The 57,671-nt window shown below is 37.5% G+C and carries 60 protein-coding genes and 2 pseudogenes (1 of these 62 running past the window's edge); 29 read left to right on the top strand and 33 right to left on the bottom strand.

Annotated features, from left to right (window positions below; translation table 11 throughout):
• Positions 1-66: 66 nt before the first annotated feature.
• The 4 genes from WAE57_RS06320 to WAE57_RS06335 all read right to left on the bottom strand — a co-directional run bounded on the left by WAE57_RS06320 (position 67) and on the right by WAE57_RS06335 (position 2,550).
• On the bottom strand, positions 67-699 hold the full coding sequence (locus WAE57_RS06320; RefSeq protein ID WP_337709320.1) for an SOS response-associated peptidase family protein: 633 nt from the start codon (positions 697-699) through the stop codon (positions 67-69).
• Positions 700-890: 191 nt separating this feature from the next.
• Positions 891-1,142, bottom strand: a complete 252-nt coding sequence (locus tag WAE57_RS06325; RefSeq protein ID WP_237788506.1) for a hypothetical protein — start codon at positions 1,140-1,142, stop codon at positions 891-893.
• A 233-nt stretch (positions 1,143-1,375) separates the two neighbouring features.
• Positions 1,376-1,543, bottom strand: a complete 168-nt coding sequence (locus tag WAE57_RS06330) for a hypothetical protein (protein WP_337709322.1) — start codon at positions 1,541-1,543, stop codon at positions 1,376-1,378.
• A 140-nt stretch (positions 1,544-1,683) separates the two neighbouring features.
• Positions 1,684-2,550: an SDR family oxidoreductase gene (locus tag WAE57_RS06335; protein ID WP_337709324.1), complete on the bottom strand. Its 867-nt coding sequence runs from the start codon at positions 2,548-2,550 to the stop codon at positions 1,684-1,686.
• Positions 2,551-2,893: 343 nt separating this feature from the next.
• Here WAE57_RS06335 and WAE57_RS06340 point away from each other — a divergent pair, with 343 nt between their 5' ends.
• The 5 genes from WAE57_RS06340 (at position 2,894) to WAE57_RS06360 (ending at position 4,902) form a co-directional block, all read left to right on the top strand.
• A complete protein-coding gene (locus WAE57_RS06340) occupies positions 2,894-3,103 on the top strand; it encodes a hypothetical protein (RefSeq protein WP_337709326.1) in 210 nt (69 codons plus the stop codon).
• 91 nt (positions 3,104-3,194) lie between these two features.
• Complete coding sequence (locus tag WAE57_RS06345; protein ID WP_086176793.1) at positions 3,195-3,392, top strand: hypothetical protein; 198 nt, start codon at positions 3,195-3,197, stop codon at positions 3,390-3,392.
• Positions 3,393-3,587: 195 nt separating this feature from the next.
• Entirely contained in the window at positions 3,588-3,710 is a 123-nt protein-coding gene (locus WAE57_RS06350; protein WP_269091878.1) for a hypothetical protein, read from the top strand.
• 738 nt (positions 3,711-4,448) lie between these two features.
• Positions 4,449-4,625 carry a hypothetical protein gene (locus WAE57_RS06355; RefSeq protein WP_237788509.1) on the top strand — a complete coding sequence of 59 codons (177 nt, stop codon included), beginning with the start codon at positions 4,449-4,451 and terminating at the stop codon, positions 4,623-4,625.
• Positions 4,626-4,734: 109 nt separating this feature from the next.
• Positions 4,735-4,902, top strand: a complete 168-nt coding sequence (locus tag WAE57_RS06360) for a hypothetical protein (protein ID WP_337709329.1) — start codon at positions 4,735-4,737, stop codon at positions 4,900-4,902.
• Between the two features lie 73 nt (positions 4,903-4,975).
• Here the strand turns inward: WAE57_RS06360 and WAE57_RS06365 are convergent, their stop codons facing one another.
• From WAE57_RS06365 to WAE57_RS06375, 3 genes are all read right to left on the bottom strand, one after another.
• Positions 4,976-5,416, bottom strand: coding sequence for an META domain-containing protein (locus WAE57_RS06365; protein WP_337709331.1), 441 nt, complete (start codon positions 5,414-5,416; stop codon positions 4,976-4,978).
• A gap of 262 nt (positions 5,417-5,678) precedes the next feature.
• A complete protein-coding gene (locus WAE57_RS06370) occupies positions 5,679-5,885 on the bottom strand; it encodes a hypothetical protein (protein WP_337709333.1) in 207 nt (68 codons plus the stop codon).
• Between the two features lie 460 nt (positions 5,886-6,345).
• The gene (locus tag WAE57_RS06375) at positions 6,346-6,882 is read right to left on the bottom strand and encodes a hypothetical protein (RefSeq protein WP_337709335.1); all 537 of its coding nucleotides are present in this window, start codon (positions 6,880-6,882) and stop codon (positions 6,346-6,348) included.
• A 664-nt stretch (positions 6,883-7,546) separates the two neighbouring features.
• On the opposite strand from WAE57_RS06375, the gene WAE57_RS06380 reads away from it, so the two are divergent.
• On the top strand, positions 7,547-8,704 hold the full coding sequence (locus WAE57_RS06380) for an MFS transporter (RefSeq protein WP_337709337.1): 1,158 nt from the start codon (positions 7,547-7,549) through the stop codon (positions 8,702-8,704).
• 100 nt (positions 8,705-8,804) lie between these two features.
• Here the strand turns inward: WAE57_RS06380 and WAE57_RS06385 are convergent, their stop codons facing one another.
• The gene (locus tag WAE57_RS06385; RefSeq protein WP_337709573.1) at positions 8,805-10,229 is read right to left on the bottom strand and encodes a diguanylate cyclase; all 1,425 of its coding nucleotides are present in this window, start codon (positions 10,227-10,229) and stop codon (positions 8,805-8,807) included.
• 315 nt (positions 10,230-10,544) lie between these two features.
• On the opposite strand from WAE57_RS06385, the gene WAE57_RS06390 reads away from it, so the two are divergent.
• The gene (locus WAE57_RS06390) at positions 10,545-11,024 is read left to right on the top strand and encodes a hypothetical protein (protein WP_086176751.1); all 480 of its coding nucleotides are present in this window, start codon (positions 10,545-10,547) and stop codon (positions 11,022-11,024) included.
• An 85-nt stretch (positions 11,025-11,109) separates the two neighbouring features.
• Here the strand turns inward: WAE57_RS06390 and accC are convergent, their stop codons facing one another.
• The 4 genes from accC to WAE57_RS06410 all read right to left on the bottom strand — a co-directional run bounded on the left by accC (position 11,110) and on the right by WAE57_RS06410 (position 14,933).
• The gene (accC, locus tag WAE57_RS06395) at positions 11,110-12,474 is read right to left on the bottom strand and encodes an acetyl-CoA carboxylase biotin carboxylase subunit (protein WP_237788515.1); all 1,365 of its coding nucleotides are present in this window, start codon (positions 12,472-12,474) and stop codon (positions 11,110-11,112) included.
• A 17-nt stretch (positions 12,475-12,491) separates the two neighbouring features.
• Positions 12,492-12,908: an acetyl-CoA carboxylase biotin carboxyl carrier protein gene (gene accB, locus WAE57_RS06400; protein WP_086176753.1), complete on the bottom strand. Its 417-nt coding sequence runs from the start codon at positions 12,906-12,908 to the stop codon at positions 12,492-12,494.
• A 16-nt stretch (positions 12,909-12,924) separates the two neighbouring features.
• Positions 12,925-13,380 (bottom strand): type II 3-dehydroquinate dehydratase, encoded by a 456-nt coding sequence (gene aroQ / locus WAE57_RS06405; RefSeq protein WP_237788516.1) that lies wholly within the window; start codon positions 13,378-13,380, stop codon positions 12,925-12,927.
• A gap of 236 nt (positions 13,381-13,616) precedes the next feature.
• Positions 13,617-14,933, bottom strand: coding sequence for a Y-family DNA polymerase (locus tag WAE57_RS06410; protein WP_337709342.1), 1,317 nt, complete (start codon positions 14,931-14,933; stop codon positions 13,617-13,619).
• Positions 14,934-15,280: 347 nt separating this feature from the next.
• On the opposite strand from WAE57_RS06410, the gene WAE57_RS06415 reads away from it, so the two are divergent.
• Entirely contained in the window at positions 15,281-15,424 is a 144-nt protein-coding gene (locus WAE57_RS06415; protein WP_171262914.1) for a hypothetical protein, read from the top strand.
• Between the two features lie 136 nt (positions 15,425-15,560).
• Here WAE57_RS06415 and umuD read toward each other — a convergent pair whose 3' ends face one another.
• A complete protein-coding gene (gene umuD / locus WAE57_RS06420; RefSeq protein WP_337709344.1) occupies positions 15,561-16,181 on the bottom strand; it encodes a translesion error-prone DNA polymerase V autoproteolytic subunit in 621 nt (206 codons plus the stop codon).
• 127 nt (positions 16,182-16,308) lie between these two features.
• Here umuD and WAE57_RS06425 point away from each other — a divergent pair, with 127 nt between their 5' ends.
• The 7 genes and pseudogenes from WAE57_RS06425 (at position 16,309) to WAE57_RS06455 (ending at position 20,662) form a co-directional block, all read left to right on the top strand.
• Positions 16,309-16,674 carry a hypothetical protein gene (locus WAE57_RS06425; protein WP_237788519.1) on the top strand — a complete coding sequence of 122 codons (366 nt, stop codon included), beginning with the start codon at positions 16,309-16,311 and terminating at the stop codon, positions 16,672-16,674.
• A 188-nt stretch (positions 16,675-16,862) separates the two neighbouring features.
• The gene (locus WAE57_RS06430) at positions 16,863-17,120 is read left to right on the top strand and encodes a hypothetical protein (RefSeq protein WP_337709346.1); all 258 of its coding nucleotides are present in this window, start codon (positions 16,863-16,865) and stop codon (positions 17,118-17,120) included.
• Between the two features lie 4 nt (positions 17,121-17,124).
• Entirely contained in the window at positions 17,125-17,874 is a 750-nt protein-coding gene (locus tag WAE57_RS06435) for a zeta toxin (protein WP_337709348.1), read from the top strand.
• Positions 17,875-18,108: 234 nt separating this feature from the next.
• Positions 18,109-18,525, top strand: a pseudogene (locus WAE57_RS06440) (YeeE/YedE family protein).
• Between the two features lies 1 nt (position 18,526).
• Positions 18,527-18,949, top strand: coding sequence for a DUF6691 family protein (locus tag WAE57_RS06445; protein ID WP_337709350.1), 423 nt, complete (start codon positions 18,527-18,529; stop codon positions 18,947-18,949).
• Positions 18,946-19,725, top strand: a pseudogene (locus tag WAE57_RS06450) (MBL fold metallo-hydrolase); the annotation flags it as partial. The gene WAE57_RS06445 and the pseudogene WAE57_RS06450, both read left to right, overlap by 4 nt.
• A gap of 172 nt (positions 19,726-19,897) precedes the next feature.
• Positions 19,898-20,662 carry an alpha/beta fold hydrolase gene (locus WAE57_RS06455; protein ID WP_337709352.1) on the top strand — a complete coding sequence of 255 codons (765 nt, stop codon included), beginning with the start codon at positions 19,898-19,900 and terminating at the stop codon, positions 20,660-20,662.
• 41 nt (positions 20,663-20,703) lie between these two features.
• Here the strand turns inward: WAE57_RS06455 and WAE57_RS06460 are convergent, their stop codons facing one another.
• Genes WAE57_RS06460 through tssH form a run of 6 tightly spaced genes read right to left on the bottom strand, consistent with a single transcriptional unit; the run spans position 20,704 to position 28,308 of the window.
• Positions 20,704-21,669, bottom strand: a complete 966-nt coding sequence (locus WAE57_RS06460) for a M15 family metallopeptidase (protein ID WP_337709354.1) — start codon at positions 21,667-21,669, stop codon at positions 20,704-20,706.
• On the bottom strand, positions 21,666-22,274 hold the full coding sequence (locus WAE57_RS06465; protein ID WP_337709356.1) for a hypothetical protein: 609 nt from the start codon (positions 22,272-22,274) through the stop codon (positions 21,666-21,668). The genes WAE57_RS06460 and WAE57_RS06465 overlap by 4 nt, the downstream gene beginning before the upstream one ends.
• Positions 22,275-22,298: 24 nt before the next feature.
• Positions 22,299-23,105 (bottom strand): type IVB secretion system protein IcmH/DotU, encoded by an 807-nt coding sequence (gene icmH / locus WAE57_RS06470; RefSeq protein ID WP_337709358.1) that lies wholly within the window; start codon positions 23,103-23,105, stop codon positions 22,299-22,301.
• Positions 23,106-23,116: 11 nt separating this feature from the next.
• Positions 23,117-24,481: a type VI secretion system baseplate subunit TssK gene (gene tssK / locus WAE57_RS06475; RefSeq protein ID WP_337709360.1), complete on the bottom strand. Its 1,365-nt coding sequence runs from the start codon at positions 24,479-24,481 to the stop codon at positions 23,117-23,119.
• 5 nt (positions 24,482-24,486) lie between these two features.
• On the bottom strand, positions 24,487-25,617 hold the full coding sequence (tssA, locus tag WAE57_RS06480) for a type VI secretion system protein TssA (RefSeq protein ID WP_337709362.1): 1,131 nt from the start codon (positions 25,615-25,617) through the stop codon (positions 24,487-24,489).
• Positions 25,618-25,653: 36 nt separating this feature from the next.
• Positions 25,654-28,308, bottom strand: coding sequence for a type VI secretion system ATPase TssH (tssH, locus tag WAE57_RS06485; RefSeq protein WP_337709364.1), 2,655 nt, complete (start codon positions 28,306-28,308; stop codon positions 25,654-25,656).
• A 367-nt stretch (positions 28,309-28,675) separates the two neighbouring features.
• Between tssH and WAE57_RS06490 the strand changes: the two genes are divergently transcribed.
• From WAE57_RS06490 to WAE57_RS06540, 11 genes are all read left to right on the top strand, one after another.
• A complete protein-coding gene (locus WAE57_RS06490) occupies positions 28,676-29,380 on the top strand; it encodes a hypothetical protein (RefSeq protein ID WP_337709366.1) in 705 nt (234 codons plus the stop codon).
• A 15-nt stretch (positions 29,381-29,395) separates the two neighbouring features.
• Entirely contained in the window at positions 29,396-29,899 is a 504-nt protein-coding gene (gene tssB, locus WAE57_RS06495) for a type VI secretion system contractile sheath small subunit (protein WP_337709368.1), read from the top strand.
• Positions 29,892-31,373, top strand: a complete 1,482-nt coding sequence (gene tssC / locus WAE57_RS06500; protein WP_337709370.1) for a type VI secretion system contractile sheath large subunit — start codon at positions 29,892-29,894, stop codon at positions 31,371-31,373. The genes tssB and tssC overlap by 8 nt, the downstream gene beginning before the upstream one ends.
• 64 nt (positions 31,374-31,437) lie before the next feature.
• Complete coding sequence (locus tag WAE57_RS06505) at positions 31,438-31,941, top strand: type VI secretion system tube protein Hcp (protein ID WP_086176769.1); 504 nt, start codon at positions 31,438-31,440, stop codon at positions 31,939-31,941.
• 79 nt (positions 31,942-32,020) lie between these two features.
• On the top strand, positions 32,021-32,497 hold the full coding sequence (tssE, locus tag WAE57_RS06510; RefSeq protein ID WP_337709373.1) for a type VI secretion system baseplate subunit TssE: 477 nt from the start codon (positions 32,021-32,023) through the stop codon (positions 32,495-32,497).
• Between the two features lie 11 nt (positions 32,498-32,508).
• Positions 32,509-34,317, top strand: a complete 1,809-nt coding sequence (tssF, locus tag WAE57_RS06515; protein ID WP_337709375.1) for a type VI secretion system baseplate subunit TssF — start codon at positions 32,509-32,511, stop codon at positions 34,315-34,317.
• Positions 34,281-35,276 carry a type VI secretion system baseplate subunit TssG gene (gene tssG, locus WAE57_RS06520; protein WP_337709378.1) on the top strand — a complete coding sequence of 332 codons (996 nt, stop codon included), beginning with the start codon at positions 34,281-34,283 and terminating at the stop codon, positions 35,274-35,276. Before tssF ends, tssG begins: the two co-directional genes overlap by 37 nt.
• A complete protein-coding gene (locus WAE57_RS06525; RefSeq protein WP_337709379.1) occupies positions 35,273-36,691 on the top strand; it encodes a hypothetical protein in 1,419 nt (472 codons plus the stop codon). The genes tssG and WAE57_RS06525 overlap by 4 nt, the downstream gene beginning before the upstream one ends.
• A 56-nt stretch (positions 36,692-36,747) precedes the next feature.
• Positions 36,748-40,575 (top strand): type VI secretion system membrane subunit TssM, encoded by a 3,828-nt coding sequence (gene tssM / locus WAE57_RS06530; RefSeq protein WP_337709382.1) that lies wholly within the window; start codon positions 36,748-36,750, stop codon positions 40,573-40,575.
• A 49-nt stretch (positions 40,576-40,624) separates the two neighbouring features.
• Complete coding sequence (gene tagF / locus WAE57_RS06535; RefSeq protein ID WP_337709384.1) at positions 40,625-41,584, top strand: type VI secretion system-associated protein TagF; 960 nt, start codon at positions 40,625-40,627, stop codon at positions 41,582-41,584.
• 6 nt (positions 41,585-41,590) lie between these two features.
• Positions 41,591-42,352 (top strand): OmpA family protein, encoded by a 762-nt coding sequence (locus tag WAE57_RS06540; RefSeq protein ID WP_337709386.1) that lies wholly within the window; start codon positions 41,591-41,593, stop codon positions 42,350-42,352.
• A gap of 63 nt (positions 42,353-42,415) precedes the next feature.
• Here WAE57_RS06540 and WAE57_RS06545 read toward each other — a convergent pair whose 3' ends face one another.
• The gene (locus WAE57_RS06545) at positions 42,416-43,837 is read right to left on the bottom strand and encodes an amidase (protein ID WP_337709388.1); all 1,422 of its coding nucleotides are present in this window, start codon (positions 43,835-43,837) and stop codon (positions 42,416-42,418) included.
• Positions 43,838-43,966: 129 nt separating this feature from the next.
• On the bottom strand, positions 43,967-45,382 hold the full coding sequence (locus WAE57_RS06550) for a PLP-dependent aminotransferase family protein (RefSeq protein WP_337709390.1): 1,416 nt from the start codon (positions 45,380-45,382) through the stop codon (positions 43,967-43,969).
• 217 nt (positions 45,383-45,599) lie between these two features.
• Here WAE57_RS06550 and WAE57_RS06555 point away from each other — a divergent pair, with 217 nt between their 5' ends.
• A complete protein-coding gene (locus WAE57_RS06555; protein WP_337709392.1) occupies positions 45,600-46,394 on the top strand; it encodes a hypothetical protein in 795 nt (264 codons plus the stop codon).
• A 63-nt stretch (positions 46,395-46,457) separates the two neighbouring features.
• On the opposite strand, the gene WAE57_RS06560 is transcribed toward WAE57_RS06555, so the two are convergent.
• The 3 genes from WAE57_RS06560 to WAE57_RS06570 form a co-directional block, all read right to left on the bottom strand.
• Positions 46,458-46,616 (bottom strand): hypothetical protein, encoded by a 159-nt coding sequence (locus WAE57_RS06560; protein ID WP_171262915.1) that lies wholly within the window; start codon positions 46,614-46,616, stop codon positions 46,458-46,460.
• A gap of 190 nt (positions 46,617-46,806) precedes the next feature.
• Positions 46,807-47,418 carry a hypothetical protein gene (locus WAE57_RS06565; RefSeq protein ID WP_337709395.1) on the bottom strand — a complete coding sequence of 204 codons (612 nt, stop codon included), beginning with the start codon at positions 47,416-47,418 and terminating at the stop codon, positions 46,807-46,809.
• Positions 47,419-48,202: 784 nt separating this feature from the next.
• Complete coding sequence (locus WAE57_RS06570) at positions 48,203-48,388, bottom strand: hypothetical protein (RefSeq protein WP_337709397.1); 186 nt, start codon at positions 48,386-48,388, stop codon at positions 48,203-48,205.
• A gap of 311 nt (positions 48,389-48,699) precedes the next feature.
• On the opposite strand from WAE57_RS06570, the gene WAE57_RS06575 reads away from it, so the two are divergent.
• Entirely contained in the window at positions 48,700-48,963 is a 264-nt protein-coding gene (locus WAE57_RS06575; RefSeq protein WP_086176785.1) for a hypothetical protein, read from the top strand.
• Positions 48,964-49,026: 63 nt separating this feature from the next.
• On the opposite strand, the gene WAE57_RS06580 is transcribed toward WAE57_RS06575, so the two are convergent.
• The 7 genes from WAE57_RS06580 to WAE57_RS06610 form a co-directional block, all read right to left on the bottom strand.
• On the bottom strand, positions 49,027-50,418 hold the full coding sequence (locus tag WAE57_RS06580; protein ID WP_337709400.1) for a zonular occludens toxin domain-containing protein: 1,392 nt from the start codon (positions 50,416-50,418) through the stop codon (positions 49,027-49,029).
• Between the two features lie 96 nt (positions 50,419-50,514).
• Positions 50,515-50,793, bottom strand: a complete 279-nt coding sequence (locus WAE57_RS06585) for a DUF2523 family protein (protein ID WP_337709403.1) — start codon at positions 50,791-50,793, stop codon at positions 50,515-50,517.
• Between the two features lies 1 nt (position 50,794).
• Positions 50,795-52,069 (bottom strand): virulence factor TspB C-terminal domain-related protein, encoded by a 1,275-nt coding sequence (locus tag WAE57_RS06590; RefSeq protein WP_337709405.1) that lies wholly within the window; start codon positions 52,067-52,069, stop codon positions 50,795-50,797.
• A 101-nt stretch (positions 52,070-52,170) separates the two neighbouring features.
• Positions 52,171-52,449: a hypothetical protein gene (locus tag WAE57_RS06595; RefSeq protein WP_337709407.1), complete on the bottom strand. Its 279-nt coding sequence runs from the start codon at positions 52,447-52,449 to the stop codon at positions 52,171-52,173.
• 222 nt (positions 52,450-52,671) lie between these two features.
• A complete protein-coding gene (locus WAE57_RS06600) occupies positions 52,672-52,974 on the bottom strand; it encodes a hypothetical protein (RefSeq protein WP_337709409.1) in 303 nt (100 codons plus the stop codon).
• On the bottom strand, positions 52,958-54,343 hold the full coding sequence (locus WAE57_RS06605; RefSeq protein ID WP_337709411.1) for a replication initiation factor domain-containing protein: 1,386 nt from the start codon (positions 54,341-54,343) through the stop codon (positions 52,958-52,960). The genes WAE57_RS06600 and WAE57_RS06605 overlap by 17 nt, the downstream gene beginning before the upstream one ends.
• Positions 54,344-54,743: 400 nt before the next feature.
• Entirely contained in the window at positions 54,744-54,995 is a 252-nt protein-coding gene (locus WAE57_RS06610; RefSeq protein ID WP_337709575.1) for a hypothetical protein, read from the bottom strand.
• A gap of 114 nt (positions 54,996-55,109) precedes the next feature.
• Between WAE57_RS06610 and WAE57_RS06615 the strand changes: the two genes are divergently transcribed.
• The gene (locus tag WAE57_RS06615; RefSeq protein WP_337709413.1) at positions 55,110-55,313 is read left to right on the top strand and encodes a hypothetical protein; all 204 of its coding nucleotides are present in this window, start codon (positions 55,110-55,112) and stop codon (positions 55,311-55,313) included.
• A 233-nt stretch (positions 55,314-55,546) separates the two neighbouring features.
• Here WAE57_RS06615 and WAE57_RS06620 read toward each other — a convergent pair whose 3' ends face one another.
• Positions 55,547-55,879 (bottom strand): AAA family ATPase, encoded by a 333-nt coding sequence (locus WAE57_RS06620; protein WP_237788496.1) that lies wholly within the window; start codon positions 55,877-55,879, stop codon positions 55,547-55,549.
• A gap of 132 nt (positions 55,880-56,011) precedes the next feature.
• Positions 56,012-57,671 carry the 3' portion of a TonB-dependent receptor gene (locus WAE57_RS06625; RefSeq protein ID WP_337709577.1) on the bottom strand. 392 nt of this gene lie beyond the right edge of the window, so only the last 1,660 of its 2,052 coding nucleotides appear in the window; its start codon lies off the right edge, out of view; it ends in the stop codon at positions 56,012-56,014.

Consider the following 57,671-nt stretch of genomic DNA (forward strand, 5'->3'; position numbering starts at 1 on the left):
TTGAACATTTTTTGATTTATGAAAGAGATCTAATAGAAATGCTGCGCTACCAGCAAATAATAAATATTAAAGTTGAGTTACTGCTGTACGATTTTTGGGTACAGCAAGATATTCATCCTGCATTTCAAAGAAGAATTGATTTGCTTCATCAGCGTTGCTATTCAACCAATCCATCCTGGCATTTTCTGGAATGACGATGACCGAGCGCTTTTCATCTTTGGGTGTGTGAAATTGCTTCATAAAAGGATGATGGTCAGCATTGATGGTCAGCAGGCTCATAGATCGTACCGGTTTATTCTCAATGATTGCATTTTCATAAATGGCGGCGAGGGTAAAGGGCAGTCCATCTTTGCGGAAAATCGCATACCAGTGCGGTTTGCCATCTATATATTTGGGCTCGAAGATGGCATCGACAGGTACCAAGGCAAACTGATTTTTATGCCATGCATGACGAAAACTGGGTTTACTTGCCACGGTTTCAGTTCTGGCATTATAGGTGTGACGAGCATATTTCAATTCTTTTGCCCAAAAAGGAATAAGACCAAATTTGGCAACATCCCATTCAGGTTGATCTGCACCATGCATTAAAATTGGAGCATCATATAATGGGTAAATATGATCAGGATATTCAAACTGAGGCTCGGAAAGGCCTAGCAGAAATGCTCTATTTTTTTTAATTGCTTCAAAATTTGCGCACATGGAGCTGTCTCTGAATTTTTTCTTGATTATCATTACAGCAAAAAAAATTCCTCCTCATGATTAATCTTACAAATTTAGCACCATTCATATTAAAACCAGTAATACGCTGTTTTAAGGTGCGAACAAGTCTGGACGCAAACTGAGCAGCCAGTGAATAAAGCACTCGGTCAGATCAATATGCTTGGTCTAAATTAAGGTGAGTCATATTCATATCTATATAAGTTTATTTCGGCATGGATAAATATCTCTCCATAATGCGTGCTTAGAAAAGTTTCGGCTTCAGTTTGAGTAATGAAAATTTTTGCCATATTTATATCAATTGACCAATACCATGGGCTGGCAAAGGCCAAATCCAGATCCGACATTTGCCAATTATGGCAGTCATCAAATTGATCTCGATAAGCGAGAAAGCTTTGATTTTTTTTTATGCAATAGAGTGTCATGGTATTCACCCCTTTCACGGGTAAATTAGGATTTTAAAGGAGCAGATTCATTGAAACTTTTAAAAATTGTGAACAGCAAAAACACAGATATTAAAAGCCAATGATAATCATGCTGTTATATTTTTTTGTAATGACATTATCCGACAAGCGGTAAAATAGCTCAACTAGATGTGCCGATTAATCAAATAAAGCCCTGACGTGAGAGCTTTATGAAATTGCAGGATCAATATTTTTTAATGGTGTCTTTTTTTCTTGCCACCACCATCTTGTTTATTTATGGTAGCCCAAGCAATGCGTTCCGCATCATCTTCGGCAAGTCCACGTTCTTTTTCACTGTCCTCAATATGTTTCGCTTGTCGCTTCTGCTTCTCTGTATAAGCTGATTTATCGCCTCTAGGCATAATGTATCCCTCTTTAGATTTACAGCTTTATTTATTTAAGCAAAAAAAATTTATGATGGGTAATAATATGTCGAGCTTTGGTGTGGGATTTGATTCCTCATGATTCAAATGATTTACAGCGTTCTAACTGTTTAAATGGTTTAGCCATTAATAATCGTACCGCCATTTACATGAATGACTTGACCTGAAATATAACTGGCTTCATCCGAAGCAAGAAATAAATAAGCTGGAGCGACTTCGCTGGGTTGTCCCATTCGTCCCATGGACGTTTTTTTACCAAAATCTTTTAATTGCTCTTCATCAAAACTGCTCGGAATGAGAGGCGTCCAGATTGGACCAGGTGCTACTGCATTGACCCGAATACCGGTTTTATTTTTCAATAAATTTGTGGATAGGCTACGGGTAAATGAAGTAATTGCGCCCTTGGTACTGGCATAGTCAATCAGCAGGTCATGGCCATGATAACTGGTGATACTGCTGGTATTGATGATTGAATCACCTTGGGTCATATAAGGGATCACCATCTGAGTTAAGTAAAACATGGATAAAATATTGATTTCAAAAGTTTTAAAAAGCTGTTGGGTATTGATGTCGGTAATATATTTTTGCGGATATTGAACGCCGGCATTGTTAATTAAGATATTGATTGTTTTAAATTTTTGAAGTGTTTTTTCGACTATCCTGCTTATTTCATCGTGATGCTGTAAATCGCATTTCAACAGCAGGCAACGGCGACCTTCTTTTTCCACCATTCTCTTGGTTTCTTCGGCATCTTGATCTTCTTCCAAATAGCAGATGGCAATATCTGCACCTTCGCGTGCAAACAACACTGCGATTGATCTGCCAATACCGCTATCACCGCCGGTGATCAGGGCAATTTTGTCTTTTAATTTATTGCTTCCTTGATAGTTGGGTTTGATGACTTCTGGTTGAGGATGCATTTGCGATTGAATACCCGGTTGATGGGCTTGGACTTCTATTGATGGGCTTTTTGGATATTTATACATATTCTTTCTGCTCCACTATTTTTTAAATGCTTAAAATATATTAGGAGCTTTATGAGAGGGATTTAGATGGAGCAAACATTAAATAACACAATGCATGAGAAAATTATCAATGCTTATATAAAGGACCTTTTACATTTAAATTCAGTTCAGAAATATCATCTATTTAATAACCATTTTAGAGATCAAATCATATTTTAAGTTTTGGCTTTACCACTGAGCAGTGGAATATTATCTCTAAAATCAAAGATCATTCAGGTTACATTAGAGCTAACAAAGTAAGCCATACATTAACATCTGATTCCTTATGATAGAGATCAAACTATAAGTCAAAGGCTAGAATCTTATGATCAGAATTAAAAACCCGGCATCAGGTGAAGAACGAATGATTAACAAGGTCTTGGGAGATGAAGCCACCTTGGCCAATGCCGAAGATCATGCCGGTTATTATGATATGGAGAATAATCAGTTTATTCCCAAGCTGAATGAAACCAATGAGCTGATTGGTTTTGTGACACACTCGGATCATGCTGTTTTATGGGAAATTGTGAGATAACTTTTTTATAAACTTTCTAAGAGAATTTTCTAAACCTACTTTTCCAGTCTGAGCACTGTATTGCCTAAAACTATGCTTTATAATGCTGCGCATGAATAGAGCATACCGAAACAAAGTTGAATTTTCTCTCATCCATTGGACTGTAGAACAGGATGGTTATTTGATAGAAAACCATTCTCTGAGTTTAGCCGAGTTACAAAAACGACTTCCATTTACTGAAGATCAGATCATCCAGCGAAAAGAAAGACTGGGTTTGTTTAGAAGAGAAAGGCAGTTAAAAAGACTTTAATGCTTATCATAAAGCCAATAAACGGAGATGACTGAAAATCTATTTAGTTTATTATTCAATGATCCCGATCATCGGGGTAATCCTCAAACACATAATTTCATTTTTTAAGTCTTTTTACATTTTTGCTGTAAATGTTGAACGGTGAAAATGTGTCATTCTTATATCCTGAATGATCCAACGACACAAGGATAAGACATGAAAAAAATAGTATTAATAAGTTTGGTCATCATGCTTGGCTTAACTGCATGTCAACGCGATACCGATAATGATCAGCAAGATCAAACCACATCTCCAAGCTCCATGGATAAAAACAAATAAACCTTAAGCCTGCTGACCAAGTGGGCTTTTTACATACCGATCTGTCGAAATAATAGAATGATTGTAATTTTGCATTTTGATATATTTTGCTAATGTCACGGTGCTTCAATTTATAGAAAATAACGCCCCAGCAATTGGCTGTCGTTTCTACGCTCACTCAGCGTATTCGTATTTTTACCTACCGATTATGTAGGTATTTTTTATCTTTTTATTTTGATATTTATCATTTTAGTACCCATATTATTAAGTAGAGATAGTTTTTCTCAACTAGGTGGGTGAGGTTAAATTTATGTTTAATTCTCTTCGTAAATTCTTCTGTCTACATGTGTATGAATACAGCTGGGATCATAAGCATGGATATATTCAGGAATGTCGTAAATGTGGAAAAAATGATTAACTTCATTTAATCCCAAAGAAACTGTTATGCCATTTAAAATCTGAAAAAATTTAGATGATGAGTTTTTATGCTGAACAAGTTTGGTTTATAGGGATGACTTGCACAAAAGCCAAAATAGGCAGTGTTGAGCTTAGAGAGCAATAAGGAAATCATATCGCCGAACGTTTTTATAAGCGTTGAGTAATCAATGTCAATGTGCTTGAGACTGTCTTTTTATAGATCAACTGCATAGATGAATGCAATTTACATTGAATGAAATTGACACAAAGTTAAGATTGGCTCATAAAAATTAAATAGTAAATTAATTAAATTATATAGACTAAACAGAGGGTGAAAATAAGATGGCTACTCGAGAACCCATGCAATTCAGTCAACATAATCAAGAACCCAATAAGCCAAATCAGCAGCAACAAGAAAATCCAAAAACTAATCAACAAAATCAGCAACAAAATCCGCAGAAGCAACCCAACCAGCAAAATGACCATCAACAAGAACATTTCCGCAGACAACCGAAATAAAATTGAGCTTTCATCTTCCTAAACTTTCACATAAGAAGAGAAGATGTAGCTTCAATTTTTTGCAGATATTGTCTTATGGCTATTTTCTTTATTTATAAAGGTAACGATTATGGATTCAAGACAAATAAAAATGATCCTTGGTGTGGTTGCAGTGATTGTTATTGCTTTAATTCTTTATTCTATATACGAAAGAAATAAAGATGAAATGGGAGGCATGCCGGACAGACAGGGTAACTCAATGTCGATTCCTAATAATGAACCACTCATCAATGTATAAACTAAGATAAGCGTAAAGCAACTCGCAAAACTTTAAATCAATAATAAGCCCTCAATCGAGGGCTTATTGATATCTATTTCATATTCTTAAACTTAAGGACTACACGATGATTGCGATCGAATAACTTTAATTCATGGTTGGTCGCCTCATAGCTGACAACCTGGGTTAGAGCTTGTGCAAACTTTTGCGGTAAGTCGGTTGGATTTAAACAGGCTTTCTCTGTAGTGGCTAAATTGGAAAATTTAATTTGGGTATCTTGTACAGCATAGCCTCCCATAAATTGGTTGCAGCCATCACTACCGCTGAGTTGGCTATTATCAAAACTGAGCATTGGAACGGCAGATAAAACAGGATCAGCTTTATACTTAACTTGATTGATTTCAGTCATGACCCAGTTTTTGTTTTGTAATTTTGCTAAATGCCTTTCAGTAGAGGGATTTGGCATGGAGGAAGTACAACCTGTCAAAACCATAGAGGCCGCTAGGCTGGTTGCTATCATCATTTTACTTAACATTTGCTTTCTCCAATTGATTTACTTTTTGAATTGTGAGGCAAACAACAGATGATGATTTTATAAAAATTTTCTTAATTCATTTGATTATTAACCAATAATCCACATAAATTAATCGAAAAATACACATGGATGATTGGACATAAGGGAAAGCATAGTGCCATTGTAAAAGCCCTCAAGTGAAGGCTTTTTTACAGTAGGTTAATTTTTATTAAGGAAGTTGTTATGAAGATATTTTAACCATTCTAAAGTGTCTTCTTTTTGATTATTTCGAAGTATTTTTAACCTCCAGTTTTTTACATTCCTCATTATTTTTGCAATTTTTAATTTCCGCCACATTTTTAGTTTGACTTGCTATTTTTTGAGGCTTAGAAGGAAAATCTAGAGTAGGGATGACCTGCATTGATGCTAAGGTTGAAACAGACGTGAATGAAGATAAAACAGCTAAAATACAGTGTTTTGAACCGAACATAATATTGCCTTGAAAAATAAAATAAAAATTAGTAAATTTAGCTATTAAATAGCGATTTAATTTAATAAAAATTATTATGAGTTGAATATCACCAAAACTTGGTATTTTTTATTATATGGAGTAGTTATTATGTCTAATATAAAACATATTGACTTTTATTAATTTTAATTTTTTAATAGAAAAAATTAAAGAAAATATAACCAATTTTTATAAAAATAACTCATATATTTATCTATGTATGAGTTAAAGCTATATATTCATAAATAAGTCAAAAGGGTAGAAAAAAATTCATATTTCACTCGAGTTAATCTGCCTTGCCTTATTGATTCAAAAGATAAGATGAAAAGGTATTTAATTATGAGGGTAGGGAATTAAAGCATAATGCAGATGCTAATTCTGTGCTGTTTAGGGAGCGGTATTGGTATTATTAAAAGTCACTCAAGTGAGGGCTTTTCTTTCCTTAATGAGTGGGTGTGTGAGCAGCATACATAGATTCTAAACTTTCATGAACAATTAGCATGGCTGATATTTTGGCACATTTACCCTTGTCATCTTTAATGTCAATCATCCATTTTTCTACAGCATTAATCATATTTTCACAGAAAAAATTAACATCAATAGTTAGGATATCTCCATTTCGCATATATTTTACAGACCCAATAGACATAAAGTTAACTGATATGGCTGGCTTATCTGCATACTGAAGTGTTTTTGTTTGGTGCTTAATAATATTAGTACCTTGGTGTAAAAAAGAGCGACGAGCCGCATAACACTCTGGAGCACCAAATATTACATTGTCCTTCTCATGGTGTAATATTTGCTTATAAGTGTCAGCTAAATACTTATTAAACCATATACAATATTTCTGCCCACTTGTCTTATTATATTTATCATCTACCGAAGCACAAATATCTGGCAAAGTAAGAGCCATAGCAATAGCTCCAAAATAATTACTGGTTTTTAGTGAAAGTTTTATTGAATCTAAATATTGCTGCATAAATCCCATTTTTAAATATTTTTACAATTAAATTTAAATATAGATCAAAATCCTATAATTATTTTCAGTGCTTAAGATGCTCAAGAAAGTGCTTCATCTATCCATTTTAACTATCAACGTGAGACCAAAACGAACCAATACGATTATCATTAAATCTTAGACCTATAGTTTTTTAGATAAAATAATCTGTTGCTGTATTCTGGTATGCGAGATGAACCCTGGCTGTAATGCTTCTATCGGGATTGTGGTTTATTGCACAATGTGGTTCTGGATTCTCTACAAGGAAGTAACCTTTTGTAATATTTAACCATTTCATAAAAATTTCCCTATTTCTTAGCATGTGCTCAATGTAAAAGTAGAGATAAGTTTTTATACCCATTTTTTTAATTTATTCAGAATAAGTACGATAAAAGTGTAACTTATATATTTAAGTTACTGCTTAAAAAATATAGAAAAGTTTTCAAGTATGAGCTTTTTTATTCTTGTAAAATTTATTCTTCAACTTCTGAGAAGTTCGTTTTTATATCTGTAGTCTACAAATTTTAATAAAAATTTATTTTTTAAGATTTTTAGACTCTTGAAGTACAAGTACAGGCAATCATATGCAAATATATGCAACCATGAAAGAAATTAACTTATTGATAATGCAAGGATATGCAAGCTAATGCAACCTATTGCAATACAGCATAAACTAAGTGGATTCTACTTCTTCTATTATTCCATTGTTGGTACTTTCATGCCTTTTTGGAGCCTGTATCTGGAAGATCAGGGCTTTAATTATCAAGAGATCGGATTGTTATCTTCAATCGCAATCATTACCCGCTTTTTCGCGCCGTTCATTTGGGGATGGCTTGCCGATAAGTCAGGCAAAAGAATGTTGTTGGTACGAATTGCGACCTGGATGGAATGCTTTATTTGGTTCATGATTTTTCTGGTTCCAAATACCTTCCAGTCAGTAGCACTGCTAATGCTGATTTTCAGCTTTTTTCAAAATGCTATTTTGGCGCAATTTGAAGGGGTAACTTTATTCTGGTTGGGCGACAAGCGCACTCAGCTGTATGGAAAAGTAAGAAAATGGGGCTCTGTTGGTTTTATTATTGGGGTGTTTGGGATTGGGGCTTTACTCGAAATTGTTCCGATTTCTATGCTTCCCCTGATGTTGTTGTGCATTGCATTTTTGGCTTTCCTCTGGTCTTTCAGCATTAAAGAGCCCAGTAGCGCTCCACAGTCGCAACAGCAATTAGAGCCACTCTTGCCCATATTAAAACGACCCGTAGTCGCTGCATTTTTTGCAATAGAGTTTGTTTTATTATTTTCTCATGCGCCATTTTATAGCTTCTATAGCAATTACTTGCATCAGGTTGGTTATAGCACCACTGAGATTGGTCTGTTGTGGTCAGTTGGGGTGGTTGCAGAAATCATCATGTTTGCCTTTGCGCATATTTTCCTAACCCGATTTTCATGGCGTAGCTTGGTCAGTTTGTGTTTGGTTTTAACGGGTGTGCGTTGGGTTGTCGTGGGATTGTTGCCTGACTTATTTATGGCACAGTTTTTAGCCCAGAGCATTCATGCTTTTAGTTTTGGCCTGTTTCATATGATTGCCATGCGCATTATCTTTCAAAATTTTTCAGCGGGTCAGCAAGGCCGTGGCCAGGCCATGTATAGCACCATGTGGGGCTTGGGAGTTGCCCTGGGAAGTATTTTGGCTGGAAAATATTGGCAAGTGATTTCTGGAGAGATGGTTTTTGTGCTCGCCGGGCTTTCAACTATTGTGGGTTTGCTGTTTGTACGCTGGCTACCGAAATATATTCAGCAAGCCTAAAAAGGCCTTTAAAGAAAAGTCAGTATTCTATGCCCTGTGTTCAAGATTGTGGCCATGATGCTGCCTGTTATGGTTTTAGTCAGCTAGCTAAGGGTTTCTATCAAGAAGCAATGGTGATCTGATTTCGTCCCAAAGCTTTTGAGCGATACAGGGCACGATCCGCCAGATTAATAATATTTTGCAAGCTCAGCTCGGTGGGTAAGCTCTGATGGGTAATGCCAATACTGGTGGTAATAAATAATAAATCTCCCTGAGGGAGTTGCATTGGAGTTAATTCAATTTTATTGCGAATTCGTTCAGCAATGGCTTGGGTTTCTTGCAAGGTAGTGTTCATCATTAAAATCAGGAATTCTTCACCACCTACACGAGCAAAAAGTTCATTGCTACGGATATTATCTTCAACCAATTGCGAAAAATGTTGGAGTACCAAATCACCAGTATGATGTCCATATTGATCATTCATTCTTTTAAAATGATCCAGGTCAAGCATCACCAGTGAGACTGAGTGGCTTTTAGCCTCACTTAGATATCGTTCACCTTTTTCAAAAAGGTGACGTCGGTTAATGGTATTGGTCAAACTGTCGTGATTGGCCAGATACAACACTTTTTTATACAGTTCACGGCGGTTACTGGTAATAATGCACAGAACTAGGGGGGCGAAACCCAGCATACATAAACCAATACGCACAGAAATAGTGGTTGATAAATATGCCGAGGAGGAATCGGATAAATAAAAATAAGTCAGACTATGATAAGTTACCAAACATACAATGCTGTTAATGATGGCAACGATGAAAATAGGATAACTTAAAGCAGCCCAAATTAAGGCAGCCAGAGGATAAAGCAAGGCACCCGGTCCAGTGAAAATATGGGTAAAAGTCACTGAAATAACAATCGCAATCAGTGGTAGCAATTTGGTCAAATGAAATTGATTCAGCTTAATATTTTTTAAATATTTTCCCATTTCCTTTAATGTGGGGAAAAATAAAATAATCGGCAGAATGGTAATGCAATTGATGATTTCACCTGCCCACCACATGCCAAAATCAATCCCAAGACGTTGCGTAGACATGAAGGTATTAGAAAGATAAGGCACAGTCGCAATAGCAAACAAGGCACTGGCCAGGCAACCACCCAGGGCACAAATGGTAAATAAATATAAGAAGGTAAAACCTTGATTATAGTTTCGATAATTTAATTTCCAGTATTGGATAAAAAATAACGAAATTATCACGTTAATCAGATTTGCGAGGCTAAGAACAAAGGTCAGCAGCAAAAAGTTACCAGTCAGCAGATCTGCCAGCATATAACCACTAAACGCACCTAACCATCCACCTAGGGTTCTTAAATGCTTAAAACGTAAAAATAATCCCAGCAAAACTGCATTTGCAGGCCATAAATAGGCTAAAAAGGTAACAGGTCTGGATAGAATCCCGCACAAACAGCAGCTCAGGACCACAGCGCCAATAATGAAAAAGGCAGGGGCATGTTGCCGTAACGAGGATAATTTAGATGAGGTTAGCAAAGTATGCAAAGATCACGTCCTTGTCACTCTAACATGGCGACTTAGTCAGAAGGATTAAAAAATTATTTTGCTATACTCTTAATTAAATTGAAATATTTTCAAGACGAATGAACATTTATTGTATAGCTGTATCGTTATAAGTGGAGATTGTTATTTCGGTATTAGTCGGAAAGAATTGATTCTTTTTAGCTTGGCCGATTACTTTTTTGGGTAAATTCAGCTTGAAATTATATTGTTGTAATATGGTGATAAATACTGGTTTTTCATAAAAATATGCTAAGTTATAGCAAAGGATTTTTAGCACTGAATTGATGTATGAAAAAAACATATTTTACAATTTTACTTACATTGTGTTCATCAGTTGCGATGGCAAATGACAACCAAGCTGTAGTTGCAACAGAAGAAACGGATCGAGCTGAAAATTCGAATACCATTCGTATTGTGACTCGTCCAGAAATTGTTGGCTTATGGGGAATGCAAGTGGCCAACAATAATAAATGTATTGAATATTATAATTTTAAAAGTAATAACAATGTCATCATCAAAAGTGGTCAAGAGTGGTCATCTGGAATTTATGACTTTCAGCCGGCTCAAGAGGAGCGCTCTTTATTGTCTGCACTGGTTTTGCAGGTAAAGTATGACAATAATGAAAAAGATTGTTCGGGTCTGCAGGAAGACCAAACCGGAGAAATTTCCCAATATTTTGTGCAATGGAAGAATCCATCGACCATTAATTTCTGTAGTAATGACAAGGCAGAACAATGCTTTGCCACATTACACCGTGTGCTGCCTTAAATTACTATTTATATTTTTTATACATAACTTTCAGCATATTAAAAAACCGCTCATAAAGAGCGGTTTTTTAGTCTTAAAGCTTTGTTCAAGAAGCTTCTTTATAGGCTTCTAGTTTTTTCAATAAGTGTTTTTCCAGATAATGAATATCCATGGCTTGAGCACAGAAATTTTCATCTTCCAAAATTAAATCTCGATGCAGCGGAATGTTGGTTTTAATTCCGGTCAAGATCATTTCTTCTAATGCCTGTTTCATACGGGCAATGGCAGTCTCACGATCTTTACCATGGGCAATGAGTTTAGCAATCATTGAATCATAGTAAGGTGGAATACTATAGCCTTCGTAAATATGTGAATCTAAACGAATACCGGCACCACCTGGAGTGTAATAGTGCTCGATTTTGCCTGGAGATGGAAGGAATGTGGTTGGATCTTCCGCATTGATACGGCATTCCATGGCGTGACCACGACATTCAACATCAGCCTGTTCAATCTGTAGGCCAAGCCCGCCAGCAATAAGCAGTTGTTGTTCAATGATGTCGATACCAGTCACCATTTCAGTGACTGGATGTTCAACCTGAACACGGGTATTCATTTCAATGAAGAAGAATTCATCATCTTCAAACAGGAATTCGAATGTACCGGCACCACGGTATTGCATCATTTTACATGCATTCACACAGGCTTCTAAAATTTCAGCACGTGCTTCTTCAGGTAAGCCTGGTGCAGGCGCTTCTTCCAGTACTTTTTGATGGCGACGTTGCAGTGAACAGTCACGATCATACAGGTGAATCGCATGGCCATTACCATCTGCCAAAACCTGAACTTCGACGTGACGCGGTTTTTGCAGGAAGCGTTCCATATAAACCGTGTCATCACCAAACCACATTTCAGCGTCACGTTGTGCCGCCTGAACTGATTCAAGTAAGGTGTCTACACGTTCAACAATACGCATACCACGACCACCACCACCAGAAGCAGCTTTAACAATCAGCGGGAAGCCAATTTCTTTTGCTTCTGCAAGGGCGTTGTGAATAGTCACTGCATGGTCACAGCCTGGTACTGTCGGCACGCCGGCTTTTTTCATGGCAATAATGGCAGAGACTTTATTCCCCATCAGGCGAATATGTTCTGGACGTGGACCAATAAAGACAAAACCAGAATTTTCTACAATTTCTGCAAACTCGGCATTTTCCGACAAGAAGCCATAACCTGGATGGATGGCATCTGCACCGGTAATTTCAGCAGCAGTAATAATTGCCGGGATGTTTAAATAGCTTTCGCTACTTGCACCCGGACCGATACATACAGCTTCATCACAAAAGCGTAAGTGCATCAGGTCTTTATCGGCATCGGAATAAATACCTACGGTTTTAATTCCTAAAGTTCTGCAAGCCCGGGTGATGCGTAAGGCAATCTCACCACGGTTTGCAATCAAAACTTTTTGCAACATTGTAAGTCCCCGTGGTCTTAGGCGCGATAGCGGAACAAAGGTTGACCGAATTGAATTACTTCGCCGTTTTTCACCAGAATTTCTTCAATCACGCCGCTTTGAGTCGCTTCAATCGGGTTCATGATTTTCATGGCTTCAATAATACCCAGTGTTTCACCGGCAGAAACGGTCTGACCCACTTTAACGAATGGTGCTTCGCCTGGGTTTGGTGCAGCATAGAACACACCAACCATAGGAGAGTTTTCAACTGCGCCGCGCGGTGTTTTTGCGACCGGTGCTGCAGCTGCGGCTACAGGCATTGCAGGAACAGCTGCTGCTACCACTGGATTGCGACGGGTTAAGGCGATGGATTGATCACCTTCTTTAACTTCAATCGCTTGTAAGTCAGACTCAATCATCAGGTCGATGAGTTTCTTGATTTTACGAATATCCATGAGACAGTATTCCTAATTATGGTTGCGTAGAAGGTTGGATTTTGTCGATGGCGAAGTCCAGTGCAGCGGCATAACCTTTTGCACCTAAACCACAAATCACGCCAACGGCTTTATCGGATAAATATGAATGATGTCGGAATGCTTCACGTGCGTGTACATTGGACAAATGAACTTCAATAAAGGGAATGGCAACACCTAGAAGCGCATCACGTACTGCAACCGAGGTATGGGTTAATGCTGCAGGGTTAATAATGATGAATTGAACGCCTTCTTTTTGTGCCTGATGAATTCGGTCAACAATGGCGCCTTCCCAATTGCTTTGGAAGGTATCTAGAGAAAGAGATGCATTTTGAGCTTGGGCGATGAGCTTTTGATTTATATCATCCAGAGTAAGGTGTCCATAAACTTCAGGTTCACGCATACCTAGTAAATTTAGATTCGGTCCATGAATAACCAAAATGGTTGAGCTCATTCAGCTTGCTCCAATTATAAGTTTGCAAATATACCTTGCAAGATGTCAGCAAAGTTTGCGTATTATGGCATATATTTCCGTATTTCTATTATGAATTGTTTGAATTGAAACGGAAGCTATGTGTCAAAACTGAGCTATATAATGGGAACTTTGCAGGTAATTGGCAATGTTAAAAAATGACATTTTTTATAATTATTACTATTTTTTACATTGTAAACTGAATTGACCAAAACAGTTCATTTATTTTGTGTAACATCCAGCGCAGAGTCATTAATTGTAAGCATTTCTTGCCAGCAGGTAGTATAGCGTGGAGAGCGATGGTGCTGTTTCATATGCCAGGCTGGATTGGCAGAATGATAGCCAATTTGTATGCAATCCGAGCCATAGCGTTGTTGCATTTGCAATAGGGTTTTCATTAAACCCTCACGTTGCTGAATCAGTGCTAAGGGTTGCCATAAGTCATGAGTATATTGTTGCTTAACATGCAAGGCACTAAACATCACTTCCACTTTAATGTATTTCTTATTTTCCTTAAATAAAACATCTATTTGCTTTAATGCTGCAGCATTTAAAACAAGTAAATCATTGCTTGCATATTCCAGACCTAGCGCATGAGAAATACTTTTTTTATAGGGAGGGTTGGAGATCTTTTCATAGAGTGAAACATGTATGCAGGCACACAGTTGCTGTTGCTTGATTAAGCGTTTATGGGCACGGTTGACATGAAAAATGACGGCTTGTTTGATAATTGATTTTTCAGTCAATGCTGCAGCAAAACTTCGTGAAGAAAGGATTCTTTTTGCCGGTGTTGCAGGGTCATCCAGTGCAATACAGGATTGACCTTTTAGTTCACGAATCGTCCGTGCAATCGTCACTGAAAATTGTTTGGCAAGATGATGTTCATTGGCAAAAGTTAAGTCATAGCAACTATAAATTTCATAGTCTTGAAGCTGTTTGCTGATTTTACGACCAACACCCCAAATCTCGCTAGCCGGTGTTTCTAAAAGCAGGCTTTCATAACTGCATAAATCTAAATGAGGTAAATAGCATAGAGAGTTAAAACCACTTCTTTTTTTGGCAAAATGATTGGCCAGTTTGGCTTGGGTTTTAGTGGTGCCAATTCCCATACAGCAGGGCAAGCCAAGCCATTGCTCAATGCGCTGGATTAAGTCTCGACAATATTGTTCTACATCAAAATTTTCTGCATAGCTGTTCAGCTGGATAAAACACTCATCAATGGAATAAGGCTCTAAATCATCAGGATGAAAATGCTGTTCCAGAATCGAAAAAAAGCGCCGTGACATATCTGCGTATAAAGCATAATTACTGGAAAATACTTTTACTCCCGCCGCTAAAGCCCATTGCTCAATTCCATGCCAAGGAATGGCCATACCGATATTTAAAGCCTTGGCTTCATTGCTTCGAGAAACCACACAGCCATCATTATTCGAGAGCACCACCACAGGTTGGCCATTCAAATGAGGATTAAATACCCGTTCGCAGCTCACATAGCAGTTATTGATATCGATTAAAGCAAAAAGTTGTTGGGCCATTTTTATTCTTGAAATTGTAACGTTTTCAAGATTAGAATAATCAAATCACTCAGTAATTTCAAATTTAAAAAATGAGGATAATCAAGAGCGCATTCGATAAAGAGCTTGAGCAGCCTGTAAGCTTCAGTGTAATTACAGTTAATAGCGTAAAGATCAGATTTAATGATGCATTAAAAATCAGTAAATTAATATTTTGATCATTACAATGAATTAAGTCGATACAGTTTGCGGGTTGGTTAAGTAGAAATATCCGTTAGATTAATAAGAGTCGTAATACATACGGCATATCCTAGTAATCTGATTGAGCAATCAGAATCTAGTCATCAATGCAAAGGATGGATATGAAAATGGCTAATCAACAACAATCGAATCCGCAAAGCGAAAACCAAAAGCATCAACAGCAGCAACAACAGCAGCAAGACAATCAACGTCAGCAAAACCAAGGCAATCAACGCCAACAGCAGCAAAAAAACCCTCAACAGCAAAAATAATCCTCAGCCAAGCTGAGGATTCAATAAAAAGCCCCAAGTAAACTTGGGGCTTTTTATTGGTCTATTTTGAAAGGTAAAAATTGTGACCTGTTTGGGCTGCGTATTAATCCATAAGGGATACCGGCCATAAGAGGTATTAGCGTAATTTTTTTAAAATACAGGTCACCACACCCCAAATAATCAGCTGTTCTTCACTGTGCAAATAAATATCCGGATATTCCGGGTTTTCTGCTTTTAACCAGATATTCAGTTGCCCATTTTTCTGTTTTTCTATCATTAATCGTTTAACGGTAAAGTCATTATTGATTAAGGCCAGAACGATATCGCCGTGTTCTGCCTTTAGGCTACGGTCAATTAAAATCTGGTCATCAATGTCTATGCCTGCATTTTTCATCGACAACGAATTCACGCGTAATACAAAGGTACTTGAGGGGTTATGCACCAGGTAGCGGTTTAAATCGATAAAGTCTTCCGCATAATCCTGAGCCGGAGAGGGGAAACCGGCAGCGACTGACTCCAGAGGATAAGGAATATCGAGCTGGGTCTGAATCTGTATAGGATGCAGTTCAATCTTCTGACTTCGGTCATCTGCAGGTTTGGGTTTTAACCAAGACTTGATTTGCAGTATTTTAGATTCTGGCACTCGCATCACCACGGTTTTTTCTTGATATTGGGTTTTACGGCCGGCATTTTTGCGTTTGCCGCCGTGACCATGCTCAGTGCTTATTGTGGATTCTGTAGTATCGTGAAGTTTCATTTTAATCTTTTTTGATTTTGTAACTTTTTCAAGCTTAGCAAAAAATACTTAAAATAAAAAGTTTAGCTATGCTAAATCGTTCTAAGTTAAACTGTCGCTATTCGGTTTTATATGCCAGAGAAGCGCAATGTCAAAAAATTCCCAACAACTTTCACCCTTAGAAGAACTGATTGCAGAACAAAAGTTATTGTGTGAGGAGTTTGATTCCGCCTATATTCAGGTAAGTGGTGATGATGTGGTAGCCATTGCGGTGCAAACTTTAAATAAAGAACCGATTGTCGGGATTCGTAAAAAGCCAGAAACGGATGAAAATATTGGCTGGTTTATTTACGGTGGCGAGTTGGAAGCAGGAGAAGACTTTTTCCAGACCATGACCGTTCGAGAGTTACAGGATATTTTACCTGAAGCGCTACCATACCTGGCTTTGGCTGAAGGTTTCCGTTTTATGATTGATCGTGAAGACTATGAAGATGTCTGGAAAGAAGAACAGTAATTCATGAGCCACTTCATCAGTGGCTTTTTTACAAATGGAATTTAAACTCAGCGTTCTGAATAGAGGTATTATTCCCCCAATAAGCTGACTGCAAAGCGTTACATTTCTATGTTGGTGTATTTATAGACAATTATTGCGGCTATGTTAATATAATAGGCAAATACACCTTGTGTAACGGGAGTTGTTCCATGGCAGCTTATACCATCATGAAAGCAGGCAAATATGAGGATGACATGATTCCTAAACTTGCCATACACGCTTTCCGTCATGCCTTTAACAAAGCATGTGCGGCAGCAACGGTCGTTTACGCAAAAGATCAGCAATTGCTACAACACGAAGTCAATGGACAAGAAACCGTGATTGCTGATTTGCATCAAGCCTACATTAGTGTTGATCATCTTCCTCAGGTTTTAAAACGCAAGAGAAAACAAGAGGCTGCTGTATAACTGAATGCCTCAACCAAGAATAAGGATGTTTGCCGGTCCGAATGGATCTGGAAAAAGTACCGTCAAAGAATATTTATTGCCCCATCATATTGGGGCTTATTTAAATGCCGATGACTTGGAACACAATCTGCGCTCGAGTCAGCGACTGGATTTAATGGCCTATCATCCTGCATTAAAAGCCCAGCCTTTAGTTGCTTTCCTTAAACAGAAAAAACGTCCTCAATCCCGGCAGCTGGTTGCTTTACTGCAACAAGAGCCTAGCGTAGTCGATGACTGGAATATCCAGTTTCATGCATCAGAAATAGATTCTTATCTTTGCGCACGGATTATTGACTATATTCGGCTGGAATTTTTGCGCTTAAAAATCAGCTTTACTTTTGAAACAGTAATGTCGCATATCTCTAAGGTTGAGTTTTTACAACAAGCACAGCGGCAGGGGTTTAAAACCTATTTATATTATGTTTCTACGGTAGACCCGCGAATTAATATTGCCCGGGTTAAATATCGGGTGAGTGTAGGTGGACATCCTGTTCCCGAGCAAAAGATTGTGGAACGTTATTACCGCAGCATGGATTTGCTCATGCAGGCGATCGATGCCAGTGATCGTACCTATTTGTTTGATAACTCTTCTAATGGCGAAAAAGCGGCCTTTATTGCCGAGATTGAAGCCGCTGAAACATTGAAAATGAATCCGGCGCTTGAGCAATTGCCGTGGTGGTTTGCAGAAAAAGTACTGCAAGATTTTATGGAATAATTTATAGAAGAATAATTCTTTATCTCAAAATTGCTTCATATAAAGATTATTGTGTTTAAACAAGCTGAAAAAAATCAAACAAGATTTAACCAGATCCGATATTAGCCTACGTCGTGTAAAGCGTATAGTGATTTATTAAACAAGCAACTCCATATTTAAGCTGCAAAATTCCATATTTTAAATATATTTTAATATGTAATATAAAAATATATATTGTTTCTAGGGCATTCATTTATGCATGATTTTCTGCTCGCATTTCTAGGTGGAATTCTTCTCGGACTATCGGTGGTGGGATATCTGTACGTGAATGGTCGTATTTCCGGAGTCAGTGGCTTAATAGCGCAAGTTCTTAGCCCGCAAGCCCAGTTTAAAACGCCAGCATTCTGGTTTTTATTAGGATTATTGGGAGTGCCATTTTCTATGGCATGCTGCATGCCCCCGATATTGAAATAAAAGCCAGTCCTCTTATGTTGATTATTGCCGGATTGTTGGTAGGGTTTGGTACACGTATGGATTCAGGGATGTACCAGTGGACACGGGATTTGTGGCATTAGCCGACTGTCTAAACGTTCAATAATGGCAACCCTGGCCTTTATGTTTTCCGGATTTGTGACGGTATATATCATCCGTCATGTAACAGGAGCATTCTGATATGAAAAACATCTGGGCTTTTATCTTCGGTGGTTTATTTTCAGTCGGACTCATGTTATCAGGTATGTCTAATCCTAAAAAAGTATTAGATTTTTTAGATTTGTTTGGTCAATGGGATGCAAGTCTGGCCTTTGTTATGCTGGGTGCCATCGCCGTGGCATTTATTCCATTTCAAAAAGTGGTACATCAACAGGCACCTAAAACAGTGTATGGAGATGCCATTGATTTACCTAAAAACAATAAGATAGATTCTAAATTATTGATAGGCAGCTTGATCTTTGGAATCGGTTGGGGGATTGCCGGAATTTGTCCTGCACCCAGTCTGACTTTAATTGGTTTGGGATACTATCAAGCCCTTTACTTTATAGCCGCCATGTTTGCGGGCATGCTGATTCAGCGCCAATTGATGGGAAAACATGTATGATGCAGCATCCACAAGTTCAGCACTTTTTTGATCAGCAGACCAATACCTTTAGCTATGTAGTGACAGATCCTTCCAGCCTGCGTTGCACCATCATCGATAGTGTGCTGGATTATGATGCGCCGTCAGCCACCACTAAGACCACACAGGCCGATTTAATCATCGACTATGTCCATCAAAATAGCCTAAGCGTAGAATGGATTTTGGAAACCAATGTTCATGCTGATCACCTTACTGCATCACAATATTTAAAAGCACAATTAGGCGGAAAAATTGCCATTGTACAGGAAACCTTTAGTGCGATTTATAATCTGGACATTAAATAACTTTAATGCCAGTCAAACCTTTGATCATCTGTTTGAAAATGGAGAACCGTTCAAAATAGGGGAGTTGGCAGCCTATAACATTCCTACACCAAGGCACACACCCGCGTATTTAAGCTATGTCATTGGTGATGCGGTATTTGTAGGCGACACCTTGTTTATGCCGGATTACCGCACAGCACGCTGTGATTTCCCCAAGGGCAGTGCAGCTACTTTATTCGACTCCGTTCAAGCGCTTTACCAGCTGGATGATCAAATCCGGGGGTTCCTCTGTCATGATTATTACCCGAAGGTAGAAAGGAATATCGCTGTGAAAGCACTATTCAAGAACAAAAGAAAAATAATATTCACCTGAATGAGCACACTACAAAAGCAGATTTTGTGGAGATGCGTAACCGCCGTGATGCTACTTTGTCCATGCCTAAACTGATTTTACCTGCCATTCAGGTCAGGATTGGCATTCTAATCTCTTTTACTCGATATATCTTAATAAAATACCAGTCCTAAAATGCCCTATCTTGTAAAATAGCCTAAGCAAAAAATATAAGCTTAAAATGGCAATTGATTAAATGCCTATTATCGTCAAAGATAACCTATCTAAAAAGTTACCAAGGTCATTCCCAAAGCCATGATTTTAAATCACCAAATTCATCACAATGAAAGCACAACAGAAAAAACACCACTCGTTTTTATTCATGGTCTTTTTGGTAGTTTAAGCAATTTAGGCATGCTGGCTCGTGCATTTTACCCATCACATCCGGTTATTCAGCTGGATGTACGTAATCATGGTTATTCAGCACATTCATCTGAAATGAATTATGCCGTAATGGCGCAAGATATTTTAGAAACCTTAGATGCATTGAATATTCAAAAATTTTCACTGATTGGCCATTCAATGGGTGGGAAAATTGCCATGCAACTGGCCAATAGTGCAGCTGAGCGATTAGAGCAACTGGTGGTTCTGGATATGGCGCCATTTGCGTATCAGGAAAGTCATCATGACCAAATTTTTAAAGCTTTATTCGCAGTAAAAAACGCACAGATTGAAAGCCGACAACAGGCGACCCAAATTATGCGTGAATATTTAAATGAAGAAATGGTTATCCAGTTTTTAATGAAATCCTTTAATAAAGGGCAATGGTTATTTAATGTTGATGCATTATTTCATCATTATTCAGAGATCTTGGATTGGAATATTATTCAGCCATGGCAAAAAGAGGCACTGTTTATTCGTGGAGGTAAGTCAGCTTATATTAGTAAAGATGAACATTTTAATGCGATCAAGCAACAATTTCCGCATGCCAAAATTCAGGTGATTGATGATGCAGGTCATTGGTTACATGCTGAAAAAACTCAACAGGTTCTGGATGAAATGAACCAATATCTAAACTAAGTTCTCATGCACAAAGTAACAGCCAAATTTTAATCTGGCTATTACTCAAAATCTTCATTGCCATGCTTGGCTAACAGTTGACCTTCAGCAGTTAACTGTTCAGCCACTGCAGCTGTTTTTCTAAGTCCGGGCATGCGATATTCACTATGTCCATAATCTTGAATGGATGTCCAGCGGCCACCCCAGGTTAAACCGACCGATTCCGCAACTGTTCCATAGAATTGATAACCTTGCATTGCCCAAGGATCCCGTTCTGAAATAATCACTTTACCGTTACGCTTAAATGCAATATCGGCAGCTAAACCAAATTGATGATAACTTTGAAAAGCTCTGGCACGGGTAATATGACTATTTCCAGCCAGGGAATTCTGGCGCTCTGGACTACGATAACCCTCCAATAAAACCATTTCATAACCATATCGTTCTTGCATGATTTTAAATACCATTAATAAACGTTGTTTATAACGTGGATTCATTTTGTGCCATTTACGATCAGCGGATAGCAGGTCGGTATAGGAATGTTGCCTATGCACATCTTCAATATTGGAGTTAAACTTCTCTGCAGGAATACTGAATTGAGTAGATTCAGCATTTACAGCTGTATTCACCGCTTCTTCGATTAATGATTGTTCCACTTCGGCGGGTGGCGAAAGCATTTGCCCATCGAGCAAGGCATAAATTTGCGGATCAACTTCTCTTAAATAATTGGCTTCAATTCTGGTCGGGTTTATGGGACGAGTAAAAGCGAAAATCATGATGCTGGAAAATAGCAAAAAACCTGCAACAAGAATCCACCATTGCTGTAAATGCCAATGCGATTGTAGTTGTTCTGGTGCAGCAGCATTATTTAACTGTTGAGCAAAATGCTTGGCCAAATAGAATTTTTTCTTACTTTGTGGAATAAAGACAAAAAATAAGTCTTGTACTTTAATGCGTAAATCATAAGAAAATAACCATGCTAGACTGCAAGCTAACAAGATAAAACCAATAAAAATAACAAGAGTCATGGAGAGACGGCGCTTTCTGGGTGTATGACTGGTGTTTTAGTCTCAGAGATTGTTATCGAAGCTTGCGGAAGTTCATTTGGTTCTACTTCTTTTACTGCATGTTTTATCGAAATTTCAGGTAAATTTAAAAGTATAGGCTTTGCAGTGGAGACGGGTATTACGATTTTTGTTGTCGTTTTAGCCGCAGTCTGGTTATGGGATGAATGCTGCTGTGACCGAACTTGGCTATACATAGCATTAGGATGTTTTACTACGGATTTTAATTGAGGTTGAGGAAATTCAAGAGGATGATCGTTCTCTTGTTCAGGTTGATGGATTTGAAGATTAAATGGGTTAGCAGGTATTTCTAAGTCGGTCGAAATTTGCTGCTTATTTCCATTATTTTCTTTATTTCTCCCGACATCTTGCTCGAAAAGATCTGGGTGACCAGATACAGAATGATGCTGAGTTTCTTGATGATCTAAACTGTTTAAATAGCTATATCTTACAGTCGCACTAAAAATAATGCCGACACGAAAGCCTAAAATTCCATAGCACACTGCTGAATTATATTTATTTTTCGCAGGCTGAAATATTCTTAAAGAAGTGGGTTTTGGATTTGCCATTTGCTAATTTTCTTTTTTAAATTTTTAGGGTAAATGAATCGTGATATAGGCCTGTTCAGCGGGCTGGCTAATAATGTTCTGGTAAAGCGCTAATGATTTATCATTTTGATTTGAAAGCATAAAATTCAAGGATACAAATGACAATAAAGCAAAAAATACCAAAAATATTAAAATCCAGAAAAAGGGCAATTCACGATGAATGATATGTTTAATTTGATCAGGCAAAGCAGCAAAGGGTGAAAAAGAGGCTTTTTTGCCTTTTAAAAAGTCAATTTCATCGCCAACTCGTGCCACCAGATGATTTAAACTTTGTATAGATTCAATTCGAAATTTGCCGTGAAAGCCCAGTAGCATACAATAATGAAAGACCTCTAATGCTGCGAGGCGATCTTTACCCTGACGGCGAAGTGATTCCAAAATTTCAAAAAAACGATAGCCTGCCAATTGAGAACCAAAAAGGCTTAACTGTAAAGGACTGATCATCCAGTTATTTTGTAACTCAAAAAATTGCACATCTTGTTGCGTTACAATAGTTTCATCCAGTAATGCGCAATATGCATATTGTGCGTCATGAATATCTTCTGCTGAAAATTGCAGTTTTCGCGCCTGATTTTCAAAATGATTTAACAGATTTAAAATTTTGTCCCGAAAATCATCTGGATGGGCCGGAATATATTGATTCTTCAATAAAAAAACCACATAGAAACCATCATGCAATAAATCAACAAGATTAGTTGCACTCGTCGTTTTAGTTTGAGTTTCCGTTGGGTTTAACCCGAGGCCTATTTGGCCATCATCAAATAGTGAAGGCGCAGGATTATTGACATTCATATATTGGCTCCTTAGCTATTGATCACGGCAATAATATCCACCGAAATATCCTGAAACCCGGCCGGGATATAAATACAAATCGATTCAGCATCCAGCATCCGCTGATATAACTCATTATTTGGTTCAATTTCAAAATAACTGACACCAGAACGTACCGGAATTGCGGTTGGAATTTGCATTAAGTGATGTAAAGGAATAACAGGCAGGGCAGCAACAACACGTTGTTCAACATCCACGGAATTACCGACTTTAAAGCGCAGCGGTACCAATTGAACCAGTTCATGGCTTTGCATCATGCCACTCGAAACAGCAATATAAAGTCGTGTGTCACGGGTAATTTTGTCGGACTCCAGACTTCCAATCCAGTAGGATGGACGTGCTTCTTTTAGGGCAATGCTGATATAGCGATTGGAAATAATGGTATCGAGTAAATCGCGTAAAATGGCATCGAGCTGTGAAAAGCTTTCCTGTAAATGATGATGCTGATAATGAGGCAATTGATCCACTTCATATGCCGTAGAAAAGGTGAGCAGTGATCCAGTTAAGCGGAGCAATTCAAAGAATAATCGTTCCGGATGAATATGTGGATATTGTAAAAGATGATTCAGGGTCGCATATGCTGTATTTAAGGCATTGACTAACCAGAAAGAAACGATATCTCCTGAACGAAATTCAATAAGTTTTTGCTCATTTTCACGATTGTTGCTTTGAATGGTGTTAATTTTTGCCTGAATTACATTCAAGCTACGTTTTAAAGCTGACATCAGACTTGCAGATGCATCAATATGCAAGATGGGTGGAATAAACTTAGCATCGAATTCAAAATTTCCCGAACTTTGACGTTTAACTTTTGCCACCGCTAAATATAAGAAGCCATCTAGCTCATGATTGGGTTCAATGCCAGATTCAAGCAATTTAAATTCTGCACGGCGTCTTAATAAGGTGATATCTGCCGCTGTCGCATCGGTAAATAAATCATGTGTTTCAGTTAAATGTGAGTGATAGCGGCCAGGTTGGTGACTATTGTGACAAGATACATTCGGTTTATTCGGTTGTATCATCGGTAAGGCCAAATAAACCGTCATTTCTCCACGTAAGGTTAAATCATCCAGCTGAATCGGTTCGGGTAATAAGTCACGTGCTGGTGCTTGGTAAATCTCGCCATCTTGCCAGAGCATTTCCACTTTTTCTAAAGCCAGCACATGGGTACTTAATTGTACTTCATCAAATTGAATGGATTGGACACCATAAGCGAAAGGAATGGTGGAGCGTATAGTGTGATTTAAGCGCTGTTCATGATAGGCATCTTGTAATTGAAAATGCTGCGGACGTAAAAATAAGCCTTCGCCCCAAAGAATTTTTTCTGCTTTAAACATTAAATTTACCAATCGTTATTTGTGTTATGAATATTGTTTTGTACACCCAAAAGTTCATGTACTGTCTCTAAAGGATTTTCGTTTTTAATCACCTGGCTTAGCCATTCATGTAAAGGCATCTGACTCCACTTAATGGTTTTTTGTAGCAGATAGCTGACCGGACTATGTGGCTCATTAAGCTGAAAATAATCGGCAATCTCTTGTAAAAGCTGCATGGCTTGTTCACGATTAGCCAAATGATTTTGCGCTTGTGGCTGAAATTTCTGTGTACGGGTTATGGCTGTGCTGCTAGTCTCATCAATAGCTGAGTGTATCGTTTCAGGTGAAATGGATATACCAGTGATGGGGTTTGATGGAGTTGTGATTGCTGCTACTGGATTAAGGGCATCGGTTTTATAGATTTTTTTCAGACTGCCATGAATGGATTCCAGCTGAGCATCAATAGCTGCAAAACTTGGAGCATCTAAACCCATTAAGCCATCAAGCACATCTTTTAAAATATTCCATTGCTTTAAAATTTCTAAAAAGGCTTGGTAATTTTGATATTGAAAAGATTTTGAACTATTCAATAATGCCTGTTCAAACTGCTCTAAGGAGGTGTGAAGATATATTTCACTGTTTTCTTCGCCATGCTTACGGCATAAATTTTGATGATGCAATATACCGTCATAGTCCATTAAACAATAAAAAGGCGAAGTATCATCTACAAGTGAGATATTCTTAATCAACACGGGCAGTTGATTAATCAGTCCTTGCAATAAGCCCAGACGTTGTTCCAAATCACCATCTTCAATTTCAGGATGCAAGCCTGCCCAGAAATGACTTAAGCTACGTTGGGTTAATTCCAGACCATTGGCTACGCCATCAAAACCATACAGCTTGGACCATGCTTCAACCAGCCAGCTATATAATCGAATATCTTTGGTTTTTTCAGTTAATAATTCAGTAGATTTTGTATGTACAAACCCCCAATCGGCCTGTTTGGGTTGTGCAATCCAGTCACCTTGATCTAATCGTGGATCATCCTGAATTTTTGCTTTTTTAATCGCATGAAATTCATTGGAAAGAGAACAATCCATTCCACAAGGGGCTTCATCTGAAATTGCCTTTAATAATAATTCGAGTTCTAAACTCATGTTCTGCCTTTCTGATTTTTTAAAAGTTTTTATAAATTATGTTTCAGTGACTCTGGTTTTTTGAGTACGTTTTTTTGTTGTTTTTGCAACAGGATCGAGCTGATAAACAATGTCGTTATCCTGAACTTTAATATAAATCTGCTTCGGTAAGTTTTGCTCTGCCAGGCAAACTAAAATGTGTGTGGCTAAAGCGGGTAATACTGACGCATTGAGGATGTTATCGACATTGCGAGCACCACTATCAATTTCAGTACAACGGCTGAGCAGTAATTCAATCAGATCTTCGTTATAAGTAACTTGAGTCGTGTATTGTTGTTCTAAGCGTGCAGTAATTTTATTTAATTTATGCTTGATAATACGAACCAGTAATTCATCATGCAAAGGGAAGAAGGGCACGATACGCATGCGACCCAAAAATGCCGGTTTAAATCGTTTGTACAAACTTGGCTTTAGAAGATCAATTAATTTCTCTGCTGTTGGCCATTGCTTAACTGCTGAGTTTAAGCAGGCTTGCATAATGCTACTTGAACCAACATTGGAGGTTAACAGGATGGTAGTATTTTTAAAATCAATTAGACGACCTTCACCATCTTCAAGCATGCCTTTGTCAAAAACTTGATAAAATAATTCCTGAACATCACTATGGGCTTTTTCAATTTCATCCAATAAGACCACACTGTAGGGGTTACGACGTACCGCTTCAGTTAAGATGCCACCTTGGCCATAACCGACATAGCCCGGAGGTGCTCCTTTAATCGATGAAATGGTGTGGGATTCCTGATATTCAGACATGTTGATGGTAATCAGATGAGATTCACCACCGTATAATTCATGAGCCAGTGCTAAAGCGGTTTCTGTTTTACCTACACCACTTGGACCTACCAATAAGAATACCCCTTGTGGCTTATTGGGATCTTCAAGTTTGGCTTTAGCGGTTTTTATACCTTGAACCAGTTGATGTAAGGCATCATCCTGTCCCATAACTCGTGCTGAAAGCTTATCTTTTAAAGTCAGAATTTGTTTAATTTCATTATTGGCCATTTTTCCCACAGGAATTCCGGTCCAATCAGAAATAATTTCATGAATAATCTGCGTATTCACGCGTTCAAAAACCAGCGGAGTTGTACCTTGAAGCTGAGCCAGTGCATGACGCAATTGAGCAATATGACTTGAGGTATCGTGATGTTCAATTTCTTTAATATTGTTTACCAGCTGCAGTTCTTTTTGCCATTGAACTTGTGTATCACTGATTTCCTGAGCTAATGCAGAAATTTTAGCTTTCAGCTCAATGATGCGTTCATGGTAAATCAGCATATTCTGCTGTTCTTGTTCTAGAATCTCCTGTTCTAGATTCAGGTTATGCCACTGTGCCTGTAACTGATCTAACTTAACCGGTTGTGCATTTTGAGTTAAGGCAACTCGGGCAGCTGCGGTATCCAGCACACTGATGGCTTTGTCTGGAAGTTGACGGCCACTGATATATCGATGAGAGCTATGCACTGCTGCAATAATTGCTTCATCATCAATTTGTACGTTGAAATGTTGGGTCATGACAGGAATCATGGCACGTAACATATCAATAGCGACAGCTTCAGTCGGTTCTTCTACCTTAACCACCTGAAAGCGACGACTGAGTGCTGCATCTTTTTCAAAAAACTGTTTATATTCAGCCCAAGTCGTTGCTGCAATGGTGCGTAATTCGCCACGCGCAAGCGCGGGTTTAAGCAGATTGGCTGCATCGTTTTGTCCAGCATGGCCACCCGCACCAATCAGGCTATGGGCTTCATCAATAAATAAAATAATGGGATGGCCAGAACACTGAACTTCCCGAATGACCTGCTTTAGACGATTTTCAAATTCACCTTTAACACTGGCACCTGCCTGTAAAAGCCCCATATCAAGGATATGTAAATGAACATTTTTTAAAGCTTCGGGAACCTGATTGTTAGCAATTTTCACAGCCAATCCTTCCACTACTGCGGTTTTACCGACTCCAGGATCACCCGTTAAAATTGGATTGTTTTGACGACGGCGCATTAGAATATCCAGCATCAAGCGAATTTCAAACTCACGGCCAATCACTGGATCAATTTCACCTTTTTTGGCTTTTTCAGTTAAATTAATGGTGTACTGATCTAAAGCAGGTGTTTTTAATATCTGTTCGGATAACTGCGTGGTTTTTATGGTCTCGGAATGAGTTGCATTCAGTTCCGATGCTTGTTCGATACTTTGTATACATACATCTAAAAAAGTATGTTTCATGTGATCTACTGGAAATAATTCAAATAAGCAAGAAGCACGGACAGCGATTTGATTAAGATCTGATGCTGTTAATAATGCTACCAGAAGATGGCCAGTTCGAATCAAAGGTTTTTGTTCTGCCGAGGCTAATAACCAGGCCTGTTCCAATAAACGCTCGATTGATTTTGCGAAAATAGGAGTACGCGTATTGCCTTTAGGCAATTGTGCAATACTTTTCTTTAAATCATCCATTAATCCACGGTGCGACACTTTATAGTTGTCCAATAGCAGTTGGATATCATGATTTACATGATTATGTAGAATTTCTAAAAAAAAGTGTTCAATTTCTATTTCATAATTCTGTTGAGCTATGCAGCTATTTGCCGATTTTTCCAGTGCTATACGGGCACAAGAAGATAATTTTGTAATCAAAATTTTTAAATTATTCATATCACACTCAACATCTGTAAAAGAACTTCAGTTTTTATTATGTTTATATACTGAAATGACTTGATTTTATTATTTTAAAATTTTATGTATTTAAAACAATATGTTATTATTTTTTTATAAAAATTATGTGCACATAATACACATAATTTTTATAAAATTAAAAAAAATATCTGGTGTTTTTTACATAAAACAACAATAAAAAGTGTTATTTCACATTCCATCCCTGTTGACTTAGGGTGGTTATTTTTTGTTAAATCTGTGCATGGATAAAAAGTCAAAATAATAAATTAAAGATGATAAAATCATTTAATGTGCTTAAACATATACTAATAATTAAATTTATAACTAGAAAAATTAGAGGCATCTTTTGAATAAATATAAGTTTTTTTTACCTTTGCTGGTCATGCTATCGATCAGTCCATTCACATTTGCGAGCGAAAATAATATTGAACTCAAAAAAGCTTGCATTAAGGATTATCCTTTAGTAGGCGATGAAACTGATCCAGAATTATTAAATATCTATCGTCAGATATGTGACAGAAAAAATAAGAAAAATATTGAATTGAAAAGCGATTTATCTATTCAAGCTGCTCAAAGATTTCAGGCCATAGGGAAAAATCTAAAAGCTTTGCAATGGGTCGAGGAGTTGCGTAAACAAAATGTTCAGCACAGAGATTTGACCGATGTTGCTTTTCTTGCCGGGGTAGGGATTAGCGAGAGTAATTTACAGTATATGCGTAATCATGAAATGCGTTATCTTAATGCGGAAAATACGTATCCTGCAGCAAAAAAATTGTCTGATCATATTCAGATTTCCTTACCTGAACCTGATACCTCTAATGCTAAAGCCGTTATAGCAAGCACGGTCAGACTAAAACAACGGGTAAAAAGCAGTACTTTATCAAATCGTACTGTTGGAAAAGCCAACTCATTAAGCCATCCCCAAAGTGTCAATTTACAGAGCAGGGCAATCAAAACATCTGCACGAAATACGACAGCGGCAACAAAACCGCAAAGCAACAATTCTATAACTTCGGGTTCAAGCCCATTTGCTTCATTTAATAAGAACTAAAATAGGACAGTCTTCATGGCTAAACGTGAAAGTGTACAAAAGAAATTACAACGTATTCGTCCACCCCGTGTACAACTGACTTATGATGTAGAAGTGGGCGATAGCAAAGAAATAAAAGAGTTGCCTTTTGTGGTTGGGGTGTTAGGTGACTTTTCAGCTGCTTCAGAATTAGAAAAGACCAAATTAAAAGATAAAAAATTTATCAATGTTGATTTGGATAACATTGATGAGGTGATGCAATCGCTGGCACCACGTGCTGCTTTTCAGGTTGAAAATACCTTGACCGAAGAAGGTGGTCGCATGTCCGTGGATTTAACTTTTAATGCAATGCAAGATTTCCGTCCCGAAAATGTCGTACAGCAGGTAGATCCCTTACGGAAGCTGGTTGAAGCACGAGAGCGTTTGACCGATTTGCGTAACAAGATTTCAAATAATGAACGTCTTGAAGATTTGCTGGATGAAATTTTAAAAAATACAGATCAAGTTCGGAAGTTAAGCGTGGAGGCAGAACATGAGTAATTTACAAGCTGCCACTGCCACCCATATGGATGTTAAAGAATTTACTTTGCTGGATTCAATTGTTGAGCAAAGTCGTATCGCACGTAATGAGGAAGAACATGATCGTGCAAAAAGCCTGATTGGAGAATTGGCCAAAGAAGTCATGGCTGGAACCATAACCGTTTCCGAAAATATGACCTTGTCGATTGATAAACGAATTGCAGAAATTGATGCACTAATTTCCAGGCAGTTAAGCAAAATAATTCATCATGAACAATTTCAAAAAATTGAATCAACCTGGAGAGGATTATATTATTTTTGTCAGGAAACACCGTCCCATTCTTTAATTAAAATTCGTATGCTCAATACCAGCAAAAAAGAACTGATTAAAGATTTTCAGGGGGCGACAGATTTTGATCAGAGTACGCTATTTAAAAAAATATACGAAGAAGAATATGGCTCATTTGGTGGTGCACCTTATGCCACATTGGTCGGTGATTTTGAATTTGACCGTACGCCATCCGATATGTATTTGCTGGAGCAGATTTCCCATGTTGCTGCAGCGGCGCATGCACCTTTTATTTCTGCAGCCAGTTCTAGCATGCTGGGCTTAGAGTCATTTACTGATATTGATCGCCCACGTGATGTTTCTAAAATTTTTGAAACTGCTGAATATGTTCAGTGGCGTTCATTTCGCGAAAGCGATGATGCCCGTTATGTGGCATTGACCATGCCGCGCGTATTAGGGCGTCTGCCATATCATCCTAAAGATGGCACTGTTACTGAAGGGTTTAACTTTATAGAAGAAGTTACTGGTCAAAACCATGCTGAATATTTATGGATGAACGCAGCATATGCCTTTGCGACACGTTTAACCAATGCTTTTGATATGCATGGGTGGTGCGCAGCCATTCGTGGCGTTGAAGGTGGTGGCCTGGTTGAAGGTTTGCCAGTACATACCTTCAAGACCAACGATGGTGAAGTGGTATTCAAGTGCCCAACTGAAATTGCCATTACTGACCGTCGTGAAAAAGAACTCAGTGATTTAGGATTTATCCCTTTAGTACATTGTAAAAATACCGATTATGCCGTTTTTTTTGGTGCTCAATCGACTCAAAAACCTAAAAAATATGATAGCGATAGCGCAAATGCCAATTCAGTATTATCCAGTCAAATTCAATATATTATGGCCGTTTCACGTATAGCACATTATTTAAAAGCCATGATGCGTGACAAAGTGGGAAGTTTTGCATCTGCGGGCAATGTGGAAGCATTCTTAAATGAATGGCTATCAAAATACGTTTTGTTAGATGATGGTGCATCACAAGAAGCAAAAGCACAATATCCGCTTCGTGAAGCATCAGTAAAAGTTGTAGAAAACCTGGCTCAACCTGGGCACTACAAGTCTGTGGTCTTTTTACGACCACATTTTCAATTGGATGAGTTGTCGGTTTCATTGCGACTTGTTACTGAGTTACCTCAGTCTTCTAACTAAATAGCATGTTTAATTAGAATGCAATTTTATAATAATTTAAAAATGAATCAGGAAAATATAAAAAATGAAAGATATATACGTACAATTTCGAGGCAAATATAAAGTTGATGGCGAATCTCGTGACTCCGAGCACAAAGACTGGTTAGAAGTAAATTCTTGGGCACACAATATCCGCCAACCCAAATCTGCGACATCTTCAAGTGTAGGTGGCCATACTGCCGAGCGTGTTGAGCACTCAGATATGCTTTTTGTGAAAGATTTGGATGCAACAAGTCCAAAACTTTGGGAAGCATGTTCTGCTGGTTATACCTTTGACGAAGTTCAAATCGATTTTTACCGTGCCAATGGTGATAAGCGTATTAAATATCTTCAAATTAAATTAAAGCATGTGCTTGTTTCGAGCGTTACGCCAAACGTGAATGAAGAAGGTGTACCCACTGAATCGTTAGGTCTGAAATATGCTGCCGTAGAATGGACCTATAACCAGCAAGATATTAATGGCACACAAAAAGGTGCTGTCACCAAGAAATGGTCACTTTCTAATAATACAGCTTCTTACGCTGCATAATGGACTGACCTAAATAGTGGCCAACTGCCGTTGGTCACTATGAGTGATTTTTAATTTTCATTATTAAATAATAAAAAACATGAACTTAGATCAATTATATCCCTACGGCTTTAAAAAGACTTTATTCGACCTCTTATCCACTGAATCCGAACAGCATGCCCGGGGGATTTCACTTCAGCAATTACGAGAATCTGTAGCCTCGGATCTAGAGGATTTACTGAATAGTCGTATGGCGCTGTTGGATGGTGTAATTGATGATTTTCCTTTAGCAAAACAGTCTGTTTTGCTATTTGGGATTATTGATTTTGTTGGATTATCTACGGCCAATCCCATCGATCGGGATAAAATTTGTCAATCTATCGAACAATCAATTGCTGCGCATGAACCGAGATTAAAACAGGTTAAGGTCACCATGTTATTTGATGGCCATAATATGGGGGCATTGTCTTTAAGTATTCAAGCTTACTTAAACATTCAGCCTTTATTTGAGCCGGTTATTTTAGATGTTTTACTGAAACCAACCACACAACAATATGTTATTTCCGCAAGATCTTAAGTGGGTTTGCTGTGATTGAAGAACTGTTACCGTATTATGAAAAGCAATTACAAGAATTTGGGCAACAATCGCGTGAATTTGCACAAAAATATCCAAAAATTGCTCAACGCTTATCCCTCAATCAAGAGCAAGTAGATGATCCGCATATTGAGCGTTTGATTCAGGCTTTTTCCTTAGTGGCTGCGCGTATTGATAAAAAATTAGCCGACAGCTATGAGGTGTTTACCCGCTCATTATTTGAAGTGATGTTTCCTCAGTATCTTAAGCCATTTCCTGGATGTTCAGTGGTCAGTTTTGAAGATATAAACAAGTTAAAACAGCTAACTGAAGTACATGAAATTCCTAAAGCGACTTCGTTAAAGTCACGCAGTTTTAAAGGTGTACAGTGTGAATTTACCACGACACAGCCTGTTCGATTATTACCAATCGCTTTAAATTATTTAGATTTTAAAACCCATCCTGGTGCATACATGCATTTAAATCAGAATGCGACACTCAGTTTAAGTTTTGAAATTTATCAACCTAGTCTAAGGCTGTTGATCAATGAAAATTTACCGATTTACCTTGATGCTATTGCAAATTTTCCTTTACAGGTTTTGGATAGTATATTTCATGCCAGAACAGGATTTTCATTAAAAATTGGCAACCGTATTATTGAAATTTCCAATCCATTTACAGTCATGGGATTTGCTGAATCTGAAAGCTTATTGCCGATTGATCAGCATACGCATCATGCTTATCGTTTGCTGATGGAATACTTTTGTTTTGCTGAAAAATTTAATTATCTCAATCTTGATTTAAGTTTCTTAGAACATTTAGCAGCGAAAGATACCGAATTTGAGATCTTGATTCATTTTAAATTGAATTTAAATGATCAGGCCTGTATTCGAAATTATAACGAGCTAAATGTTGCAAACTTTAAACTGTTTGCAACACCTGTAGTGAACTTGTTTTATAAACAGGCAGAACCGCAGAAAATAAGCCATAAACAATTAGAATATCCATTGCTTACCGATGCACATCATCCTGAATTTTATCAATTATATTCAATAGTGAAGATGAACATGATTCGGGAAAAAAGTAATCAGGATCAGATTGTTGTTCCAATTTTACCCTTTTTTGCCATGAGTCATTATCACCAGCATAGTGAGCAATATTTTTATAGTTTAAACCCTACACCATTACAGAATAATTCAGTGGGAACCTATTATTCCATTATTTCCAAATCTTTGTCGCCACATAGTACCAGGGCTGATTTTATTAGTGCGCAATTGCTTTGCTGCAATAAAGACTTGCCGTATGAAGCCTTAAGTCAGGCCAAAAATGTTCTGAATTTGAATGATAGTCATCTTGCACGGCGAGCATTGATTCTCAAGCGACCGACCAAGCCTTATTACTTTGAGCAAAATAAAAAAGAACAATGGCGCATAATTTCTCATTTATCTTTAAATACTTTGTCGCTGATGAAAGGGGATGCTATTAGTCATATTAAGGAACTATTAGCACTTTATAATTTGCCTAAATCGAAAGAAAACCAACAAATTATCGATGCCATTAAAAAGATAGATTTTTCTTTGACCCAAAAATTGGTTGAAGCCCAACCTTTTCCCTTATTTGTCCGGGGCATCAAAGTGAATGTGGTAATAGATTCACAAATTTTTAAAGGACATAGTCTGTATATTTTCACTCAACTTTTAAGTCATATTTTTAATTTAAAAGTACAAATGAATAGTTATGTTGATCTTGTGATCTGCGATTCAAATACCCAACAGGAGTTATACCAATGCGTGCAGAACGTTGGTGGCAAGAAGCTTCTGTAATTGATGATCTGATTACAACTCCGACAGCTTATGAGTTTACTCAGGCGATTCGTTTGTTGCGTCACAGGCCATATTCATCAACAACCCAGTACTGGGCAAATGATTTTAAATTTTATAGTTCTTTAAATCTTAATTTTCCCGTGACTGAGATTGAAAGCTTAAGCTTGGATAATAAATATATTCAGATCACTAATCTAATGATGGGTTTAACCGGTATACAAGGCGCTTTACCTTATAGCTACACCCATAAAATTAAACAAAGTCGTCGTCAGCAAAAACAGGAAACACTTCACTTTCTAGGCTTATTTAATCATAAGTTGACCGCACAATATGTCGATGCAAGTCTGGCCTATTATTTGCCTATACGTTATGAAATTGAAAGGGAAAATGATTATCTGGATATTTTGCATGCCTTAAATGGTTATGTCAAAACACAACAGAATCAGCCTGAATTGGAAGATTATTTTGCTGAATTTTCGGGTTTAATGCAGGGCCAAAATAATACAGCCTATGCTTTAAAAACTATGCTGACTTGTATTTTCAAAACTGAATTTGTCATAAAAGAGTGGGTGGAAGAAAAATTTAAATTAGAGGATGCACAAAAAACAAATTTAGGCGGTTTAAATGCCGGGTTGCTCGGAATGAATACCTTTTGTGGCGATAGTATTCGTCAAATGGGTGGGAAAATAGAAATTCAGATTGGACCATTATCTAGAACTGATTATCTCAGCTTTTTACCTCAGCAAAAGATGAGTGAAAAATTAAAGAAAATACTTTCAACCTGGTGTAGCCCAACGATGATGGTGGATTTGCGTTTAATTCTAAAAAAAGAAGACATCCAGCCCCTTTGCCTGGATTTAAGATCAGAACAGGGCTTGGCCCAGGGCGTTTTTTTAATGCCTAAACATACGGAAGCCAATTCAGAGACATGTTATACATTATTAGGAGACATGCAATGAATAAGCTGATGCTGGGAACTTTGAGCAGTATTTTTCTATTGCTGAGTATGGTCATTATTTATTACTGGCGTGATATCCAATATGATCCTTCAGCTCTAGATTTGGTCTCATACTTTTTTATTCTACCTGTCCTTTTATCTTTAATTTTGCTTGCGCCATATTTCATTTATCAGGCTTATCGGGCATATATACGGCGTCAAGAACAGCAAAATCGAACCTTATTAGAACAGCAGCAATTGAATAAAGCTCAGACACATAAGGAGCCCAAAATTGAAGAGATTAAATGGCTTAATTTAAATGTCTTTTCATCATTTGCATGCCATGCATTTGGTGAAAATGAAACAATTATAGATGGGCTAAAAAATTTTAAAACGCCGGAATTAGATTATAACTTGGCAAATAGTTATGGTTTACCTGTGTTATCGTACAGAATTCATCCACTTGATCATGTAGTAGAGCTACAGGAGGATGAGCAGAATAGCGGAGATCAAAAGGGTCGGTTAGCACGTATAAAAGCTTTAATTCAACAACAATTAGAACAACAAACTGAAATCTTATGGCAAGTGGCTGAACATTTAAAGCAATCTGCATTATTTTATGATAGTGAACTGGCCTATCAATATCAGATGCATCCTGCATGGAACACCCCCGATAGGCCAACCGATGATAAAGATGATCAGGACATTTCAATTGAGCATGTGTCCTGTCTAAATCGGCTAAATGTCCATCTCTTGTTATCAGACAACTTATTACAGGTTGGGGATGAACATTTAACTCAGGAAATAGTGCTTCATTTTATAGAATCATTCGGAGTTCTTTCGCAGCAAATACATCTGCAGCCGCATTATATTGCCCCGCAAAACGCTTATACATACTGGCTTAAATTATTGGAGAAAATTTCAGCACAAAGTGATGAATTTTCATTGCTCATCAATGTTGATTCGGAAATTGACCAAACATTGCTGGATGAAAAAATGTGGCTGAAGGATGATTATTTGGCAGCAGAATTTTCATCCAGCTGGTGTGTGGCGGCAGCAGATGTGAAGATCCATAATATAGAGGCCATCAAGGTGCTAAAAGTTGCGAGCGATGGAGATGACTTATCCATTCATCTCAATCAAGTAGTATCTCATCATGCAGATCAAATCCAACAAGAACAGCCTTTTGTATTGGTTTTAGATGATGCAACGGATATAAAAAGCATTAAAAAAAATAGTCAGAGATTTGCACCCGCTTTAATTGAACCCCATCATCTTTTATATACAAAACCAATGCTGGGTCATACACAACATCTGGCAAAGATTTTTGGCTTTATGTTGGGTATGCACCTGCCAGAGGAAATGACTGCAATGATTTACAGTAGTGATCAAACTTCAACCTATGCGTTTTTTCAAACTAACATTGCAGAAAATTAACTTGAAGTACTCACCATTTAAAGATGAATAAAAATAAATAGAATAACGAGAATCACATGTTTTATACCGTTTTAGCTTATGTCTGGCAATATGTAACCCATCCCAAAGTCATTATTGCACTCTCCTTTTTAGTGGCACTGGTTTCTTCCTATAACGTCATTCCGCGAAATATTTTTTGGGCGCTCGTTGCAGCCTATGTTTTTGCACTTATCGGCTATGGCGTATATCGGCTAATTCAAAAATATCGTTATGCACAACAGGGTGCAGTACTTGCTGAAGCTATTGAAAATGATACACAAGCTGAATATGGCAAGCAGAAAGATACGCAAGAATTACAGCTGATGAGTCAGCAAATGAAACAATCGATCCAGCTGATTCGTAAATCAAAGTTGGGAGATAAAAAAGGCAATGCAGCACTATATGAATTACCTTGGTATATGGTGATTGGCAATCCAGCTGCAGGTAAAAGTTCGGCAATTTATCATTCGGGGCTGAAATTTCCCTTTGAGGATTCCCATCAAAAAAAGGTTTCTTCTGGTCTAAGCGGGACACGAAACTGTGATTGGTTTTTCTCTACCGAAGGGGTGTTACTGGATACTGCCGGGCGTTACTCAGTTTATGCTGAGGATCATCCTGAATGGTTGGGCTTTTTGAACTTATTAAAGAAAAGCCGTATTCGAGCACCGGTTAACGGTTTAATTGTGGTGGTCAGCATTGCCGAACTGATCAGCCAAAGCCCAGAAAAATCAATCCAGTTGGCTAAAAATTTAAGAGCGCGCATTCAAGATATTACCGAACGTTTAGAGATATTTGCACCTGTTTATTTAGTATTTTCCAAAATGGATTTAATCGCAGGATTTACTGAATTTTTTGAATGTTATGACGTTGACGAGTTTGATCAGGTGTGGGGAGTGACTTTAAAGTACGAGCCAAATTCCGTCCAGAATGTAATGACGCTTTTTGAACAGCATTATGCAGTTTTATATGATGGTTTAAAAGGGCTAAGTACCACACATCTTAGTCGACGTCATAGCCAGAATATTTCACCAAGTGTGATGACATTTCCTTTAGAGTTCAAAAGTTTAAAACCAGTAATGAAAACTTTTATTGGGACTTTATTTGAAGAAAATCCCTATCAGTTTAAACCCGTATTCCGTGGTTTCTATTTTACCAGTGCCTTACAACAAGGTGTAATTGAAAGTCCAATGACCCAGCAGATTGCACAGGATTTTCATTTATCACAAAACTTAAATAGTGAAAATACTGGACTGGGTAATTCGACTTCACAAAACCATGGCTACTTTCTAAAAGGTTTATTTTCAAATGTGATTTTGAAAGACCAAAATCTGGTTAAACAGCATATTAATCCTGTACGTAAAAAACAACGTTACTTAGCATTTATCGCTGCCTTATTGGGTATATCCATTGTTTTAAGTTTATGGATTTGGTCATATCGGAATAATCAGCAACTGATTGCCGATGTGCAAGCCGATCTGAACAAGGTCGTACAATTGGAAAAGCAATCCGGGCAAGAACTCTCTACGCAACTGAATGCCTTGCTGATTTTACAGGAGCGTATGCAGCAGCTTGATCAATTCGAGGAAAATCAGCCTCTACAGTTTAGCTTTGGTCTGTATCAGGGGCATGCGTTGCTAGAAAAATTACAAACTGAATATTTAAAGGGCATTAGACAGCTGCTTTTGCAGCCAACCCAACAGAATATTGCACATTATTTACAGCGTATAAAAAGCAACGAAGCCACTTTAAAGGCCAATCATGTTAGTGTTGAAATAAAACAAGTCGATAAAAATCAGCAATATTTAGAACCATCTGAAAGCAATCCCCAAGATGCTTACAATGCCTTAAAGGCTTACTTAATGCTGAGTAATCCTCAATATATGGATTCAAGTCATTTAGGTGATCAGTTGACACGTTTCTGGCGTCCTTGGCTGGATTCAAATCTTGGCCTGATGCCACGCGGTGAAATGATCCAGAAAGCGGAGCAAATATTATCCTATAGCATCACACTGGTACATACTCAAAATTTTCCAATCCTTGAAGCAGACTCTTTGCTGGTTGATCAGACCCGTCAGGTTTTATTGGCTGTCATTCGGGGGATGCCTGCACGGGACCGTGTGTATAACGAAATCAAAATGCGTGCCGCAGTGCGCTATCCTGCTGTAACCGTAAAGCAGTTAGTGGGAGAAAATGGCCAAAATACAGTACTGGGAAGTTATGCCTTACCTGGCATGTTTACCTATAAAGCATGGACTGAATATGTAGAGAAAGCGATTGATGATGCAGCAAACCGCCCAATAGATAGCAAAGACTGGGTGTTAAATAGCACTCAATCGGATGATCTCACTTTTAGTGGCAGTTCAGACCAGATTCGCAAGCAATTATCAGCATTATATAAGCAGCAATATATCGCTGAATGGCGTAAATTTTTAAATGGCATTTATTATGCTAAAGCCAGTGATTTTAACCAACAAACAAAAAATATTGAAATCTTAGGCGAGCCAGAAAACTCACCCATTCGTGCCATTATTCAGCATATTGCTCAAGAAACCAGTTGGGATAATCCAGTGCTTCAGGCAGAATTGGCTGCACCAAAAACCGGTTTCATGGCATGGTTTAAAGCTAAAATTTTAACCCAGGATACACATAAAGTGACGAACCTGGCTTCGAATCAGGCACAAGGAGTCATTTCAAAAGAATTCCAGATGTTCTATCAACTGGTACGTAAACGCGATGATCAACAAAACAAATCTTTATTAGATGAATATATGCAATCACTTGCACAGGTCAGGAGCAAATTTAATGATCTGAATAGTACTGGGGATATTGGTCCGGCAGCCTTTATTTTAGTCAAGCAAACGATTAATGATCAAAACTCTGTTTTTAATAATAGCCAAAAAATAATTGATGAAAAAATGACTGTTGGACTGAATGACCCAGATCAGCAAGTTCTGCAAAAATTATTAATGAGTCCCTTAACTCAATCCTTTGCCTGCTTATTGATTCCAGCACAGCATGAAATGAATAAATTATGGATGATACAGGCGAATCAGCCATTTAGCGCTAACTTAAGTCAAAAATATCCATTTAACTCTTCTGCAACATTGCAGGCCACTCGCCAAGAAATCAGTCAAATTTTGGGTGAAAATGGCAGTATTGCACGTTTTGTCAAAGACTATCTCGATCCGTTGGTCATTCGTCGTGGCTATCTATTAACCTCCAAAACCTGGAAAGATTTGGGGGTTAGTCTGAATCCACAATTTGTAATGAATTTCCAAAGTTATGTGGCACCCAATAATGGCATGGCAACAGGGGAGCTGAACCAAACAACGGCAACAGCAGTAAGCAATCAATCCAATTTCCAGTTTTATCCTTTAGAAAATCCACAACTTCTGTCTTATACCATTGATATTGATGGCCAAAGAATGGTCTATGAAAATGGCATTCAACAATGGGTTAATTTTGTCTGGCCAAATCAAGGTTCTATTCCGGGTGCACGTATTAGCGCGGTAGATTTGCAAGGACAAATGCATACCATCTTGGATGAACCAGGGGAATATGGCATTAACCGCCTCATTGATCATGCACAGCGTACACAACGTGGCGATAGTTTTGAGATGATCTGGAAAGATCAACAAAATCCTGAGCTAGCCGTAAAAGTTAATTTCCGTTTGATTAGTGGTAATTCAGGACATATTGGTTCGAGTCGTGGGTATGCCGGCATGCAACTGGTTGATCAGGTGGTGAATGATAAATCGGTTCGTGTGGTTGCAGCACAGACAGTCCCAACCACCCTAGCAGTGGTTAAAACAAATGCCACTCCTGCATTAACAAGTATGAATAATGGTGGTGGAGTTATCCCATGATGGATATAAAGCATATCATCCGCACATCAAAAAGAGGGGGAGCATATTCATGCATACCATGAAAACTTTCCCGATTTATTATGGTAAATGTCCCGCACATGGTGATTTTTTGAAAACACGAGGGCAGTCTGCCTTAATTCAATTGCTAGATCAATGGATTACTGAGGCACTGGAATATGCCATGCAATCAGCTGATTTTGCTAAAAAATATAAACAACTCCCTGCGCTGGATTTTTTTATTGCAAATCCACAGGACAGCTGTTTTCTGGTCGCCAATTTAATCAGTAGTGAAGATAGTTCAGGTCGTCAATTTCCAATGCTGCTAAGTCATTTATTAGAAGTTGATTTGCCCGGTGATAATATTTTTTATGCACCCTTGCGTTATAAGCAGACTTTAATTGATTTATTGCAAAAGAATAGGGAATTACAGTCGCTCAGTGAGCCTGATCTTCTACCTGATAAACTGGGAAAATTAAGCAATGAAATTGAAGTGCTTACACGTAATGAAAGTGCTGAGTTTTATCAAGATCATACTATTCATTCATTTTCACAATTAATGGGCTTAAGTACCCATAAGCTTGCTCAAAGTATGATTGGTCTGGGATTATTGCTGCAGCCCGTGATTCAACAAGGAACGGAGCAGATCAAAAAAGTCCTGATTTTACCTGTTAATAACTCCAATTATAGCCATGAAATAGCCGCTTTCTGGGTCAATTTGATCAGTTATTTTGTTTCAAAACAAAATGTAGAATTATGGACTGGAATTTTGCATCTGAAGCAACCCGTGCTGCTGTTTGGTTTCCAAGGTGCCGATATTATTGCTTTAAGCGAGATATTCAATCAAAAAATGGATTCCGGGCATTGGGTTTCACTGCTTCAAGCCAACTGGATTGATCCTTATTTAGAACAAAATGCAGGACTTACTGCTTTAGAACAAGTTTTAAGTGAGCGCCAACTAAGTCTTACACAAAGTATGAAACTGTTTAAACAAACATTTATTAATGAATAAAATATTATGAAAAAACAATATATTAAAATTATTTTTCGGATCATTTTTTTAATTTTTAGCTTATCTTTAGTGATCCATGCCGAGCCGATTGTCATTGAGGGGGCGGTGCCCAATGAAGCCAGTAAACAAGAGATTTTAAATAAAATGTACACGACTTATGGGCAAGAGAATGTCGTAGATAGACTTCAAGTCCGTGCTGTTACTGCTCCTAATGGTTGGAGCGGTGCTGTGAGTAATGTCATTACCGATGACTTAAAGAAAGTAAAACAAGGCAAACTAACCGTACGTGGTACGCAGGTGGATTTATCCGGAAAAATGAGCGATGAAAATGACCTTCAGCCGACAACTACAAAATTTCACAGTCTTGTAGCAGCTCCTTATCGTTTAAATGCACAATTATCCGTAAACCAAGCTGAGCAACAAATGATTGATGCTACATTAAAGCATCGTATTATTGAATTTGAATCTGGAAGTGCTGTGTTAACTGCATCAGGCACACAAATTTTAGATGAAATGGCCGTAGCATTGAATAAAGTCAGCGGTAAAAAAGTGAAGGTGATTGGCCACACGGATAGCTCTGGTGATGCAAATAAAAACCTGACTTTAAGCCAGCAGCGTGCAACTACAGTGAAAAATTATTTAATTGGGAAAAATATTGCAGCTACAAATTTAACTGCAGAAGGTTTCGGTTCGAATCAACCTGTTGCTGATAATACCACTGTAGAGGGTCGCAGAAAAAACCGTCGTATTGAGTTTCAAGTTCAATAAGTTATTGCATTTAAATACGATATCAAATAAGGAAGCTTGATGCTTCCTTATTTATTTTTATGATCAAGCATCCTGAATTCTACGCCAGGGTTTTGCCTGTTCAATTTCATAGGCCAACTCAATTAAAGTTTTTTCATCACCAATATTGGCAGAAAGCTGCATGCTAATTGGCAAGCCATCCACTTGCGTTTGTCCCATCGGGATCGACATTCCTGGGGCGCCCACCACATTCTGAATGGGAGTAAAGGTAACGTAATTTTGAATCCGGTCAAATAATTGATCGAATGGAAGTCTAGGCGATAGATAACCAATTTGTGGAGTTGTATGGGCTAATACCGGTGAAAGAAGCACATCATATTGGTTAAAAATGTCCTGATATTGTTGCTGCATTCTTTTTAAACGGTACAAAAATAACGGCGTTTTATAAAAGTTCTTTTTATAAAGTCCAGCAAGTCCAACGGTTAAATTATCCAATTTTTTAGCATTAAATCCGGCCCCAAAAGCCTGTTTGCCAAAGGTTTGCAGCATAAAAGATAAAAACCCCCAATATTCACTAAAATCATCAACAAAGTTAATGGAGATAGGCAGCTTAAATTCTTCAACCTGATGACCCAGGTCTGCAAGTAATTTCGCAGTCTGGTTGAGAGTCAATGATGTTTCCTGATCAATTTTCCCGGTGATGGATTGGGTAACTAAGCCGATTCGTAAACGGCGCTGGTTAGGCTGTTCGATTAAGCCGATTTTAGGCAGTTTTTTATTATAAAATCTGTGTTCCATACCAGCATAAAAGTAAGCCGTATCACGAACACTGCGCGTAACTACACCTTCACTGATGATATTAATGGGTAAAGAACGTGCTGCATCACTATCAAATGTACGACCGCGACTGGGTTTAAGTCCAATCAAACCACAGCAAGCAGCGGGGATTCGAATTGAACCGCCTCCATCATTGGCATGGGCAATAGGTACTACACCAGAGGCCACCATTGCAGCAGAACCACCCGAAGATGCACCACAAGAATAGTCTGTATGCCAGGGATTAACCGTAGCACTGCCATCCTCAAACTCAGTGGTAGCATTTAAACCAAACTCGGGCAGGGTGGTTTTACCTAAAACCACAAAGCCCTGATCTAAAATTTGTTGACTGATTTTGGGATTAATTAATACGGTTTTACCATGTACCGCTTTAGAACCATGCGTGGTTGCTAAGCCTTGATAATCGGTATTGTCTTTAAAAAAGAAGGGAACACCGGCAAAAATTCCTGTTGGCTTGAAATGTGGCTTTGACAAAGCACGCTCAAAACATTCAAGCTGAATCGCATTGAGATGCGGATTGACGCGTTGTGCGCGGGCAATCGCTGCTGCTGTCACTTCCTGTACGGAAGCCTGTTTACTGCGAATTAATTGTGCGATACCCACGGCATCTAGATCTGACATTACATCATTATCAAATGCATGAATTCGTTTAGAATTTTGCGATTCCATATAATTTTAGCCCTGTATTTCCCTATATTTTTGTTTTTCATTTTGTCTTATAGAGATCAGCATAAGAAGACAAGGCTGATCAAAATCATTTTACAACATAGTCATGACAATATTCACTGTCAATTTAAACTATTCATCCATTATAAAACCTTGCAGCGTAGCAATAACCTGATCGAGTGAATGCTGAACTGAATCTGACCATTCAAATGAACAGTTCATCCTTAAATAATGCTGTTTTTGTGCAGTGATATTGAAAAGTTGACCCGGTGCAATACCTATTTGCTGCTGGATAAGGACTTCATAAATTTGCATACTGTCTACATTTTTAGGCAGTTTCAGCCATAAAAAATAGCCACTCGGATAATATTCAATTTTACATTCAAGGGGTAGGTTTAACTCTAAATATCTATAAAATAATAATTTATTATGCTGTAAATTTTTTCGTAAATTACGCAGATGCTTTTCATAATGAAAATTGGACAAAAATTCCACTAAAGCGGTTTGCAGTAAAGAATTGACAGAAATAGTGCTCATTAACTGCAAGTGTTGAATATGCTGCGAGTATTTCCCGGCATGCACCCAACCCACCCGAAACGTTGCACCCAAAGTTTTAGAAAAAGAAGAGCAGTGGAGGATCAAATTATTTTGATCATAATAGGTCATGGGTAAAGGCTTTTTATGTCCAAAATACATTTCTTCATAGACGTCATCTTCAATCATATGAACTTGATATTGATGTAATAATTTTGAAATCTGGAATTTTATATCTTCTGAAACGGTAAAACCTATAGGATTATGGCTATTCAACATAAACCAGCAGAGTTTTACCGGATAGGTTTTTAAGATATGTTCAAAAGCGTCCAGGTCAAATCCATGTTTGGGGTGCTCTGGGATCGTGACTACTTTCAGGCCTAAACGTTCAGCCGCTTGCCAGGCACCATAAAAAATATTTTGCTGCAAAACAATATAGTCACCTGGTTGAGCAATTGCTTGTAACGCCAGGTTCAGCGCATCCATAGCACCAGATGTAATGACAATGTCATCAGGATCGGTCGCTATACCTTGCATACAATAACGTTGCGCAATCAGTTTGCGTAAAGCAAAATTTCCGGGTGGCAAGTTATCGATAGCATCATAACTTTTTTTATTACGTGCAATTTGTCCCATAATCTGGGTCAGTTTTTTGGAATAGACCAAATCACTGGAGGGGAAGGCCGAACCAAATGGAACGATGTGTTCGCCTTGAATGGATTTTAGATACTTAAAAATTAATGAATTGATCTCAATATTAGAATTGAGAGAAACGATTAAAGGTGCATTATGTTCATGGTCTGCATATGTATTTGCGATGTAGTAGCCAGATTTTTCTTTTGCATAAATTAAACCTCTAGATTCAAGCTCTTGATAAGCATTCATCACGGTAATCAGGCTAAAGCCGGAAAGCTGCACTTGTTCACGTAAAGAAGGAAGTTTTTCATGGGCTTTCAGTGTGCCACTTTCAATCAATTGTCTTAATTGATGAGCAAGCTGTTCTGACTTATACATGTTGACGTGTAATTTAGAGAAAGTAACTGTCTATAAATATAACTGTATTTAGTTAATATGGAAGTATTTTTATAACAGATTTGTTTGGAAATGCAGATCTGTTATAAATTTTATGGCTGATGTTGTATCTATCAAATTCAAAAATATTTGCAATACTAGCGCACACTGAATGCAAACACATGATGAATGTGCATAAAATGTTGAAATGGAGTGATAAATGTTTGAAATATCGCAACTAAATTTGATCCAGCAGTTGCTTACAGGGCATAAAGTTTCTCCACAGGTTGAAGGGTTACTCAAGCAAAAATATTTAAATGTCGAAGCCACATTATTAAGAGCAAAAAAGCTCAGAGAAATAGAGAAGGCAGGGCACATTGTGATTCTGCAAGACCCCATTACAGAGCATATTGAAGATGTAGCTTATTTGTTCTCACCATTTATATTGGCTAATCTGAATCAAAAGGTCATTTATCACACAGTTAAAAATGAACAAAGTTTAAGCATTTTGTCACGTTATTATCAGGCTAATTATAATAATCTCAGCTTTAATTTTGATGAACTATTGGACAGCCTAGGCTTATCTCTACAATTAAATGATGAAGGAATGACTCGGGAAGATTCATTTTATCTAAATTTAATCAATGGTTTATGTAATTCAAAAGTATCTAGAATAGTTTGTATTACGCGTCTGAATGTCAATCTGGAATTGATTAATCTAATCGCTGATTTTTTGCATGTGCAGATTCAAGTCATTGCTCTAGAACAGCAATCTGAATATTTAGATATAAATAAAATCAATATGTTACAACTATTATTTAAGAATAAAAGTGATGAATACATACAACTTTGTACAAAATTTTCTCAAATTAATGCCAAGTTGCTGAAAATATTAGATTTATATAGATTTGATCAAGCCCAATTGCTGGTAGATGATATGTTTTATTCAGAGCATATTTTTGAAAAAATTTCAGTCTACGGTGAATATATGCAAACTAAAATTCAATATCATTAAACTAAAAAAGCAGCATGCTTGACGAAAACATGCTGCTTGATCATAGATTTAGTCATGTTGAAATTATGGAAGATATGAATTATCTGCGTTAACCACGAATGCGACACCAATACAGAACAATAAAGCATAAATCCCGAACCAAATGATGGCACGTTTGAAAGCTTTATCTGAAATGCCACTGTCAGCGTATTTTTGCTGTCTTTTTTGCTCTTGATCGTTCATCAGACTATCTCAATTTGTCTATCTGTTAGTTTGATTATTGACGATGTAAATGAGTATCTATAGATACAAAAAAGTGAAATATTTATATAACAGTTATAGTTTTAAATTTGCAGGTGCATATTGAAAGCGTGCTATGAATAGCTATTATTATAAATCAAGTCAAAAAATTTAGACCTAGCTTTAAACTGGTTTATCTATTTTCCAGGATGGATAAAAATGCTTCGATAAAGTTAGGTAGTCTTTTATGATGAATTTGTCCCACTTTAATGATTTCATAAGTTAAACCATCGGGTTGGAGCTTTTCACTTTCTATTTTTAACTGTTGTTGGGTTAACTGTAAGCCCTTTAACCAATCTTCAAGTGCTTTGATTGGTATATCATTTTTAATATCGCCACCTTGCATCGCTGTTTTAAAATGGCTTAAGGTTGTACTGGCTTTAAAGCAGACTTCAACCCGATGTTCGGTACTGTTAAATAGATCATGCTTGATCACAAACAGAAATTTTCCACTGACAGGTTTTAGGGCAGTGATATAAATATTTTTATGATTTAGGCTATATCTTTTATTTTTGGCATTATTAAATTCTGAAGTCCATCCTTGAGACTCTAAAAATTTATCCATTTCAATGAAGATAAGATCGGTTACTTGTTCTTCAAGCGTATCTGCAAGTTCCTTGAGTTCATGGCTAATCACGATTAAATTATTTTCCAATTTTGATCGCTGGGATTCCTCATCATCATGCTGTTTTGATTGGGCTAATACGGCTTGAAAGCGTTGTTCAGGCGTCATTATGCTACTCACTTGATTAAAGCCTTATGCGTTCATGATGTGGCTGAATATATATAATTGCAAGTAAGAATAAGGTACTTAAATCAATCATTTTTAACAGAATATGGATGTGTATTAAATTATATATTATTGATATTTATGTATAAATTAATTCATTTTGATGTCTATGATATGTGGTGATGGTTGAAATAAATACACATTTTGTAGCGATTCAACTAAGCAAATTTTTATTGCGCAGATTTCTCACGGAAAGCCGAAAAAGATTAAGGGAATAAGAAGCAATTTAATAGAACATTTCCAATGGGCTATTTTAAGGGAGAATAATGCTGTTGGTTAAGTAACAACTCTCATTTTAATATTTAGATAACTTGCAGACTATGAAAAGATGACATACCTAATGACACTTAATTGTTTTGATTTAAATTTACTAAGATTGAATAATTATTGCCAAACAATCATTTTTGAATCATTAACGTCCGTAAACAGAGTAACAAGTTTAGTTAAATGAATAACGTATAGCGAACATGCTTTATATAAGGTACATAGTTAGAATTTCGTATAATGTATATTATGTTAAATAAGATATCCAAGACTGTGGCCTACGCAACCTCAGTTGTTGCCACAGCTCAGCATCGTGAATCTGCAAAATTATATTCACGATGCTGAGTATCCTAATGAACATAATATACGTTATGCCGAAATCCGTGAGCTTTGGAAGTTTGTATTTTTATTTTGGAAGTTAATTTATAAACGTCCAAGCTATTTCATTTAGCAATCAACAGCCGGATCGCAAACATCATTGCTTTATCTTGTCATCATAATGCTCTAAAAAGTCATGAATACTTTTATCAGCCAAAAATAAAATACGCTCTATTTTCTGCATATCACATGGATCAAAAGCATAAACAGAATTAGATTTAACTTGAAAAGCCAAAGTCTTGATTTCTTGTAATTGGCCTAAAAACTCATTATCTATTTTCATAATTTCACCAGGATAAACACCCTATTTTGATTCAAATTTAATCAATCGTAACCCGCATGTTATAAGACGCTATAATCTTCCAATCGTATGATCCAACCTGATAAAAAGTACCTTTAATTGGTCAATCTCTCGAGATAAATCTTCATTAGATAACTGCATGTTTTCTAAATGTTTTTCTAAACATTCACGGATAAAAATATAATCTTCTTTAAGTAAAACTCCCTTATTTCTATTGTAGCCAACTGTTCTATATAGATGTCTATTAATCATTCAGTGTAAAATCCGATTTTTATCACATACTTAGCTTAACCATGCTAGAAAATCTATTTAATAAAAACAGATATATTTCAAACACCAATCTACTGTATAAAATTGCAAAAGATGCGTTACTTGAAAAGCATGTCATTAAACGCGGAAATCAAATTTTAGTATATGAAATCAGCAGCTTAAGACAGAAAGGAAAATTCATCAAAAGTCTGGAAATCAATAAATTACCTATCACATTAAAATCAAAAAAATCAATCAAATATGCAAAAGTACCTAAACGTTCAGAAATCATTAAAGATTTTATTTAATCAGTTCGGGCGGAACACGCCCTCTGTTATGCCCTATTAGATTCATTCTCCCGGATTTTGTAATCAGAGAGAAGATGTTTCAGTATTTTGATTTTCCGGTTCACTCGTAGACACTCGCTCTATAGATTGTTGATTAGAGTGTGATTGATTTGTTGAAGAATTACCCTGAGCAAAATAATTAAATGGTCTGTAACCATCTAACCACCTTCTACAATCCTTTTCAGACACTGAGAGCATATAGTTACCCTGCTGATCCACAGCAACAAGCTTACCACTGGAGAGCTTTATCACACCTGACATTCTAGGAAAGTCATTTGGATTTACTTCCTCAGGCACATATTCAAAATCATAAGGTTTTGAAGGATCATAAACATACTTCTTAACCTCTCCAGCTGAAGAAACCGATAAGCCACCTTTTGAAATATCATCAAACCATTTTGTGCATTCAGGTGTTTCAATATTTACAGCTTTTCTACAGATATTAGATAAATCTTGAATCTGCTGTTGTTGGGGTTTCTGTTGTGTCTGAGCCTTAGTCTGTTGTGGAGAAGCCGAAGACGTTGAAACAGTTTCAGCTTGAGCAGAATTCTTAAAGAATCCAAATTCAGAGGAATAAGCTCGATAGACAGAATAAACAACAAGACAAGCGAAAAGAAGAATCGGAACTTTCAAACCCCAAGGCAATGAAGCTTTAGCTGTATGCTGTTCTGCTGAAATGTAATACTTAAAAAGACGTTTAGGAAAAAACCATATTTTCCAAGACAAAGCATTCTTTCGAGTAGCATTACCAAAACTATCCTGAATCTCAGAATAACTATAAATAATTGCCAGCTGCATTTTAAAAAGACGACGAAGAATTAAATGCTCAGAAGTTGCAGCCTTAACAAAGGAATTTAAAAGATCAGGCTTTTGAGTAACAAGAACAATATCAAAGCCAAAATGACGATGCATAGTTAAAGCACGGCCAATATCTAAAATATCCTCTTTAGCTCTCTCCAATGCTGCCTTTTGAAGATTGCGGACATTTTGGATTAACTGTTCTTGTTCTTTGACCTTTAAAGATAAAGGTAATTCTGTATAAACGAAACCATGCTTATTCAAAAGATCAATTTTTAAAGGAGTCGGAAGATTTACATAATCTAAAATCTTGGCAACTTGATTATTATAAAGATCATTAATGTATTTAGGTAACTGATAGTTTTTAAGTAAATCAGTCTTAGAAAAAGCTGGATGTTCATGCGCTTCATCAAAAACAATTAAAGAACCATCAGGAAGATCACGCCAATCGAAAGGATTATTTGTTGACGATGTAATAGGTAAAACACCTGGAATATTAATTCCAATAATATTTGTAAAAATCATACGATTAGGATTTTTTCTAACCGTAGTTTCTAATAGTTCAACACACCAAAGTGACTTACCAGAGCCAGGTGGTGCTGATATAGCTGTAAGCATAATTTACCCCTTTTTACGATCTCCCTACGCGCACACTAAGCAGGAATCACAGGCTCATCCCGCCCAGCGCGCGCGCATAGCGATCGCACAAATGTGTTAAGACTTCCCTACCCAAATACGCGCACACTTGATAAATATGACAAGCTGTATCGTAGAAAGAAGCATGGATAAACATAGGTCAAGCGTTAAAAGCTTGGAGAATGAAAGCGCAATTTCTGGAAGATTATCTAAAGACTTTTGAGCTTCAATAATCAGTCCATCTAAAATATCTTTGACCCAGTTATAAGTAATAAAAGTAAGACCCGCACCCATAAGAACACGAGCAATAACACTAGAAATTAATGAAGTTAAAACAAGGGCTAATAACTTAGACATATCAGACCCTCAATAAAATAAAGCCACAAAAAACAAAAGTCATAAGCTGAAAAACATACTTAAGAGGTTCAATGGTGTCGCAGATCGGCTGCATTTGAACGCCCTTATTTACTTGAATACCGAAAGGCAAATTCTGAACATCAAATCTAATATCAGCAGGACATGACCTAACATTTAATGTAACTAGGTCTTTTTTAATTTCCTGTTTATCAATCTCTTTTTCTGGAACATCAATTGATTCAAGTGACTCAGGAGGTTCTTTAACCCATTTAATAAACTCACAGACAGGAGCAGCAATTTCACAAAAGGGGGGTAATTTCCAAGAGCCAGTTTCAGGATTAGGAGTAATTTCAGGATCTGTTTTAGGTACAGGCTGTGACTGTTCTAACTGTCTTGTTACTTCTTGTACTGTAGGACTATTAGTTTCTTCCCAAGGATTTGAAGGCTTCCATAAATCAGATGCAATTTCAGGGGAATATTTTGGCTCAAGCTTTGGAGCTAAATCGGGATTAGAATAATCCGGATGAGTATGATTAGCATAATCTGCTAGTTCGTCTGGTGTTAAGTATTCTTTGGGACGTTCAGGAATATTCTGATTGGGATCAGGTTTAATATTAAGAGCAAATGTTTTTTCTTCGTGAGATCCATCTGAATAAGTATAAGTAACAACAAAATATAAGACGGGATAAATTTTAGTGCCCATCGTAGCAAATTTTTCAAGTTGAGTATTATCAACCCATCTTGTGAATTCAACCTGATAACCATGAAGCTTAGACCATTCTCGTGCAAAACTTTGAGCGGCAGTCAAGGGACAACGTGAAATAGTCTGTGACTGAAAATTATAATCATAAAAAAGTTGAACTTTTCTTGAAGGAGAATCAGGATAATCATAATAAATACAACTGCTTAAACCACCAGATTCATCGATTTTATAACGCCAAATGCTTTGGGCTTCGGGATCAAGAACCCAGTCAACAGCTTTCAACAAACCAGATAAAGCCTCATAGCCCAAAAGACCCCAACCGCTAATTCTCAAAAGACGACCGAAGCCAACTCTCCCCATGTTTGTTCTATTAACCGATGTTTTAGGATCAATTTTTGTATTGTATTCATAGTCATTAACAGCAGCTCCGTATTGATCAACTTTATGAGCTTTAACTTCAATATTCATGTTTTTCATAACAGGTTCATATTCCCACTTTTCAGCAGCACCTGCATGTAATTCAGTAATAGAGAAAAGAAACAAAAAGGATAATAAAATAGAAATTCTCATCATTTTAAAATCCTAGAAAGGGCGACGCAGATCACGACGAGAATGAAATAATTTAAAAAAGACTCAACTGACATGATCTGCACCTAAAACACTTGTGGAAGGTTTTATTTCTTTTTGATTGCGGCAATAACCAAACCAAAGATCGCCATACCTACAACAATAGTAAGAACCCAAATACCAGTAGAACTTAGAACCTCTTCACCACCAGCAGCAGTAGTAGCAGTTGTCACATCAGCAGATTTAAGAAAAGCATTAGATGAAGTTGAAACCACTAAAGCAGTAGTAGCACCTGTAGCAGCACCCAATTTGTATTTGAAACGGTTAAACCATGATTTTTCATGATTTTGTTGGGTTTCAATTTTTTCTACGTTTTGTAATCCCATGGGATTCTCCTTTTTTAAGTTAAGTCAGCGCGCTTTTTTTACTATCTGGAGAACACGCGTAATTATGAAAACTCCAGCAAACATTTTTAGAACATACTTAATGAGTTCATCTCTGGCCTCATCAGTAAGTTCTGGAAGAAATGGAGTGAAAAGAACCCACTGATCACACGCCTGAGTTGCAGCATTAACGACTTCACAAACGTATGCCATTTCTTAAAATCCTTAATTTGCAGCTTTTGGCTGAACCTTTTCAGGCACCAAATCAACAAGAATTGTTTTTGAATCACGGCCATTGTTTACAAGCTTAAAAGTTGCTTTAGCTTTAAATGGCAGTTCTAATTTTTCAATCAGGTCATAATTCAAAGAAAGCCCCCAAGTGTATTCAGTACTGACAATACCCTTAGATCGCTCACCGGCTTGCATGCCAGTTTCGATATAAACCTTAGTTGAATCATACGGCTTACCGTTCATTTCGCCCTTAGACGATTTAAAAGCGGTAACTACAACATCAGATTGCATTAGCATGGATAAATTCCTTATATGCGGAGTTATTGACACCAGCCACGCCTACAAATAAAGGCATTTCATCGAGAGAACTTGTTGGTTTACAAGCATCAAGCGAAGACTGTATTGGCTGTTTTAAACGGATTGACTGCATGACAGCAGCATGAGAAAACTTGAGACGCTTTGGAACTTCATCTTTTGGGGATGAAAGCATTGCAATTAATTCATCAGACTCAATGATTTTTGAGTATTGACGGATATATTTTCCGAATTGTTCACGGACAATTTCGATTGAACTATCCCAGTTAATTTGAGACGTTTTTTTAACAACTTGAGTCTTTTCAGGCGTTACAAAGTCTTTTTCTAATTGCTTGGCAAGCCATTCAAAACAAGGATATGCACCCAAAAAATATTGTGAAGGAGACAGCAGAATATCAAGCGGAATATAACGGTCCTTAGATTTAAACTCGACTTCCGCCCGTGTCCAAGGACTTAAAGGGCTGCCCTCTTTTTTACCCCGTTCATAGAAACGGCAATATTTTCCACTGGTACGATCACCCACACAGAATGAACGACCCTTACCATTTGGACGCTTCCAAGCACCCGGCTTTTCAATTTTTGGAGCACGACCACCACACCAGAAACCATCAAGATCATCCCAGTGATCGGCAATCTCTACAGATATATACTTCCCTTCAAAGTCATCATAAGCCAAGTCGCAACGGGTAATTTTTGGATTAACACAGCCCTTAACTATTTCAATGCCAGTTGAAGAATCGAAGAAACGCTCATAAGAAGTAAGCCATTTGTATAAACGGAGCTGCCAACCTTTGCGGGCCAAAGCACAGCCTGAACCATTGATTTGTACTGATATTTTCTTAGAGCTATGACCGTAAAGCACCATGCCGAGCATGTCTTGAAGTTCATATGCAAACTTGTAGTTATGCATACCACGATCACGTTTTTTTTCTAAGCCAAAGCCGAAAATCTCATAAAGATGGTGATCTAAGAACGTTTCAATGCCGTAGGTTAATGATGATTCGGCATTATCAGGATCAATAGAAAAATATTCTTTGCCTAGGGTAGATTGGCAAAAGCTAAAAGTTACCCAGTCATGTGAAGCAATACCGTATTCATCACAAGGAACTGAATGCAGAATTGGCACATTGCCCTTTTCTGTTAGAACCATTTTTACGTTGTCGAGCTTCCGCGGGAAGGTGAACTCATCGCATTTCAGCCGAGGATCGGATACCGTAACCCCCATATTATAAATGGGGGTGGAAAAATCAGTCAGGAGACTCGATTCAGGACTGAAGAAGTGTTGATTTAGGGTACTTTCCCCCGTGTTTTCACGGGTAATGGTGCTTTTTTGATCAGATTTTTTGGACATGATTATAGCCACTCCAAAGCAATAGAAATACCAGCAATGAGACCCAAAACAACACCAAGAGCATATGAAGGAATATGAAAACCTGACATTAGAGCCACCCCATAAAGAAGGAATAAAGACCAAGGGCCAAAACTAAAAAAGCAATAAAGTAAACAAACCCGATAACAAATCTTTCAAAACCAATCATCTCAATCACCCCAAACAACGAGTTAAATGGAATGAAATAAGGTTTCTAAACATGATTGAATGACAGCGAGGACATTCAGCAAGATCGATCTGGTGAACTGCATTAATTTTCATTTAGCCATTCCCCACAGAAACGAAGAAAGAACAATTCCAAATGAAATCAAGACAATAGAAAAAAGTAGAAACGCAAATATTAGAGAAGCACCACGCATGATCAGCAATCCCCCATTTCTTCTTTTAATTCAGCGTTTGTTTTTTTGTAGATATCTGCATAAGCATCAATGTATGAATAGTCATAAGCCATTTCACTAGCAACTAAAGCCAAATGCTCTAAGCACTGCTCTGTTGAGAAAGCAGGTACAAAATTCTCTAAAGCGCATTGGCCATGTTGAGACACCAGTTCAGCAACTCGATTAAAAGCAGCTTGGGTGAAATCTTGAGGACTATTGAATGTTTTTATCATGATGAAATCACAAATGCATAAATCATTTTATGACAATAATACAGAAATCACATATGAATACAAGAATAAATCACAAGTTCATCTATAATTTTGAAATTTAGAAAAGGAATCGATGAAATGGCTAAAACTTTTAGATTTACAGATCAGGAAGAACAAGCTCTAAATGAAACAGCTTTAAAACTAAATAGAGACCTTGTGAAAGCTGGAAAAAAGCCATTAAGAGATACAGAAATATTTCACGAAATTATCAAGCAAACACTACTGGAAGGATTTATTGAAGTAACAAGAGATGGAAATATTAAAGTTGAGACAAAAAAATAAAATAATGATTTTATACATCGATATCGATTACTAAAAAGGGCCTTTTATAGGCCCTTCTCTTTTGCTCCGACGAATGTCGCATAACGTAACTATTATGTTAAATAAGATATCCAAGACTGTGGCCTACGCAACCTCAGTTGTTGCCACAGCTCAGCATCGTGAATCTGCAAAATTATATTCACGATGCTGAGTATCCTAATGAACATAATATACGTTATGCCGAAATCCGTGAGCTAAAAAATACCTGTTAATCTGGAATCAAAATATTTGCTCATTTCCTTAAATAAAAATCCCTGAATTAAAAAACCATCCGTAACTTGGAATGATTCCTTAGATTCCCTGATGCACTCATAAGTTTTATCAAATGACACAGAAACAGTTATAAATTTTTGATGTTGAATAACAACAATACAATCCTTGGTATTCAAAATCTTAGATTCAAAAGCTTCTCTATCCGACAAATAATCATCAAATTCAATAACAGTAAAATCTGAATGACGAGACTTTAAATAGTTTGCAAAAATTGTTTTTCCTGTTCCTGGCTTACCTGTAATTAATATTTTCATAAAAAAACCCTGTTTTTCTAGAAAATAATAAAAAAAATTGAGAATAACTTAATTCGTATTAGACTAAATTTGTCTAGGAGAGTGGCAGTAGTCCACCAGCTTAACTGGTGACACTGCCTGATTTTTTGTATGTTAGAATACTTTCTTTATCGATAGCCCAACATTAAAATTTCTTCGATCTGCGGGCTCAAAGAAACGACTATTGCTATCGTTGACAATCACGGAACCCACATAGTTTCGATCAAATAAGTTATCGACTCGTGCATAAGTATTTACTTTCCAGTCTTTATTAACCCACAAATAGCCAACATTTGCTGCAACAATGGTATAACTTGGTGCAGTATCGGAGTTGATATCATCGACATAAATCTTGTCCATATAACGTGCTTCTAAGCCTGCCTGAAAGCCCTGCTCAGGTTGCCATGCCAAGCCTACAAAAGCTTGATTCTTGGCAATACCTGGAAGGTATGTTCCTTTTTGTATCAGCGGTTTGGTTGTGGTCGCTGGAATATCAGCATCAAAAGTCGCATCTAAATAACTATAACTGGTTCGAACATTGAGTGCTTGCCAGAGCTGTTTTTGCCACGATAACTCTAAGCCTTCACGTAAGGTTTTTTCTGCATTACGAAATGTGCTACGCCCGCCATTGGCATCGTCAGGCACAATGTCATTTTTAGTTTCAGTATGAAATACAGCAAAAGTAAATAACCCTAATGTATTCTGCGATTTTAAGCCAAGTTCTGCAGTATCACTGGTCGCAGGTTTTAAATTAAAGTTAATGCCTGAAGTCCCTACTGTAGGATAGGCCATCTCGGTAAAGGTTGGTGTTTCGAAGCCTTTACCATAGCTTGTATAAGCATAAAGCTCAGGTAATATATCCCAGCCTAAAGCGACAGTTGGAAGTAACTTTTGATAATCTGTTGAACCACTGTCGTCACCATTGCCTGTGGTGATGTAATGATCATCTGACTCATAATGCACATTGCTATAGCGTAAACCTGCATCTAAATGCCACGTTGGCAAGAACTGCCATGAGGCTTGCACATAAGGATCGAGATTCCATAAGGTATTATTTTCATCACGACGTAAATCACCTTTCACACCATAACGCCCTGTCGCATCAAAGTTTTCATACCCCTGACGATTTTCGCGCATCTGATCAAATGCCAAACCTGCAATAAATGTAGTATTCGGTAAGAACTCTTTCCCCGTCCAACGGAAGTCGGCACCATAATAATCCCGATCAAAATCGATCACACCGCCTGCATGACGTGGATTTTTTTGGGCACTACTCGGGATCGACTGATATTGCACAACCTGCCTATTGCCAAAATAGACCATGCCATACAACTCTTGCTGGTCATTCAGTGGTTTGTTCCATGTCAGCCCTGTTTGGGTTTGTTCAATTTCTTTACGTACATCATAAATATTTTTAGCATCATTCACTTGCTTCGGATTGGCTTGCCATTGCGCACGGTTTAAACCTTGAGGATCATTTGCCTCAATTTTTGTACGGTTTATGAGCCAATTAATCTTACTACCATCCTCCAAATTCCAAGTGAGCTTGGCATTATTCAACACTTTTCGCGCAGCGCTATGATCACGGAAACCATCCGTATCAAAATAGGAAGAACTGATCACATAGGCAGGTTGATTGGCTTGCTCTGCCCCCCCTTGTAATTGAATATTGGCTTGTTGCTTATGGTGACTGCCTGCATTGAGTCCCACTTGGATTGAGTCTTTCCCTTGCCCTTCTTTGGTCTCGGTGAGAATGGTTCCACCCGATGAGTTA

The organism is Acinetobacter sp. NS-4 (assembly GCF_037402435.1).
GTDB lineage: Bacteria > Pseudomonadota > Gammaproteobacteria > Pseudomonadales > Moraxellaceae > Acinetobacter.

What these genes read in the sequence shown, in the direction of transcription:
- accB (WP_086176753.1), bottom strand. Translation starts at nt 12,908, where the DNA reads ATGGATATTCGTAAAATCAAGAAACTCATCGACCTGATGATTGAGTCT.
- WAE57_RS06350 (WP_269091878.1), top strand. Translation starts at nt 3,588, where the DNA reads ATGAAAAAAATAGTATTAATAAGTTTGGTCATCATGCTTGGCTTAACT.
- WAE57_RS06455 (WP_337709352.1), top strand. Translation starts at nt 19,898, where the DNA reads ATGATTTTAAATCACCAAATTCATCACAATGAAAGCACAACAGAAAAA.
- WAE57_RS06320 (WP_337709320.1), bottom strand. Translation starts at nt 699, where the DNA reads ATGTGCGCAAATTTTGAAGCAATTAAAAAAAATAGAGCATTTCTGCTA.
- WAE57_RS06545 (WP_337709388.1), bottom strand. Translation starts at nt 43,837, where the DNA reads ATGGAATCGCAAAATTCTAAACGAATTCATGCATTTGATAATGATGTA.
- tssA (WP_337709362.1), bottom strand. Translation starts at nt 25,617, where the DNA reads ATGAGTTTAGAACTCGAATTATTATTAAAGGCAATTTCAGATGAAGCC.
- WAE57_RS06375 (WP_337709335.1), bottom strand. Translation starts at nt 6,882, where the DNA reads ATGCAGCAATATTTAGATTCAATAAAACTTTCACTAAAAACCAGTAAT.
- WAE57_RS06570 (WP_337709397.1), bottom strand. Translation starts at nt 48,388, where the DNA reads ATGAAAATAGATAATGAGTTTTTAGGCCAATTACAAGAAATCAAGACT.
- umuD (WP_337709344.1), bottom strand. Translation starts at nt 16,181, where the DNA reads ATGAAACTTCACGATACTACAGAATCCACAATAAGCACTGAGCATGGT.
- tssC (WP_337709370.1), top strand. Translation starts at nt 29,892, where the DNA reads ATGAGTAATTTACAAGCTGCCACTGCCACCCATATGGATGTTAAAGAA.
- icmH (WP_337709358.1), bottom strand. Translation starts at nt 23,105, where the DNA reads ATGAATGTCAATAATCCTGCGCCTTCACTATTTGATGATGGCCAAATA.
- WAE57_RS06355 (WP_237788509.1), top strand. Translation starts at nt 4,449, where the DNA reads ATGGCTACTCGAGAACCCATGCAATTCAGTCAACATAATCAAGAACCC.
- WAE57_RS06335 (WP_337709324.1), bottom strand. Translation starts at nt 2,550, where the DNA reads ATGTATAAATATCCAAAAAGCCCATCAATAGAAGTCCAAGCCCATCAA.
- tagF (WP_337709384.1), top strand. Translation starts at nt 40,625, where the DNA reads ATGCATACCATGAAAACTTTCCCGATTTATTATGGTAAATGTCCCGCA.
- WAE57_RS06615 (WP_337709413.1), top strand. Translation starts at nt 55,110, where the DNA reads ATGGCTAAAACTTTTAGATTTACAGATCAGGAAGAACAAGCTCTAAAT.
- WAE57_RS06425 (WP_237788519.1), top strand. Translation starts at nt 16,309, where the DNA reads ATGTCAAAAAATTCCCAACAACTTTCACCCTTAGAAGAACTGATTGCA.
- WAE57_RS06560 (WP_171262915.1), bottom strand. Translation starts at nt 46,616, where the DNA reads ATGAACGATCAAGAGCAAAAAAGACAGCAAAAATACGCTGACAGTGGC.
- tssB (WP_337709368.1), top strand. Translation starts at nt 29,396, where the DNA reads ATGGCTAAACGTGAAAGTGTACAAAAGAAATTACAACGTATTCGTCCA.
- WAE57_RS06620 (WP_237788496.1), bottom strand. Translation starts at nt 55,879, where the DNA reads ATGAAAATATTAATTACAGGTAAGCCAGGAACAGGAAAAACAATTTTT.
- WAE57_RS06345 (WP_086176793.1), top strand. Translation starts at nt 3,195, where the DNA reads ATGAATAGAGCATACCGAAACAAAGTTGAATTTTCTCTCATCCATTGG.
- WAE57_RS06550 (WP_337709390.1), bottom strand. Translation starts at nt 45,382, where the DNA reads ATGTATAAGTCAGAACAGCTTGCTCATCAATTAAGACAATTGATTGAA.
- tssK (WP_337709360.1), bottom strand. Translation starts at nt 24,481, where the DNA reads ATGTTTAAAGCAGAAAAAATTCTTTGGGGCGAAGGCTTATTTTTACGT.
- WAE57_RS06445 (WP_337709350.1), top strand. Translation starts at nt 18,527, where the DNA reads ATGAAAAACATCTGGGCTTTTATCTTCGGTGGTTTATTTTCAGTCGGA.
- WAE57_RS06430 (WP_337709346.1), top strand. Translation starts at nt 16,863, where the DNA reads ATGGCAGCTTATACCATCATGAAAGCAGGCAAATATGAGGATGACATG.
- tssM (WP_337709382.1), top strand. Translation starts at nt 36,748, where the DNA reads ATGTTTTATACCGTTTTAGCTTATGTCTGGCAATATGTAACCCATCCC.
- WAE57_RS06595 (WP_337709407.1), bottom strand. Translation starts at nt 52,449, where the DNA reads ATGGGATTACAAAACGTAGAAAAAATTGAAACCCAACAAAATCATGAA.
- WAE57_RS06380 (WP_337709337.1), top strand. Translation starts at nt 7,547, where the DNA reads ATGCAACCTATTGCAATACAGCATAAACTAAGTGGATTCTACTTCTTC.
- WAE57_RS06555 (WP_337709392.1), top strand. Translation starts at nt 45,600, where the DNA reads ATGTTTGAAATATCGCAACTAAATTTGATCCAGCAGTTGCTTACAGGG.
- WAE57_RS06370 (WP_337709333.1), bottom strand. Translation starts at nt 5,885, where the DNA reads ATGTTCGGTTCAAAACACTGTATTTTAGCTGTTTTATCTTCATTCACG.
- aroQ (WP_237788516.1), bottom strand. Translation starts at nt 13,380, where the DNA reads ATGAGCTCAACCATTTTGGTTATTCATGGACCGAATCTAAATTTACTA.
- WAE57_RS06465 (WP_337709356.1), bottom strand. Translation starts at nt 22,274, where the DNA reads ATGGCAAATCCAAAACCCACTTCTTTAAGAATATTTCAGCCTGCGAAA.
- tssH (WP_337709364.1), bottom strand. Translation starts at nt 28,308, where the DNA reads ATGAATAATTTAAAAATTTTGATTACAAAATTATCTTCTTGTGCCCGT.
- WAE57_RS06605 (WP_337709411.1), bottom strand. Translation starts at nt 54,343, where the DNA reads ATGTCCAAAAAATCTGATCAAAAAAGCACCATTACCCGTGAAAACACG.
- WAE57_RS06575 (WP_086176785.1), top strand. Translation starts at nt 48,700, where the DNA reads ATGCTAGAAAATCTATTTAATAAAAACAGATATATTTCAAACACCAAT.
- WAE57_RS06600 (WP_337709409.1), bottom strand. Translation starts at nt 52,974, where the DNA reads ATGCTAATGCAATCTGATGTTGTAGTTACCGCTTTTAAATCGTCTAAG.
- WAE57_RS06505 (WP_086176769.1), top strand. Translation starts at nt 31,438, where the DNA reads ATGAAAGATATATACGTACAATTTCGAGGCAAATATAAAGTTGATGGC.
- WAE57_RS06410 (WP_337709342.1), bottom strand. Translation starts at nt 14,933, where the DNA reads ATGGCCCAACAACTTTTTGCTTTAATCGATATCAATAACTGCTATGTG.
- WAE57_RS06590 (WP_337709405.1), bottom strand. Translation starts at nt 52,069, where the DNA reads ATGATGAGAATTTCTATTTTATTATCCTTTTTGTTTCTTTTCTCTATT.
- WAE57_RS06360 (WP_337709329.1), top strand. Translation starts at nt 4,735, where the DNA reads ATGGATTCAAGACAAATAAAAATGATCCTTGGTGTGGTTGCAGTGATT.
- WAE57_RS06435 (WP_337709348.1), top strand. Translation starts at nt 17,125, where the DNA reads ATGCCTCAACCAAGAATAAGGATGTTTGCCGGTCCGAATGGATCTGGA.
- WAE57_RS06390 (WP_086176751.1), top strand. Translation starts at nt 10,545, where the DNA reads ATGAAAAAAACATATTTTACAATTTTACTTACATTGTGTTCATCAGTT.
- WAE57_RS06580 (WP_337709400.1), bottom strand. Translation starts at nt 50,418, where the DNA reads ATGCTTACAGCTATATCAGCACCACCTGGCTCTGGTAAGTCACTTTGG.
- WAE57_RS06325 (WP_237788506.1), bottom strand. Translation starts at nt 1,142, where the DNA reads ATGACACTCTATTGCATAAAAAAAAATCAAAGCTTTCTCGCTTATCGA.
- tssE (WP_337709373.1), top strand. Translation starts at nt 32,021, where the DNA reads ATGAACTTAGATCAATTATATCCCTACGGCTTTAAAAAGACTTTATTC.
- WAE57_RS06585 (WP_337709403.1), bottom strand. Translation starts at nt 50,793, where the DNA reads ATGTCTAAGTTATTAGCCCTTGTTTTAACTTCATTAATTTCTAGTGTT.
- WAE57_RS06540 (WP_337709386.1), top strand. Translation starts at nt 41,591, where the DNA reads ATGAAAAAACAATATATTAAAATTATTTTTCGGATCATTTTTTTAATT.
- tssG (WP_337709378.1), top strand. Translation starts at nt 34,281, where the DNA reads ATGCGTGCAGAACGTTGGTGGCAAGAAGCTTCTGTAATTGATGATCTG.
- accC (WP_237788515.1), bottom strand. Translation starts at nt 12,474, where the DNA reads ATGTTGCAAAAAGTTTTGATTGCAAACCGTGGTGAGATTGCCTTACGC.
- WAE57_RS06340 (WP_337709326.1), top strand. Translation starts at nt 2,894, where the DNA reads ATGATCAGAATTAAAAACCCGGCATCAGGTGAAGAACGAATGATTAAC.
- WAE57_RS06415 (WP_171262914.1), top strand. Translation starts at nt 15,281, where the DNA reads ATGGCTAATCAACAACAATCGAATCCGCAAAGCGAAAACCAAAAGCAT.
- WAE57_RS06330 (WP_337709322.1), bottom strand. Translation starts at nt 1,543, where the DNA reads ATGCCTAGAGGCGATAAATCAGCTTATACAGAGAAGCAGAAGCGACAA.
- WAE57_RS06365 (WP_337709331.1), bottom strand. Translation starts at nt 5,416, where the DNA reads ATGTTAAGTAAAATGATGATAGCAACCAGCCTAGCGGCCTCTATGGTT.
- WAE57_RS06525 (WP_337709379.1), top strand. Translation starts at nt 35,273, where the DNA reads ATGAATAAGCTGATGCTGGGAACTTTGAGCAGTATTTTTCTATTGCTG.
- WAE57_RS06460 (WP_337709354.1), bottom strand. Translation starts at nt 21,669, where the DNA reads ATGACTCTTGTTATTTTTATTGGTTTTATCTTGTTAGCTTGCAGTCTA.